Source organism: Flavobacterium orientale (genome assembly GCF_014638005.1).
GTDB classification, from domain to species: Bacteria; Bacteroidota; Bacteroidia; order Flavobacteriales; family Flavobacteriaceae; genus Flavobacterium; species Flavobacterium orientale.
In genome coordinates this window covers 114700-172370 of the sequence record NZ_BMFG01000006.1, presented here as the reverse complement: position 1 = coordinate 172370, position 57671 = coordinate 114700, and the positions used below count along the sequence as shown (strand labels likewise).

The window sequence follows — 57671 nt, the reverse complement described above, 5'->3', positions numbered from 1 at the left end:
TTATCATTTTGAAAGTCGGAATCCTGTTGTAGAAAACGGAACCTTGAAAGACGACCAAAACAGACGTGATTTTACAATAAATGCCTTGGCTTTTTCGCTAAATGAAAAAAATTATGGCGACTTAGTTGATCCTTTTAATGGGTTGGAAGATTTGGAAAATAAAATCATCAGAACACCTTTAGATGCTGACATCACCTTTTCGGATGATCCATTGCGAATGATGCGAGCGATTCGTTTTGCCACTCAATTAAATTTTACAATTGAAGAAAAGTCATTAGCTTCCATTTCTAAAAATTGTGAGCGAATCAACATTATTTCGGGTGAACGAATTGTTGATGAATTAAACAAAATTTTATCTACTGAAAAACCTTCAATCGGTTTCATCTTATTGTATCAAACCGGTTTGTTAGATTTGATTTTGCCTGAATTGACAGCTTTGAATCAAGTGGAAGAAATTGAAGGACATACACACAAAAACAACTTTTATCACACGTTAGAAGTTGTAGATAACATTTGTCCAAATACCGATGATGTTTGGTTGCGATGGGCGGCTTTGCTTCACGACATTGGGAAAGCTCCCACCAAAAAATTCAACAAAAAACAAGGTTGGACGTTTCACGGACATGAATTTTTGGGTGGAAAAATGGTGAAAAAAATCTTTGAAAGATTACACATGCCATTGAACCACAAATTGAAATACGTTTCTAAATTGGTTATGTTGAGTTCGAGACCCATAGTGCTTTCGCAAGATATCGTAACCGATTCTGCCGTTCGACGTTTGTTGTTTGATGCCGGCGAAGACATTGAAGATTTAATGATTCTTTGCGAAGCAGACATCACGACCAAAAACCCAAATAAATTTAAAAAGTACCATAATAATTTCAAAATTGTTCGTCAAAAAATTGTGGAAGTGGAAGAACGTGATCATGTACGAAACTTTCAACCACCCATTTCCGGAGAAGAAATTATGACTATTTTCAATTTAAAACCATCTCGTGAAATTGGAGTTTTAAAAGAAGCAATCAAAGAAGCTATTTTAGAAGGCGAAATCCCTAATGAATATGATGCTGCTTATACTTTCATGCTAAAAAAAGCTAAAAAATTAGGATTGCAAACGCTCAAAAATTAACGATAAGATTAACTTTTGTTTATTAAAACCAATAAATAAAAGTGATGTAATTTTGCATTAAGTTTATAAAACATGAAAACAAACAAACCCGTTATAATTTGGCTTCTTTCCGGCTGTGTTTTATTGTTTATTATGGTGATGGTTGGTGGCATCACTCGCCTCACAAATTCCGGACTTTCAATGACTGATTGGCATTTGGTAACCGATACTTTTCCTCCTTCATCCGAGCAAGCATGGAACGAAGCGTTTGAAGAATACAAGAAATTTCCTGAATACCAAAAAATCAATATTCACAACGATTTTACACTAGACGATTATAAATTTATTTATTTCTGGGAATGGTTTCACCGCTTCATCGGAAGAATCATCGGAATTGTGTTTATCATTCCGTTTGTATATTTTCTGATTAAGAAAAAATTAGACATTTCTACCATTAAGAAATGTATTATTTTGCTTTTTATGGGTGGATTTCAAGGATTTTTGGGTTGGTTTATGGTCAAAAGCGGCTTAATTGACAATCCTGATGTGAGTCACTATCGATTGGCTTTGCATTTAACTTTTGCCTTCATCACTTTTGCATACACTTTGTGGGTTGCGTTAGATTTAATCTATCCCAACAAAATTGAAGTCATTTTACCGTTGCGAAAATTAGCTCGAATTGCCATGATAGTTTTGATTATTCAAATTATTTATGGCGGATTTGTAGCCGGATTAAATGCCGGATTAATCCACAATCACTGGCCATTAATGAGTGAAGGTAAATTGATTCATGAAACCGTTTGGATTGAACAACCCACTCTTTTACAAAATTTAACCGAAGGAAAAAGTGGCGTTCAATTCGTTCATCGAACATTGGCTTATGTTGTGGTTGGTTTGATGATTTTGTTGTTTTTTAGAAGTAAAAAATATACACTAACATCACTTCAATCAAAATCGGTTAAAACATTGGTTTTGTTTGTGTTAATTCAATTTATTTTAGGTATTTTTACGTTATTATTTCATGTTCCGCTTTGGCTGGGATTAGCTCATCAATTGATGGCTTTTTTATTACTTAGTGCCATGACTTTTACTTTGCATCGCTTTAGTAAATAAATTTTCAGACTATATTGTCGCAGTTTTTGTTAGAATATATTACATGTCTAAACTTGCCGCTCAGGATAAATTTTTAGATTTATCCGATTATGGTAGAACTTTCGGAAGAATTTTTGCTTTACAATTAAAAAATACTCGCTTTACGCCTATTCATGTGACGCTACTTTTTGGAATCAGTGGATTGTTTGCAATCTATTGCATCCTTTATAATCATTATGTTTGGGCTGCTTTTTTTATCATTTTGAAGTCCATTATTGATGCCGCCGATGGTGAATTGGCTCGATTGAAAAAAACACCTTCCTATTCCGGAAGATATTTAGATAGTATTTTTGATATTTTCTTAAACTTCGGGTTTTTAATGGCGATTTGTTATGTTTCTTCCACATCATTTTGGTTTACGATTGTCGCCTTTCTTGCCATTCAATTGCAGGGAACATTATACAATTATTACTATGTAATTCTGCGAACAAAATCAATTGGAGGTGATTCAACTAGTAAAATATTTGAATATAAAACTCCTAAAGCTTTGCCAGGAGAAAGTCAACAAGTAGTAACTATTCTTTTCGGAATTTATACTATAGTTTACGGTGCTTTTGATAAAATTATTCACTTTTTAGATTCGGATGCATACAAAGTCAAAACCTTTCCAAATTGGTTCATGACGTTACTTTCTACTTATGGATTAGGTTTTCAATTGTTAATCATTGCCATCATGCTTCCGTTAGGCTGGATTGAATTTATTGTGCCGTTTTTTGTAGTTTATTCCGTTTTTATTTTGGTTTTAATTGGAATTCGGAAAACATTCATTTCTTAATTAACTGCAATCCTATTTTTAGTTATATTTGAAAATTAAGCTACAATTATCACTATGAATTTACTTTGGAAATACTTAAAGCCATACAGCAAATGGGTTTTTCTTGCTCTTTTTTTAGCCGGGGTTGCACAAATTTTAGCTTTATATGACCCAATAATTTTTGGTCAAATTATTGATGATTATGCACTGAATCCGGAAGATAAAACCAATGAAGAAAGAGTTAATGGTGCTACAAAATTACTTTTTCTTGCCATCGGAATTGCATTGGCTTCGAAACTGATTTTATCCTTCAAAGATTATTTTATTCGTTTAGTAGTTCAAAAATTTGGTATGCAGATTTTTAACGACGGACTTCGACAAACCTTACGTTTACCTTTTCAAGAATTTGAAGATCAAAGTAGTGGTGAGATTTTATCGATTTTACAAAAAGTACGTTCTGATACAGAAAAATTCATTTCTTCTTTTATCAATATTTTATTTTCCTCTGCGGTTGGAATTGGATTTCTGCTTTGGTATGCCATCACAAAACATTGGGCTTTAATTCCTGTTTTCTTAATCGGAATTGTATTGCTTGGCGGATTGACAAGTGTTTTAAGTCGTTCCATCAAAACGTTACAACGATCATTGATTAGACAAAATCGTCAAATGAGTGGAACAATTACGGAAAGTTTACGCAACATCGAATTGGTTAAAAGTCTTGGACTCACCTACCCCGAAATTCGCCGATTAAAAGTTCATACTAAGGAAATTTATGATTTAGAAATGGAAAAAGTCAAAAAAATGCGTGTACTTACTTTTTTGCAAGGAAGCATTTTAACGCTTCTGAAACAATCCATTTTATTCATTTTGCTCTGGTTGATTTTTAAAGATGTTTTAACGCCGGGTGAATTAATTTCGATGCAATTTATTTCCACGGGAATTATTGGTCCGTTGCAAGATTTAGGAAGCATTATTTTGTCGTATCGTGAAGCTGAAACTGCCTTGCAATTGTTTAATGAATTGATGCAAAAACAGCCTGAATTCAGTCCCGAAGAACCGGTAGATATTGGTCCAATTAGCGAATTATACTTTAAAGATGTTGTTTTCCGACATAAAAATGCGAGTTATAATGCCATTCAAAATATTTCATTTAAAGCAAAATTAGGCGATACCATTGCCTTTGTCGGTCCGTCCGGTTCAGGAAAATCGACTTTAGTCAAATTATTAGTTGGATTATATCGTCCAATTGAAGGTGACATTTTATATGATTCCATTTCGATAAAAGAATTACGTTACAATAGAATTCGTCGGCAACTGGGATTTGTAACGCAAGATACTCAACTCTTTTCGGGAACAATTCGTGAAAATTTACTGTTTGTAAAACCCGAAGCCACCGAAGAAGAAATGTTGGAAGCCATTATAAAAGCATCCGCCATTTCAATTCTTGAAAATTCAGAAAAAGGTTTGGATACGGTTTTAGGTGAAAACGGTAAAAAACTTTCCGGCGGCGAAAAGCAACGTTTGTCAATTGCCAGAGCTTTACTGAGAAAACCTCGTTTATTAATTTTTGATGAAGCAACTTCCGCTTTAGATTCATTAACCGAAGAACAAATTACGGAAACCGTTAAAGAAATTTCGGTCAATAAACAACAAATGACCATTTTGATTGCACATCGATTATCCACAATAATGCATGCTGACACTATCTATGTTTTAGAACGAGGAAAGATTGTTGAAGAAGGCAACCACGACGAATTAGTGGCTAAAAAAGGATTATATTTTGCGATGTGGCGTCAACAAATTGGAGAAAGAAAGAAAATTTTGGTAGTTTAACCCAACCATATTTTAAAATCATTTACTCGTTCGCGACTCACAATCACCTCGTCTGCTTTGTAAGTTGGTAGAATTACTTTCAAACGCGAATTGCTGTAAACCACAATATCCTTAATAGTTTTTAAGGGAATAATAAATTTACGGCTAACTCTGAAGAAGTCTTTTGGATTTAATTCTGATTCCAGTTGTTCTAATGTACTATCTAATAAATAATCTCGATTGTCAATCGTATGAAGATAAGTTCCTTTATTTTCACTGAAAAAACACTCTACTTCATCAATAGCAATCATTTTAAGATGTTCGCCAATTTTAATGGTAAAACGTTGTTTGTATACCTTCTCGACAGGATTAACCAGCATTCGTTTTATCATATCAAAATCTAAAGAAGCAATGCTACTTTTTTGAAATTGATTTTTGAATTTTGAAATTGCAATAGCTAAATCATCTTCGTCAATTGGTTTAAGCAAATAATCAATACTGTTTAACTTGAAAGCCCGCAACGCATATTCATCAAAAGCAGTGGTGAAAATGACAGCACTTTTAATTTCTATTCTTTCAAAAATTTCAAAAGATAATCCGTCCGATAATTGAATATCTAAAAAAATCAAATCCGGATGTTGATTATTTTGAAACCATTGTATAGCTTCTTCAACAGAATGTAAAAGCGTTTCTATTTGCAAACCCAATTTTTCAACCTTTCGTTGTAACAAACGAGCTGCTGGTTTTTCGTCTTCAATGATAATGATTCTCATATTTTAAAAGGGTAATGGGTTACTGCTAAAAGGTAATAGGAGATGCAACTGAAAACTGTAACTGTAAAATGCGACTGTAATCTACTCCCATTTCTTATTTTTTTCCTTCTCCATGAGTTCTCTTATTTTACGTTCTTCCCAGTTGTTTCCTAAAATCCATTGGGGTACGAATACCGAAAAAGCATGAGCAACTAAACCAATTCCCCAGAAAAAAGCAGTGAAGAAATTTTCATATTTAAAATAGGATTCGCCTGGTTCTAAATCTTGAATATTAACTATTATGATCATTATGTTTACCACAACATAAATTATTAAATGGCTGTAAAACCCTTTAATTTTCTGTACTCGTTTAAGGGCTTCTTGGTATTTTATTTCGTCTTGTGAGTTCATTTTTTTATTGTTTTAATGAAATGTATTTTTCTTTTTTTCTTCTTCCATAAATTGCTTAATCTTGCGTTCTTCCCAATCTTTACTGAAAAGACTATCGGTTCCAAAGACTCCAAAACCGTGACCTAATAATCCAACACCCCAACCTATCATGGGATAAAAAAACCAATAATGTTGTGGTGAAAACCTTAAGTTTATAAAAACAATCACCGGAATTATTACTAAGTAGGTAAATAAATGAATATAAAATCCTTTGATTTCTTTTACCTTTTTGCTTGCTTTTTGATAGCTGTCGTATTCACTATTTGTTTGCATAATCGTATGATTTAATTCCATTTTCTTTTTGATTTATTTTCTTGATTCAAAATTTCCTGAATTTTTCGTTCTTCCCATGATTTTCCGTAACCAAAGGTTTCAAAGGCATGAAAAGTAACTCCTAGTCCCCATCCCAACATTGGAAACCAAAACCACTGAAATTTTGAGGTGTTTAGATTTATGATAATCATCACCGGAATAACCATGCAGTAAGAAATTAAATTTCCATAAAATCCTTTTATTTTTTCTACCCGTTCTTTGGCTCGGGCATAAGCCATGTCTTCATTATATTTTATTTGTGTTTCCATGATTGTAATTTGCTTTGTTAAAATTGGTAATAGTACTTTAAACGATTGTTCGTTTTCATCTACCAAAACTTTTCTTTTTGTTAAAATGGCATATCGATTTACTATGTTTTGCAATCCAACTCCTTTTCGATCTGATAAAATTTCTTTTTTCTGTAAATTGTTTTCAATAACTAGTTGATTATTTTCGATAAAAATTTTAATATGAAGCGGTTTACTTTCACTCACAACATTATGTTTGATGCAATTTTCCAACAACAATTGAAGTGAAAGCGGCACTACTTTGGCTTCGTCATTATTAAAATTTTCAGGCAATTCAAACGTAATGCTGTTTTCAAATCGCATTTTTAATAGATTCATGTAGGTTTTGGCAAAGTTTAGTTCCTCTTGAACAGAAACCAATTCTTTATCTTTTTGCTCCAAAACATAGCGATAAATTTTAGACAACGAAGTGGTAAATTTTTGAGCACTTTCCGGGTTTTCTTCTATCAATGAACTCAAGACATTCAAACTATTAAACAAAAAATGCGGATCAATTTGATTTTTTAAACTTTCAAATTGTGCAGAAGCAGTTCCTGCAATTACTTTTTGTTCTTTTACTTTATTTTCTTGATAGGCTTTGTAAAAATAAAAAGCATGAATTGCAAGAGTTACAATGAACGTAATGATGATAGCAACAATATAGTTTGAAGGCTTTTCATTGGCTAAAAAATCAGTAAAAGTTTGGTTTTCCATCACAACATCTTCAAAAACCCGCAATAAAAATATAACCAAAAGACTGATTAAGAACGAGGCAAAAGCACCAATAACAAGTCGTTTTTTAGTAAATCGATTTGACTTAAAAATAGTATCCAGTTTTTGAAAAACATAACTGTTGGCAAAGTATAAAGAATAGCCGTAAAGCATTGAATATCCGAAATTAACCAGCAATCCGTAATCAAAATTTATTTTGTTTCCGGATATCCATCGTATACTTACCATTACAGCAAATATGGTTAGGCTAATCCAGGTTGCTCTGGGAAATTCTTTGATATACTTTTCCATTTCCATTTTTTATTTACAAGCTTTTGCTGCTTCTTGAGCTCTTTCTAATCCCCATTTAGGATGAAAAACAGTTTGAGGTTTAAAAGTAGCAAAAAGTTCGATTGCTTTTTCAATTTGAACACAGATTGGTTTGGTATCAGTTCCAAAAAATCGAGCAGATCCCATTTCAAATTCGGTTTTACTGAACACTACTCTGGGATTATTTGGTTCTATTTGTTCAGCCTTTGCATAGATTTCCATTACTTTTCCTGATAACTTCATTCCGTTAGTCATTGGGTCAAAAGCAATCCAAGCGGTGTGAATCATCGCTTGCATCACTAACAATTCAACATTATTTGGATATTTGTTTAACTCAACATCCAATGCTGATTGAGCTTTAGTCAGCAAAGCATTCACTTGATCTTTGTCTTTAGTTGCAAAAGCGGTAGTTGTATTAACTAAAGCTACATAATAATTTGGTAACCAATTGTCTTTTTCTGCCGATGCAATACGTTCAAACATAGCCGAAGATTCTGTGTTTTTTCCTTCACCCCAAAGTGCGAAAGCTTTTCCCATTCCTTGTTCAAATTGACTTTGTCCGTTTACTATTGAAACGACTAAAAGTGCGAGGGTGATGATAATTTTTGTCATAATTTTAATTTTTAAATTGTTTAAGATGGTTCAAAATTGTTTAATGTTGTTCGTTTGATGAGTCAAATTTCCGTTATTAAATCAGGCTTTAAAAAAGAGTTTTACTGAACTGTCGATTTTTAAGGATGAATTGATTTTTCTTTAAGATACTTAGGTTCTATGGTGCTGAGTTTACAGCAATTCTAAAAACCTTAGTCCCTTAGTGCCTTAGTACCTATAGATTCTCCAACTGGTTCGTTTTCTTATTATCACTTATCGTCCAAAAGAAACCAACAAAGAAAAAACGATCTGCAGGTTGACCAATAGCTCTGCGTTGAAATTGGCCATTCATATCAGGTGAATTGGCATATTGATAACCAAACACGTTGTCTGTTCCAATGATGTTAGAAATCGAGAAATACAAAATCTTTTGTTGCGAAAGCAAATAAGCCCAATTGAAACTCAAATTTTGAAAGGCTTTCGTTTTTCCGTTCATGAAATCCATTTCATTGGGATTGTTGTAAGGTCGACCGGAATTAACAATGTACGAAAATCCAATTTGCGATTTCCAATCATCAATCCAATGTTTAGTAACAATCGACAAGGTATGATCAGCAATAAAACTGGGGGTTACTTGGTTAGGAAAATTCAAATAATCACGTTCCGTATCTATGTACGAATACGAAACCCAATAATCGGTATTTTTGAACGTTTTATTATCTCGCCAAAAAATATCAATTCCTTTGGCAAAGCCTGACCCATCGTTGTTGAAAGCTGAATTAAATTGAGCTACCTCTGTATCAAATTTTACTAAATCTTCATATTTTTTATAATAGGCTTCAGCTCTAAATAATCGACCGTCTTTATTATGTTGGAAATTTAAAATAAAATGACTCGCTTTTTCCGATTGAAAATCATCCGAATATTTGATATAATCCGCTCTCGGAGTTTGAACAAAATCGCCATAAGCGAAGGAAAACTGTCCATTTTTTGAAACTTTGTACGCAAAAGAACCTCTAGGCGAAACTCGGAATTCATCCAGCAAACTATTTTGCGAAGCCCTTGCTCCCACTTTCATCGCTAATTTTTTACTAAAGAAAATATCCGTTTCAGCATAAGCGGCAGCAATTGAATTTTGATAGCCAACTTTAAAATTTTCTCCTTGAAATTCGGAAAACTGTTCATCAAAATCGGTTACAAAATAATCGGTCCCGACAGTAATTTTAATTCGTTCGGTGAATTTCTTTCCCACTTTAATTTTTAAATGAATAGCGTTTTCATCATTTTCAATTTGGTTAGCATTGATTCCAATCTTATTAATGCCCAAACCATAACTCATTCCTGTATGTAAGCTCCAATTATTACCGAAAGTTCCTTTATAAGATGCATTCCCATAAAAATTATTATTCTGTAAATCAAAGCGAACTTTCTCAGTTTGATTAATATCTTCCTGATTTATATCAAATTGAGCCACATCAAATGAACCATAAACTTTCAATAAACCATTTCTAAATTGATAACGATAAACCAATTCTCCGGCTAACGATTGATAGGGTTTATTCCAATCAACCGCTTGCGGAATCAGTTTCTGATACGGTTCCAAATTGATATAAGCCGCATTAAAAGTCAACGAATTTTTATTCCATTTTTGTGTATTTCCGATTCCTAATCCAACCGTCATTAACGAAATATCGGTTTGTTCTTGAATAGGTTCATCGATGGTATTTAAAGTCAACACACTCGAAAGAGCTTCACCAAATTCAGCACTATAACCTCCAGTTGAAAACGAAATTCCATTAAATAAAAACGGTGAAAAACGACCGCGGGTTGGCAAGTTATCTGCCGTTGCACCATACGGTTGAGCCACTCGAAGTCCGTCAACAAACGTTTGAGTTTCATCGGCTTCACCACCACGAACGAATAAACGACCACTTTCACCAACGGTTTGAGTTCCTGGTAATGTATTCAAAGCTCCGATGATATCTCCGGCTGCTCCGGCTGTTGTAACAATATCCAACGGTTTCAAAACAGAAACTCTGGCTTTATCTCCGGCTTCGAAAGTTCCAGCTGTTACAACAACTGCATCTAATGCATTAACACTTTCTTTAAGTTTGATTGTTTGATTGTTGAAATTAGCAACATCAATTTGCTTTTTGAATGTTTCGAAGGAAAGATAGCTGACGATTAAAATTTTAGTTCCAATTTCTGATGTATTGAATTTAAAAAATCCATTTTCATCAGAAGAAGCACCATCGTATGTTCCTTCTAAATAAATATTTGCTCCGGGAATGGCAATTCCTTTTTCATCCACTACTTTACCGGAAATTTCTGTTTGAGCATAAGTTTGAAGTCCAATAACAAAAAGTAGTAATGTAAAAATAGTTCTCATTTGGTTATATTTTGATGAGACAAAGTTGCTTCAAACCAAAAGAATTAAAAATTGAAAGTTGCTGAAATGTGAAAATTAGAGGATGAATTGTAAACTTAGTTGTTTTTTGTATATTTACTAAAATCAATTATATCATGAAGAAAATAATTGTCATAATTTTATTTCTTGTCTCTTTTCTCGGCTTAAGTCAAGAAAGCAATTCTAATTTGTCGAATGAAAACAGTAAGTCGTTTTATAATTTTAATTTTCAGGAAACAAATTACAATTACAAACCTTTTCCAAAAAATTATTTTTTTGAACTACAAGACAATTTCGCAACATTAAATGAATTACAAAGCAATTTACCTAAACTGAATTATGGTAAACAAACCTTTTTCTACACTAAAGATGAATTCACAGGATTTTATAATATTTATAGTTCAGTGAATAATGAAGTTAGATTGTATCAAAGTCATTTCAGTATTTTAGATTTTTCTCCGACTTGTGGGATGCCTGGCCCCGTGAGCAATGGAGATGCGGGAGATTTGTTTGGTGCAATCATACATTCTTTACTTTCTGACCTTGATTTAAAATTTAAAATAGGTAAACGTCACACTATTTCCTTCTTCTAATATTTTTTTAATGAACCCAAAAATACAAATCACCAAAACCGAATTACTTTCTGATAATTGGTACCTACTTAATAAAGTCACATTTGAATTTACACCCGAAAACGGCGAACCCGAAATTCAACGCAGAGAAGTCTATGATCGCGGAAACGGTGCGGCAATTTTGTTGTACAATAAAGCAAAACAAACCGTTATTTTAACCCGTCAATTTCGTTTACCAACCTTTTTAAATGGAAACGAAAGCGGTATGATGATTGAAGTTTGTGCTGGCCTTTTAGACGAAAAAAATCCCGAAGACTGCATCAAACGCGAAACCGAGGAAGAAACCGGTTACCGCATTCAAGAGGTAAAAAAAGTATTTGAAGCCTATATGTCGCCCGGAGCTGTAACCGAAATTTTATACTTTTTTACAGCCGAATATCAACCGGAAATGAAAGTGAGTGAGGGAGGTGGTTTAGCCACAGAACACGAATATATTGAAGTCTTAGAACTCGATTTTAACCAAGCTTTAAAAATGGTTTATGACGGAGAAATTAAAGATGCGAAGACGATAATGTTATTGTTGCATGCTAAAAATGAGGAATTAAGGTAAAACCAAAAATATCATGAAAAAAATTTTGTGTTGCTTCTTTATAATGTCTTTTGTAATATCTCGTGGACAATCCTATAAAATTACTTACGAAAAATGGAGTAATGGAAAAAAAATTGAAAACCAAGATCCTATTTTGGTATACGCCAATTCATCCCTAACATTAGTAAGTTCTGTGGGAATTTTTTCAGGTAAAAACAACTTTCCTTTCGAACAAACCTATATCAATCGAAGTAGTCAAACTCTGATTCAATCGGCTCAATTAAATCAAAATAAATCGATTTCCACAAAAGATTCATTAGGTTTAAGCAAACAATCGTTTGAATTGTTGAATGAAACTAAAATGATCTTAGGTTACAAATGCCGAAAAGCAAAAACAATCATCAATTCCAACACTATTGAATTGTGGTATACCAACGACCTCAACGTGAAAGGTGCTCCAACCGTTTTAGGTCAAAATTTAGGATTGGTTTTAGAAATGAATCGCAACAATAACTTTGTGATTACAGCAACCAAAATTGAAAAACTAAAAAAATTACCTTTAGAAATTGCTTTACCAAACTCCAATTTTTCCGACGGATTAACCTATCGTGATTTACTTTGGAGAAGTCGTTTTGTTACACTTTCAGTTTTTGAAAATGAAACCATAAATTTTTCAGATAAATCAAAATCAAATGATAGCATTTTGCGATTTGCTAATGGTACGGTTATTTTACGAAAAGTAAAATTTCCTGAAATTAAAAATGGAAGTCCAGTTTTTGTTGAACTAAAAACCAATTCTACGGGTGATGCTTATGACAGAACTGGGTCGCTTTTTGTAATTCCTGTAAAAGGTGAAAATACTTTTTTTAATGGTTTAAAAAGCGGTATGAATACTTTACCCATTTATCAAAACGGAAACGGAAAAACCTATCAAGGTGTTGTTTTAAAAGATGATTATCAACCCTTAACAGAGTTAATGCGGTTTTTTACGCCTTTTGGAATTAAACAATACAATCATATTTCATTAAAAGATAAAACATGGTATAATGAAGTTCCGTATCGTCAAGACATTTCTGAATTGCAACCCATTTTGAGCGAACAAGAAATGTGGGTGGGAGCTTTTATTGGAAATTATGATCAAGGTGGACACCGAGTTTCTCTTGAAATTACGATTCATCCGCAAGAAAACGAAACTAAAAAAACAACCTTCGCTTTGCCTCTTTTCAATACGACTAATGTGATGGAAATGGGCGGACAAGAATATGCCACCATGTTTTCGGATGACAAAGGTTTAGAAGTCACTTTTACATTAGATAAATCGCTTAAAAATGCTCAATTGCGATACATTACCACCGGACATGGCGGCTGGGAAAACGGCGACGAATTTGTGCCTAAAAAAAATAGCATCTACTTAGATGAGCAACTTGCATTTTCTTTTATCCCTTGGCGACAAGATTGTGGTTCGTACAGGTTGTTTAATCCGGCTTCGGGGAATTTTGGCAATGGTTTATCGTCGTCAGACTACAGCCGCTCTAATTGGTGTCCGGGTATGGTAACAAATCCAATGTTGATTAATTTGGGTGATTTATCAGCCGGAAATCATTCCATTCGTATTCAAATTCCGCAAGGTTTACCGGAAGGTAGCAGTTTTAGTGCTTGGAATGTTTCGGGCATATTGTTAGGAGAACCGGTAGAGTAAAATTCCCTACCGATTTCCTGTTAATCAACCAATCAACTAAAACAATTAATCTTTAATTTTAAAAACTTTGGTTAAAATATCATCCATCAAACACCATTTGGTTAAGGAAGATTGTAATAAATTGGCTCCTACAAAAGCAGTAAACCATAACCAATTTTGATTGACATAGATTGCTAATAAAATACTGATGAGGATAAATGTTCCTGCTATGCCGCGTACGATTCTGTTTTTCATTTTTTTAAGGTTCTAAGGTTCTGAGGCTCTAAGGTTCTGAGGTTTGGGACTATTTTTAACTTAGTCCCTCAGTTCCTCAGCACCTTAGTACCTTTTATATAAATTTTTCTATATTAAATGTTGCTAAATGCACTTTCGATTTGGTTTCTAATTCTAGGTTGAAAGCGAGAATTAAATCATACAATTTTTCCAAATTTTCAACCGGAACGAAAGCATAAAATGCAATGGATTCGTTTTCGTTTACTTCGCTTCCAAACCAGTTGGAGGCCAAGGCTTCTTCTGATACATCTTTGAATCCGGTAACTTCGCGGTACGAATAGGTTTTTACACCGGATTGTTTGAGCAAATGCTGTATCTCTCGTTTGAAAGAATGGACAGCGGTTAGTAAGACTAGTTTCATGTTTTTGAGGTGCTAAGGTTCTGAGGTATTAAGGTTCTGAGGTTTCACTAATTACTATTCATTAATCACTATTCTTCTCCCATTTTTTGCGTTCTGTCATGTAATAAATCAACGGAACTACAATTAAAGTTAACAAGGTAGACACAATTGCTCCAGCTACTAACGAAATCGCTAATCCCTGGAAAATAGGGTCGAATAGGATAATCGATGCTCCAATTACAACAGCTCCGGTGGTTAATAAAATTGGCGTGGTTCTCACAGCTCCTGCTTCAATGATGGCTTGTTTTAATTCGATTCCGTCGTTTAATCTGATTTCAATAAAGTCGATTAACAAAACGGAGTTTCTAACCATTACACCAGCTAATGCAATCATTCCGATAAAGGACGTGGCTGTGAAAAATGCTCCTAACAACCAGTGACCTAACACAATTCCTACCAATGAAAGCGGAATGGCCAACATCATCACAATAGGCGTTTTAAAGTTTTGGAACCAACCCACAATTAACATATAAATTACTAAGATTACGACTAAGAAAGCCACGCCTAAATCACGGAAAACTTCTAAGGTAATTTGCCATTCACCATCCCATTTTACAGTAAAATTACTTTCGTCAGAAGGTTGTTCCATATATAATTCATTGATGGAATAGCCTTTCGGTAAATTCATTTTTTGAAGTTTTTCTTCCATTCCTAAAATGGCATACACCGGACTTTCTAAATCACCGGCCATGTCTGCGGTGACATAAACAACCCGTTTTTGATCTTTGCGATAGATAGTGTTTTGTAAGGTACTTTCCGTTACTTTCACTAAATCACTCACCGGAACCACATTGCCTTGTGCCCCTTTAATTTTCAAGTTTTGAATATCTTGCAAAGACGTTTTATCTTGATCGTCAAGCGATAACACAATACCCACCGGGTTATTAGAACGTTCATCATACAAATTGGAAACAGGCATTTCTCGCAACAAATACGTCAAATTACCCACCACTTGCTGTGGAGCAATTCCGTTCAACATGGCTTTTTCTTTATCCACTTCTAATTTGTATTCGGTTTGAGCATCTTCCACCATCCAATCGATATCCACAATATCGGGAGTGGTTTCCAAAATCGTTTTCACTTGTTTGGCCACTTTAATCTGCTCAGCATAATCAGGTCCGTAAATTTCAGCTACCAAAGTTGATAATACAGGAGGTCCAGGTGGAACTTCAATAATTTTGACATTGGCACCATATTTTTTGGCAATTTTTTGCACTTTCGGACGAACGATTTTGGCAATATCATGACTTTGTAAATCACGGTCTTCTTTGTGTAACAAATTCACTTGAATGTCTGCCATATTACTTCCGCCACGCAAATCGTAATGACGCACCAATCCGTTGAATGTTATCGGTGCAGAAGCTCCTATATAATTTTGATAATCCACCACTTCCGGAACGGTTGACAAGTACTGAGCAATTTCTTTGGTAACGGCTGCCGTTCGTTCTAATGTTGTGCCTTCCGGCATATCAATTACCACTTGAAACTCATTTTTATTATCAAACGGTAGCATTTTTACGGCAACGGATTTAGTGAAAAACATTAATACCGAACCAATTAGCAATACCGTCGTGATTCCCAACATGACCATTCTTTTCTTTGAACTATTTAAAAACGGACGTTCTAATTTGTTGTAAATTCTATAAATGCGAGAAGTTTCTAAACCTTGTTCTTCTTTGTGTTCTTGTTCCTCTTTTTCGCGAAGTAAATGATAACCTAAATAAGGTGTCACAGTTAACGCCACAAACAACGATAAAATCATGGCAATGGATGCTCCAATCGGCATCGGACTCATGTAAGGCCCCATCATTCCGGATACAAAAGCCATCGGAAGAATCGCCGCAATTACGGTGAATGTGGCTAAAATGGTTGGATTTCCTACTTCATTTATCGCATAAATGGCAGCTTGTTTAAATGGTAATCGCTTCATTTTGAAATGACGGTGCATGTTTTCAGCAATAATGATACTGTCGTCTACCACAATTCCCACCACAAAAACTAAGGCAAAAAGTGTAATTCTATTCAACGTATAACCTAATAAATAATAACTAAATAAGGTCAACGCAAACGTCAACGGAACAGAAAAGAAAACTACTAATCCGCCTCTCCAACCCATCGCTAACATTACTAAAATGGTTACGGCTAAAATAGCAACACCTAAATGCAACAACAATTCGCCTACTTTATGAGAAGCTGTTTCCCCATAATTTCGGGTAACTTCCACATGTACATCGTCAGGAATTAAATTAGTTTTGAGTTGTTCGACTTTTTCTAAAATCTTATCCGAAATTTTCATTGCATCGGCACCTTTTACTTTTCCAACAGAAATAGTAACGGCTGGATATTCGCTTGGTTTGGCAGAAAACTTTTCATTCGCTTTTCCATACCCAAAAGAAACATAACTTCGAGCTGTGGAAGGTCCGTCTTGAATAGATGCCACTTGTTTTAAATAGACCGGCATATTTTGATTAATACCAACTACCAAATTTTCAACATCTTCAGCATTGGATAAAAATTTTCCGGTAGTGATTAGATATTCCGTGTCATTTTGCACAAAGCTTCCCGACTGCGAAGAACCGTTATTGGCTTGAATCATTTGCATAATTCCCAACGCATCTACTTTGTTTTCGGCCATTTTATCTTTATCTAAAACCACTTTTAATTCACGGGTTCGTCCGCCAATTTCTTTGGTAATAGCTACATCTTTAACTTTTTCAATTTCCGAAGTAACTTCTTCTGCCAATTGCCGAATTTGAAAATCATCATATTTTTCACTCCACAACGTTAATCCCAACATCGGAACATCATCGATTGAACGCGTTTTTACCATCGGTTTATAAACGCCTTGCGGAAAAATATGTTCGTGTTTGGCTAATTCATCATACAATTTCACGTAGGAACGTTCAATGTCTTCGCCTACATAAAATTGAACAATAATCATCGCTTGACCATTCATCGCCATGCTATGCAAATGCTCAACCCCTTTTATGTTTGATAAAACTTTTTCCAACGGTTTGATGACACGGCTTTCTACTTCTGCCGGAGTTGCTCCCGGATAACCAATCATTACATCGGCCATTGGAACATTAATTTGTGGTTCTTCTTCTCTCGGAATTAAGAACGAACTATATACGCCAATCACCATCAAGGCCACCATCAATAGAATGGTTAGTTTGGAATTGATAAAGAAATTGGCAATTTTGCCTGAGATACCTTCTTGCATGTTTTTATTTGTTTGAAGTTTCAAGTTTCAGGTTTCAAGTTATTGTAAACTGAAAACTGCGACTGAAAACTGTTTACTATTTACTGAACACTCACTTTTGCACCGTTAAACAATTTACCTTCTGCCGAAACGATATACGGTTCATTGGACGATAATCCGGAAAGGACTTCTACTTTGTCTCCGTAGGTTTTTCCTATTCGTAACCATCTTAAAATGGCGGTATTGTTGGCAACGGTATAAATTCCGGTGAGCTGACCTTGTTTTACTAATGCCGATTCGGGAACTAAAACTTGTTCTGAACTTTCATTTGTATCTGCTATTTTTTCAATTGGAAATTGCACGTTGACAAACATTCCGGAAAGAATAGTTTTATCCATTTCATCTAAATTGACTTTCACTAAATATTGTCCGCCTGTATTTTTGGCTGATAAACTCACTTCCGAAACTTTTCCGGCCACTTTTTTATTCATTGATTTGATAATGATGGAAACCAGCATTCCTTGTTTAATTTTTGAAATATCAGTTTCCGAAACCATAGCGGTCACTTGTAATTTTCCGGAACCTTCTACACTAACTAACGGCATTCCCGGATTGGCCATGTCGCCTTCTTTGATGAATGTATTAGTTACAATTCCGCCAAAAGGTGCAGTGATATTAGCATAATTAAATTGAGCCATGACTTCGTTACGCATTTGTTTTGCTCCTTCCAATCCGGCTTTTGCCATTTCAAAACGAGCGGTCATGTCATCTAATTCTTTTTGCGAAGCACTTTGCTGAGCAAACAAGTTTACAAAACGATCGTAGTCTTTTTTGGCATTGTTATAACCCGCAGTTGCTTGTAAAATGGAAGCATCCACTTGTGCTTTTTTGGCTTGTAAATCGGCGTTGTTAATGCTCACTAACAATTGTCCGGCTCCTACTTTTTGTCCAACTTTTACATGAACTTTTGTTACATAACCCATCATTCGGGTGCTGACATTGGCACTGTTTTCGGCTTCAATTTTACCACTTGCCGTTACAAATGGACTGGATGAATTTTCTATTGAACCATTTACTTTTACGGCAATGGCAGGTAATGTTTTGACTTCTTTTTGGTCGCTTCCGCAGGAAAATAAAATTGCTGCTGAAAAAATAATTAGAAATTTTATTTTGATATTCATAAGATTGTGATTTAGTATAATGATTTGTTGAATGCTATTATTTAGTTAAAAATTCCAAATACATTTTGGTGAAATTGTATTCAAAAACCGCTTGTAAGTATTCCAATTCTTTCTGAGCCGTTTGTGTTTCAGTCATCAATAAATCAGACGTTTTTTCCAATCCTTGAGCAAAACGATTTTGGCGGATTCGGAAACTTTCCTGGGTTTGTTCAAAAGCCATTTTAGAAAGAGCCACTTTGTTTTGAGCATCGGCCAATTGACGATTGGTTTTGTTCAATTCTAATTGACTTTGTTTTTTGTATTGTTCGGCTTCCGTTTCTGCTTTTTGAAATTCAACTTTTGATTTTTCAAATTTTCCGATGGATTTGTAACCGTCAAATAAATTCCAAGACAATTGAGCTCCGACTGTATAACCGTTTGCTCCAAATTGAAATATTTCGGTATCATACAGTTCATACGTTCCAAAAGCATTCAAGCGTGGTAGAAAACTCATTTTACCTGATTTCATCATGTTTTTATAGGCTTCAGTTGATTTTTCCATCGCTAGAAAATCTTTTCTTGATGTTGATAATTGAGCGTTTTCTAACGTAGGATTAATTTCGTTTTCCAAATTTTCAACCGGTTTATAAATGCCACTTTTGGTATCTTCGTTTAATAAGAAAGCCAAATAATCGGATGCGTTTCGCACATTACTTTTGGCATATGAAAGTTGATTGGTAATTTCATTTACCCTAACTTGTACATCCAACACATCTGTTTTTTGAAGCATGCCTTGTTTGAAATAATTGTTGACTAAATTCAGATTGGCTTGTGCAGTAGAATTCGCTTTTTCTAGAACCTCAACTGCTTTATATGCTAGTTGCAATTGCATAAAGGCTTTGTTTACTTCCAATTCTAAATATTCTTTGGTGCGTTCTGTTTGCAATTGATAGGCTTCCATTTTTGACTTGGCGGCTTTTCTTTCATATAAACCATCGGCATTAAAAATGGGTTGAAGTACTTCAATTCGAGTAGCATAATTTTGCACTTGTGAAGGATCATTCAACAAAGCAGGATTAAAATCGGCTTGCGTTAAGATTTCTTGATTCAATTTAGAACCAAATGCCATTAATGGATTTGTTGTAGTAATGGCAGTATGCGAAGCAGAAATACTCGGTAAAAAAAGAGCATTTGATTGGCGATAATCCGAACGAGCCGACTCAAAGGATTGATTTGAGATTTTAAGTTGAAGATTTTGTTCCGATAATTTAGTGGATAAATCCGTTTTGGAAATTTGCAAGGTATCTTGACTGAATACGGCTGATGAACAGGCAAATATCCCGAGTGCAATTGTATTTTTAATTGTTTTCATTCGTTTTACTTCTTAATTACAAGGCAAAAGTAGAACGATGAAAAGAGGTGTGCAGTAACATTTGTTACCAAGAGAATTTTTTATGATTTTAGGATAATTGGAAAGAATCGGCCACTTATAATGGAAGTTTTGGAAAAAACCGTCCTACTTTCTCCTGATATTCCTTGTACGAATTGAATTTTTGAGCAAGTTGTTTTTCTTCATATGTTGATTTAAGATAAAACCAAATGAGTAACAAACTTCCGACGATGAGTTTATAAATTGAATACTTATAAAGTGCAAAACCAAAGGCAAACATCAAAATTCCAGAGTAAATGGGATGACGACTATATCGAAAAAATCCTTGCGTTAGTAAAACCGCTTTTTCGGTTGGTGATGGAAAAACGGTTAGATTAGTTTTTAACTCAAAAACAGTCAATAAAGCAATCATAAATCCGATAATGGCAATCACCATTCCGAATGTTGCCAGATAGTTTGGAATTGCTAATGGTTGAAAAAAATCAAAAGTATAGGCTCCAAAAAGAAGAAATTGGATAAAAACAAAAATGTAATCTTTGCTACTCTTTTTCATTTTTTTCCTTCTTCTTGGGGGAAGTTACAAACAAATTAAACAATAAACCACCCATTAAACCTCCGTATAAAGTGCTGTTTAATGGTTTGGAGGTGATGTAACACGTTCCACTAACACAACCTATTTGTTGATAATAGAGATATCCGGCAACTAGTCCTACAACCACCCCAATTCCGGTAACAATGATAGCTTTTTTATTCATTTGTTTTTTTTGTAAAGGTAATACTCCAAATCCCACGTACTTCATTTTCATCATATCCAATCGCTAAATCCTTGGGATATAATTTCAAAATTTGACGTTGTACTTCCGGTTTGATTTGTTTTCCGTGACATTGCAAACACATTGTGTTAGTTTCTATCGGGTAATAAAATTGAATTTTATCTCCTTTTTCAAGAGCAACAGGTTTGATGTCTTTTTTGTCAACCAAATCTTTTTTAAATTGAGCAATATAGTTTAATTCTTCTTCATTGGCTTTGTTATTAGGGTTTCGATTCTTGTCGGAAACTCTTTTTATAGTAGCATTAAACTGCGTTGACATACTATCAGTTAAAGGGATGGCTTGAATGTTACAAAAGATCAGGGCTTCCATTGTTCCTTTTTGCTGAATCGCTTCCATTAAATTTTTGCCTAGTACTTTTTTGGTGCTCAAAGCATAATCTAAACCTATATCGGCATACGTTTTAACCACTTCCACTTCTTCCATTTTCTTTCCTGATTGTGTCCAATTTTTATTGCCGTTACCTTCCCAATGGGTTTTAAACCATTCAGGTTCTTCAATTTGATAGTCATACATAAAGGCAGCAATTTTCTCTATACTACCTTCCGGAAAAGCTTGTTTCGGCATTAGTCCGTGTTTTTTTATCGCACCATACATTAAGGCTTTGTCTTCTGTAGGGTTTTCAACAAATTGTTCAATGGGTGAAACAAATTCCTCTTTCGTTTTATTATCCATCAAATAGCGAGCTTTAATGGCAACCATCGGAGGAGCTATGCGACCTTGAGTTTCAGAAGCCGTTGGACTGTGGCATATATAACAATGAGTCTGCATTAATTTCTGAGCATGCTCGGCTTCTGCTTGAGTCAAATCTTTTTGGATTTCAAGTAGTTCATTTTTTTTTTGACAAGACAATAAACTTAGAAATACAAATAAAACAATACTACTTTTCATAATTAATTCTGATTCTAATTAACAACTACTTTTTGAGAGATATAAAACTTATTATCAAAAACAAAAGTGATGATAATCAATTGATTTGAAATTTTATTTAATTCAAAATTCATCGAATTTTCGCCTTGCTTTGCATCGATTATTTCGCCTTCTGAAATAATTTTACCATCTGTTGATGTTACAAAATAGTCAACTGAAGTTTCATATGGCAATGTAAAATGAATTCTAATCTTCCCGTTTTTTGTTGGATTGGGTGAAACAACCATCGTAAAAGGGTTTTTACCATCTAAAGTGGCAACTTCCAATGTTGGATCATAAATTAATTTCACTTCATAAATGGTTGGATCTGCCGAAGTGGTTGATGTTTGATTGTTTGAAAAAGGATTAATACTTGGACTCAAAATTCCACCATACAAATGTCCAATCACAAATTCGGTAGCAGTAATATCATTTAATTTAATCACTTTATTTGAATAATGTGGTAGGTTTAAATTTGGAATAAACTCTGCTCCTGCTCCTTTAAAATTAGGCATCTCCAAAGGAAATTTATGTTCAGACAAAGTGCCGTCTGCTAATCGGGTTACTCTACTAATCGTTTTTACAAATGGTACATTGTCATCTTGAATTAAAGTTGTTCCATTATAATAATACTGACTCATTCCTCCAAAAAAGAGGCTGTGCATTTTATTGGCATCTTCATCATACAAGCCTACTTTTCCATTATGATAGTTACTCAAATATTGGTTGAATTGTGTTTGAGGGAAATACCCACTACTTTTAACATCAATCGGATATAGATAAGGTAAATCAGCATTGATTTGAAATACTCCTGATGAAATGGTATAACCTTCTTCTCCATTTGGAAAAACCTGAGGCACCAAATTATAATCGCGTCGGTGCAAATGCACTGCATCAGTAACCGCAGAATAATTCGCATAACTCAATTGTGTCCCAGAATTATCAATAGTGAATTTTTGAATTTTATTCAAATACGATTGCGTAAAAGTGGGATTATTCATAGGATTGTATCTTCCCATAAAAACATGTCCACCAATTAAATAAAATTCACTTCCTATTTTTCCTAATTGTCCACCCGTATTTTGAAAAATAGGATTAGAAATTTGTTTAAAATAAGAAGTTATCGGATTGCCGTTGATAATTGCATCCATTAAATTTGGCACATCTACCGATGTTAAATTATCAAAAGTAATGTGGTCATTTGCAGTCACTGAGAATGCATATCCGCCGATAATGTAAAGTGAATTATCCACTTGATAAAAATTCATATTTGTCGCTTGTAATTGTTCTCTTAAACCAACCGGCAATGTATTTACGGAAGCTGACCAAAATTGTTCAGTAGCCACATCCACAACATAAATATTAGTATTATTTAATGAGCCGGGAAAAGCATTGAAAGGTTGACGTGCATGAATTCCATCTAATCGTCCTCCGATAATTAACCATTTACCATTGTGTTGACCATAAACATATGAATGCAAACCGGGTAAATTTGAAATTGTAACGGGTGTCAGTTGAATATCAAATTGAAATGTATTTTGAGCTATTGAGAAATTTGATAAAACCGATAATAGAAATAAATAAATAGTTTTTTTCATTTTTAAATAATGTTTTATATGTGAAAATTTAAATGAAATTCAAAATTTAAATTTTGTATACAAACATATAGAATCATAAATAGATAAGCTGTAACATTTGTTACGTAACACTATACAAATCTTAAATTAGAAAACTTATAAATTAGATTTCTAATTGTCAAATCAAAGAAGTTTTACTTTTTTACATAGTATTAATTTATAAACAATTCTAAAAAACCTCAATCACAAATCGCAAATAATCGTTACTTTTGCCTTCCGTAAAAATGCAACGACAATGATTTACAAATTACGAGTAATACTCGACAACGAAGATGATGTTTTTAGAGATTTAGCCATTGAAAACACTGATACTTTAGAAGATTTACACAATGCCATTGTGAATGCTTTTGGCTTTGACGGAAGTGAGATGGCTTCGTTTTACACCTGTGATGACAACTGGAATCAAGAAGATGAAATTCCGCTTTTTGATACCGGCGATGTTCCGGGTGAAATACGAATCATGAGCGATTTAGCGTTGGAAGATATGCTTTATGAAAAGCAAACCAAAATTATTTATGTGTATGATTTTCTGAACATGTGGACGTTTCTGGTTGAATTAGCCGCCATCGAAGAAAAACAAATTGGTGCTACTTATCCTGAACTACTATATTCCCATGGATTTATGCCGCTTGGAGCCAACGACCCAACTTTTGAAGCTGATGACGATTCTTTGTTTTCCGAATTTGAAGACGATTTAGACGAAGACGATTTGGATATGTTTGAAGGCGGAGATGACTCTTTTGAAGATTTTGGGTTTGAGGAAAACTGGAATTAAATATCTGAAATCAAAAAAAATTAAACGAAAATCAATTTAACAAATTATACGAGTTCAGTAGAGAACTAGAAGCTATGCTTGTTTCATTCATCAAAAAAGTTGACGAATCAAAGTAAAACTTAGCAACTCAGTATCTCAGCAACTCAGCAACTAAAAAATATGATCAACCTTTTCAACGCCCACATCGAATCCCTATCCATCCACCGAGTTGGAAACAAAAGTCGTAACGAAGCTATTTTTTTATCGGAACAACCATATCAAACCAATGATGAAATTACGCCGTTATTGAAAGAGTTTTTCCTGAAATCATTTCGTGAGAAAGAAGAAAACTATTATCAATTTGCTCATGAAGTAGATTTAGAATACAACGATATGTTTAAATTGGCTTCGGAAGTTTTTGAAAATCCATCAACGATTCATGATGTTTCAAAAAAAATTACGAAACATTTGTTTGAACAATCCAATCATCCGCACATTAAAAATGGTGAAGTTTATGTCGTTCATTTTACACATTTAACGATTGATAACAATCAAGTGGATGCGATTGGCGTATTCAAAAGTGAGTTGCAATCTGACTTTTTACAATTTGAAGAAAAAGGGACAAATTTAGAAATGTTGCTTCAACACGGCATCAATTTGAATAAATTGGATAAAGGTTGTTTGATTTTTAATTACAAAAAAGACGAAGGTTATAAAATTCTAACGGTTGACAGCAATCGATACGATGCTCGTTATTGGTTGGAACATTTTTTAAGCGTAGATGCTTTTCAAGATGAAAATTTTATCACTAAAAAGTATTTGAAATTCTGTCAGGATTTTGCCAAAGATGTAGTATTTCCTGCCGAAGATAAAAAACAAGAAGTGATGTTCATGAATCGTTCCGTGAATTATTTTGCCAAGAACGATGAATTTGAAGAAACCAATTTCTTGAATGAAGTTATGGATAATCCTGACTTGATTCCTGAATTCAAAAGTTACAAAGTGGATAAAGGCGAAAAATACAGCATTGAAGATGTAACCAATTTCCCGATTGCCAATGCTGCAGTTTCTGATGCAAGAAAGAAAATTAAAAACGTAATTAATTTGGACACCAACATTCAAATTAAACTTGATTTCATCAACCCTGAAAGTGCTGAAAAATTTGTTGAAAAAGGCTGGGATGAGGAAAAGCAAATGTATTACTACTTGGTTTATTTTAATAAAGAACAAAAATCATAATCAAAAAAAATGCACTCCAACGAGTGCATTTTTCATTTTAAAAAAACGGTTAACCAATTTCAATCATTCTTTTGGGTTTTGGCAATGCTTCTTCACGTTTTGGTAAAGTGATGTGCAAAACGCCGTTTTCATAAGTTGCGTTTATGTCAAATTCATTTACAATATCCGGTAAAGTAAACGCACGTTTGAAAGAAGAATAGCTAAACTCTTTACGAGTGTATTTTCCATCTTTGTCTTTTTCTTCGTTTTCAACACTTGCTTCAGAAGAAATAGTCAACACATTGTCATCTAATTCAATGTTGAAATCTTCTTTTTTCTTTCCGGGAGCGGCCAATTCTACAACAAAATTGGTTTCGGTTTCTTTGATGTTCACAGCAGGAACATTTACGTTAAAGCGTTCCATTCCACCCATCCAGTCGGGTTTCAAAAATTCATCAATTAATGATGGAAACGCAAATCGGTTGTTTGTTTTAACTAGTGTCATGGTTTAAAATATTTAAATTAAACATTGTTTTCACTTACTAAAATGACAAAAAACAGACCAAATCATTTTTTCGGTCAAGATGGCATTTTAACCACCTAAATCAAGTCATTTTTTCAGTTAAACCAACTGATTACAAGATAAATAGCTGACATTTTTTCATTAATCAAAAAACTAGCTTGGTATTCCTTTTTAATAAGTCTATTTTTGCACTCTTTAAATTTTTTAAAATGAAACAACTATTCAACCTATTCGATTTACGTCAAAAAGTTGATTACAAAATAGAAGTTCTTTCCGGTACAACCGTAGCATTAGCATTAGTTCCCGAAGCAATTGCCTTTGCCATGATTGCGGGATTTTCACCACTTACAGGTTTATATGCTGCTTTTGTAATGGGATTAGTTACCGCAGTTTTTGGTGGACGTCCCGGAATGATTTCAGGTGCCACGGGTGCAATTGCTGTAATTTTTGTAGGCTTAATTCTTGAACTTAAAAATACGTTTCCGGATATTACACAGGAAACTATCTTACAATATGTCTTTGCCACGGTAATTTTAGGAGGTATTTTTCAAATCTTATTTGGTTTATTCCGTCTGGGGAAATTCATCCGATTGGTACCACATCCTGTTATGTTTGGTTTTGTAAATGGTCTGGCTATCATTATTTTTATGGCTCAATTTCCAAACTTCTACCAAAAAGGAACAAATAATTTATTGGAAGGAAGTGCTTTTTTATTGATGCTAGGACTGGTTTTAGTAACCATGTTTATAATTTGGGGCTTACCTAAATTGACCAAAGTAGTTCCGTCTTCTTTAGTTGCAATACTTGTAGTTTCAGCCATCGTTATCGGATTTGGAATTGACACAATGACCGTTGCAGATACTTTGAACGAAGGTGAAACCATTAAAGGTGGATTTCCTCCTCTTTCCAATTTTACTATTCCATTTACAACAGAAACATTTTTATTGATTCTTCCTTATGCTGCTATTGTTGCGGGAGTTGGTTTAATTGAAAGTTTGTTGACGTTAAACTTAATTGACGAAATTACAGAAACTCGCGGACGAAGTAATCGCGAATGTGTGGCACAAGGTACTGCTAATATTTTCTCCGGATTACTTTCAGGAATGGGAGGATGTGCGATGATTGGACAAAGTTTAATTAATACATCTGCCGGTGCCAGAGCTCGACTTTCAGGAATTGTAGCCGCAATAATGCTTTTGGTTTTTATCATGTTTGGTTCTAGTCTCATTGAAAAATTACCAATGGCTGCTTTAGTCGGATTGATGTTTATGGTTGCCATCGGTACCTTTGAATGGGCGAGTTTAAAAACCTTCAAAAAAATGCCAACATCTGATGTGGTGGTGATGGTTTTGGTAACATTAATCACTGCTATTACCCATAACCTAGCTATTGCAGTAGTAGTTGGTGTTATTTTAGCCGCTTTAGCTTATGCTTGGGAAAATGCAAAACGAATCCGTGCCAGAAAATATGTGGATGAAAATGGGGTAAAACATTATGAAATTTTCGGTCCGTTATTCTTTGGTTCAACTAAAGCTTTTTCTGAAAAATTTGATATTTTAGAAGATCCAAAAGTGGTTATTATTGATTTTAAAGAAAGTAGAATTGCCGATATGTCTGCTATCGAAGCGGTTAACGTTATTACGCATCGCTATGCCAAACAAGGGAAAGAAGTGCATTTAAGGCATTTAAGTAAAGATTGTATCAATCTCTTAAAAAATGCAGAAGCAATTATTGATGTCAACATCATGGAAGATCCAACTTATAAAGTGGTCATTGACAATTCGCCGTTATAAAAAGTAAAAAGCCTCGAAAATTTAATCGAGGCTTTTTTATTTAGGTCATTTTCATCAACTCTTTTTGAAAACGTTCAAAGTTTTCTTTGTTTTTTCCCCAGTCATAAATTTGATAAGGATAACCACATATTGAACTAAAATGTAATTGAAGTTTATTATCCAAAGTAATCATCTTAACTTCGATATGTTCAAACCAAGAACTCATTGAAAAAGAGGTAGAAGCATAAAACTTTTGGTCTTCAGAATTGAAATTAACATCTTTAAAACCAGCTCTTTTCATTGCTTCTTGTAATAAACTAACACTCTTTTCGGTGGATGAAATTTCTACTGTTTGTTCATACATCGAACGCATCAAGTTTGGCTTTCGAGTTAGTATTCTAATTAAAAATAGAACAAGAATACTTCCAAAGAAGATAATCCAAAAAAAGTAATCTTTGATGATTTCCATAATTGCTATTGACTTTTGAAGTTACTATTGACTTTTGATATCTAATTATGTTGCTCCTTAAAAATACCAAACAATAAATCAGCTTCCACCATTCGCGTAGGTGATTTTTCCATTTCGTGTAAAACGCGTTTGATTGAGAATGGATTTAAACCCAATTTCAAGCCCAATTGATACAGAAATTCATGTTCTCTATCGTGGTGATGATTGTCACAATGAGAAAGTAAAGCCAAACGATAAAAATGTTCAATGCGTTTAAATTCTGATTTAAATACCAAAAGTTCATTCGGAATTTTAAACAATTCATCAAAATCTGCATCTCTAACTTTCAAATCATCGGCTACCATTTTGATAAATTCGTATTCTCTTTCGTGTAATTTACCATCAACTTTTGACAGTTCAATCATATCGCCAATTAAACTTAATTTTTCTTTATAGGTAATCATAAAACCTTATTTTTGGCTAATTTAGTTTTTTCAAATAATTTTTCAAACAATGAAAGTAATTTTCTCCCTAATTATCGTTTTTGTACTACTCTTTCTATTCAGTCAAAAGGTGTTTGGACAAAAACGCTATACTACTTTTGATATTGAAGCTCCACAACTAAACGTAACTAAAAAAATATGGGTATATCTTCCGTTGGGTTATGAAAAATCAAGTGAAAGTTATCCGGTAATTTACATGCATGATGCCCAGAATTTATTTGATGCCAAAACTTCCTATGCAGGAGAATGGAAAGTTGATGAAACTTTAGATAGTTTAAAATTAAAGGTTATTGTGATTGGTATCGAACATGGAAATGACAAACGACTAGAAGAACTAACGCCTTTCAAACATGAGGAATACGGCGGTGGAAATTCTGATGCTTATTTAGATTTTATTGTTTCAACCTTAAAACCACAAGTAGATTTAAAATATAGAACCAAAACGAAAGCCAAACACACCACCATTTTTGGTAGTTCTTTGGGTGGTTTGGTTTCGTTTTATGCCGTTTTAAAATATCCGAAAGTATTTGGCAATGCAGGTGTCTTTTCCCCTTCTTTTTGGTTTACAAAAGATATTTTTGACTACGCAAAGAAGGCTAAAAAATCGAAGGCCAAACTTTATTTTCTATGTGGTGATAGTGAAAGCGAAGACATGGTTTCTGACATGGAACAAATGACAAAAATAATATATGAAAACCGTTCAGATTGCAACCATTTGACAAAGGAAGTAATTATTAAAGAAGGACGACATAACGAAAAAATGTGGAGCGAACAATTTGGTGAAGCAGTTATGTGGCTATTAAAATAGTTAGAAAGTTGCGGGTTGCAGATTTCGAGTTGCGGGTACTTGATGCGGGTTTTCTGTGAATAAATCTTCGAAATACTTTTTACTTCGTACATTTACAAAAAATTTAAAAAACTCAGAACCTTAGTTCCTAAGCAACTCAAAAAGAAAAAATGAACAACAACGATATTTTCAAAAAACTACGTGTCGCTTTACAATTGCGTGACGACCAAATCGTAGAAATCATGCAATTGGTAGATTTCCGAATTTCTAAAGCAGAATTAGGAGCTTTTTTCCGCAATGAAGACCATCCGAATTTTATGGAATGTGGCGATCAGGTTTTGCGTAATTTTTTAAATGGATTAGTCATTCACTTGCGTGGCACAAAAGAAAATCCTAAAAACCCAATAGATGTGATTAAAAGTCATAAAGCTACTGGTGGTGAGAAAATAGAAAATAGAGAAACGAAGCAAGAAGATAGAAAACCGTTTGTTAAATCAAATACTACTCCAAAAGCTCCATTTAAGAAAAAACCGGCTTCCAATCCGAAATCTCGTGAGAAAAAACCGGAGAAGAAAATTGAAATCGTTGAAAAAGTAAAATTCAACAACGGTAAACCAAAAAAGAAATAAATATCCTTAATAAAAAAATCCTGAGCATTCACTCAGGATTTTTTATATCATCTATTGATTCTGTTAATTTATTTAGATAAAGCTGCTTTCACTTGGTCTGCTGCTTCTTGAAACTGAACTGCTGATAAAATTGGCATTCCCGAATTGTCAATCAATTCTTTTGCAATTTCAGCATTGGTTCCTTGTAAACGTACGATAATTGGCACTTTAATAGCATCGCCCATGTTTTTATAAGCATCAACGACACCTTGAGCCACACGGTCACAACGAACAATTCCACCAAAAATATTGATTAAAATTGCCTCAACGTTTGGATCTTTCAAGATAATTCTAAAAGCAGTTTCCACACGTTTTGCATCAGCTGTTCCTCCTACATCAAGGAAGTTTGCCGGCTCATAACCTGCATATTTAATTAAGTCCATTGTAGCCATTGCTAATCCGGCACCATTAACCATACAACCTACAGTTCCGTCAAGGTCAACATAATTTAAACCTACTTCTTTTGCTTCTACTTCAATTGGATTTTCTTCACGAACATCACGCATATCAGCAATTTTAGCTTGTCTGTAAAGTGCATTGTCATCAATGTTTACTTTAGCATCAACAGCCATGATTTTATTATCTGAAGTTTTCAAAACCGGATTGATTTCAAACATCGAAGCGTCTGAACCAATGTAAGCGTTGTATAAACTATCAACAAACTTCACCATTTCTTTAAAAGCAGTTCCCGAAAGACCTAAATTAAAAGCAATTCTTCTTGCTTGAAATCCTTGTAAACCAACAGTTGGATCAATTTCTTCAGTAAAAATTAAATGTGGTGTGTGTTCTGCAACTTCCTCAATATCCATTCCACCTTCTGTAGAATACATAATCATATTTCTACCTGTTGCACGATTTAATAAAACGGACATATAAAATTCTGAAGTTTCACTTTCTCCTGGATAATATACATCTTCAGCAACTAAAACTTTGTGAACTTTTTTCCCTTCAGCAGAAGTTTGTGGCGTAATCAATTGCATCCCAATAATTTGTTCAGCAATTTCTTCCACTTGCTGCAAGTTTTTAGCCAATTTCACTCCACCACCTTTTCCACGTCCACCAGCGTGAACTTGAGCTTTAATTACGTGCCATCCTGTTCCGGTTTCTGCTGTTAATTGTTTTGCTGCAGCTACTGCTTCAACTGGACTGTTTGCAACAATTCCTCTTTGAATTCGTACGCCATAACTGGCCAAAATTTCTTTTCCTTGGTATTCGTGTATGTTCATATTGAAATGAGTTTGTCTGTTTAAAAAGTGCCACAAAAATAGCAAACTAATTTATAATTGACTAACCTTTTTTTATTAATTGTTGCAAATAGTAAGATGAAAAGGAATACTATTCTATTTAACGAACTTAATAAATATAACAGTTAAATCTTAAAAAGTTACATTAATAACATTTTGTTATTATTTGTTATTTATCACGTAATGATTTTGTAAACTCTTGCAGTCAGACTACATTTGCAAAAAAGAAAAAGTATGAATGCAAAAGATTTGCTCAATTTAACAGAAGAATTTGGAAGTGCATTGTATGTTTATGACGCAGAAAAGATTCAATCACAATACAACCGATTAACCAGTTCGTTTTCGAAAGTTAATCGACTACGAATAAATTATGCTGTAAAAGCATTATCAAACATTTCTATTTTGAAATTGTTCCATTCAATGGGTTCGGGATTAGATACGGTTTCCTATCAAGAAGTGCAATTGGGATTGGCTGCCGGTTTTGAACCATCTCGTATCATTTTTACGCCTAATGGTGTATCATTGGAAGAAATAGAAATGGTGGCGGAATTAGGAGTTCAAATCAATATTGATAATTTATCGATTTTAGAGCAATTTGGAACCAAACATCCTCACATTCCGGTTTGTATTCGAATCAACCCTCATGTTATGGCTGGTGGTAATACTAATATTTCTGTAGGACACATTGATAGCAAATTTGGTATTTCGATTCATCAACTACCACATTTGCTTCGAATTGTTGAAAACACTAACATGCATATCAACGGAATTCACATGCATACTGGTTCAGATATTTTAGATATTGAAGTATTTTTATATGCTGCTGAAATTTTGTTTGAAACGGCAAAACATTTCAAAACATTAGACTTTATTGATTTTGGAAGCGGTTTCAAAGTGCCTTATAAAAAAGATGACATTGAAACGAATGTGGAGGAATTAGGTAAAAAATTATCAAAACGCTTCAATAAATTCGAAGAAGAATATGGTCGTCCTTTAACACTTGCTTTTGAACCGGGTAAATTTTTAGTGAGTGAAGCCGGATACTTTTTAGCCAAAGTAAATGTGGTTAAACAAACTACTTCAACAGTTTTTGCTGGAATTGACAGTGGTTTCAATCATTTAATCCGACCGATGTTGTATGGTTCTTATCATCAAATTGAAAACATCTCAAATCTAAAAGGTAAAGAACGTTTTTATTCTGTGGTTGGTTATATTTGTGAAACAGACACCTTTGCTAATAACCGAAGAATCAACGAAATTACTGAAGGAGATATTTTATGTTTTAGAAATGCAGGAGCCTATTGTTTTTCGATGGCATCCAATTATAACTCAAGGTTCAAGCCAGCTGAGGTATTATGGTTTGAAGGCAAAGGACATTTAATTCGTGAAAGAGAAACTATGGAAGACATTTTACGTGGACAAGTAGTTTTTGAATTTGAAAAGAGTTTAGTACTATAAATTGATTGATAAATAATTAGATTAAGTCGGATTTATTCCGACTTTTTTTTGCCTTATCCACAATAAATCAATTGATTATTAAAAAAAATAATTAAATTAGTACCTTATAATCTAAAACTATAACTATGAAAAAAAATTACTTTTCTTTTTTATTGGTTCTTAATTTGGGTTTACTTATTCCTTCTAGTTTAATTGGGCAAAATTGTACAATTCCGGTTATTAGCGACACATCTGCTCCTTCACTAATATGTAGTGGTACGTCTGCAACAGTTACTGCTTCTACTGACGGAACAGCAATATCTTGGTATAATGCAGCCACTAATGGAACACTTTTGGGTACAGGAAGTTCTTTTAATACAGGTATATTAAATCAATCCGGATCTATTTGGGCAGAAGCTCAATCACAAGGAATTGGCACACCTGTTTCGGGAGGTGCAAAATTAAATCCAACCAGTACAAGTGGCTCCATAGTTTCAGCAGGAACAAGTCCATGGGGTTTACAATTCAACGTTACACAAAGTTTTGTGTTAAATTCTGTGGATGTTTTTTTATCTTCAACTTCACCAGGTACCTTGGTAATTCAATTAAAAGACAGCAACTTGAATATTTTGGAAAACATAAGTGTAGCAACCCCTCCGGGTGGAAGTGGAAGTAATCCGGTTCAATATACTGTTCCTCTTAATTTTACAATTCCGGTAGGTAATGGTTATAGACTTCTGGCTGTAAGTAATCCATCAATGATTCGTGATTTAAGTGCTAATTCATTTCCCTACCCGATAGGCTCCGTTGGAGCTGTAACTCAAGGAACAATAAACAATGCAAATACTAACCCGGGTGTATATTACTTTTTTTACAATTGGAATTATTCTCCAATAACAACTTGTACTTCACAAAGAACAGAAGTTCAATTAGTAGTCACTCCTTCTCCGGATTTACCTGTTGGTGAAAACACACAAGTATTTACAAATGGTCAAACTATTGCTGATTTAAGTATAACGGGAACAAATTTAACTTGGTATAGCGATGCAAATGGTACTATTACAATACCTACTTCAACGGTTTTAGTTGAAGGAACAACGTATTACGTTAGTCAATCTATTGATGGATGTTCAAGCGAATTAAAAGCTGTATTTGTGACGACGGATTTAAATGTTGGAGAAAGTATCTTTAAAAATATAATTTTTTATCCCAATCCAACTGAAGATACTGTTTACTTTTCAAATACCTCCACAATCAACTCATATAAAATATATACTTTAACAGGTCAGTTACTTCATAATTCTTCGGTGAAATCAGATAATTTCTCTGTGGATATGAATAATTTTTCCAGTGGTCTTTATTTAATTGAACTTCAAAGTGAAACCGAAAGCAAACTAGTTAAAATTCATAAAAAATAAACTTCCAAGACTAATAAATCGCTCCTTTTTAAGGAGCTTTTTTTATTCTTAAATTTAAGTTAGTATAACAAAATGATAACCATTTCTTCGATTGCTTTATTTATATTTGAAAAAAATAATCGCATGAACAGAAGAAAGTTTTTTAGAAACGGAGCACTTTTCACCGTAGGATCAACACTAATCAATCCATTTTCAAGTGTTGCTCAACCACTCGAGATACCTATATACAAAGGAAAAAAAGCTAAAAATATTATTTTCTTAGTAAGTGACGGAATGAGTTCCGGAACTTTAAACATGGCCGATATTTATTTAGATAGAAAAACCGGAAAAGGTTCTAATTGGTTGAATCTCTATCGTGAAAATAAAGTAACTCGTGCTCTGATGGATATGGCTTCGGCATCTTCAATTGTAACCGATTCAGCAGCTGCCAGTTCTTCGTGGGGTGGAGGTTTTCGTGTAAAAAATGGAGCGTTAAACATTGGCATAAACGGTGAAGAACATTTACCAATTTGGCAAAAATTCAAAAAAGCCGGAAAAATGGCAGGTTGTGTGACAACAGTTCCAATCACACATGCTACTCCTGCAGGATTTTGTGTCAACAGCAAAAGTAGAAACAGTCAAGCCGATATTGCTGAAAGTTATTTAGATTTAAAATTTGACATTATGATGGGCGGTGGTCAACAATATTTTGACGCTAATTCCAGAAAAGATAAAAAAGACATGTATGCTGCTTTTCAAAAAGCGGGCTATCAAGTGGCAAAAACAAGAAGTGAAATGCTTGCCACGTCAGATGACAAACCTATTTTAGGAGTGTTTTTTGATGATGGCCTTCCCTATTCTATTGACCGAGAAAACATCAAAGACTTAGGAAATTCAGTACCTACTCTGGCAGAAATGACTCAGAAAGCAATTAATCGAATGAAAAACCACAAAAACGGTTTTGTATTGCAAGTGGAAGCCGGAAAAGTAGATTGGGCCGCTCATGCCAATGATATTGCCGGTTTGTTATACGACCAAGTGGCATTTGATGATGCAATAAAAACAGCTATGGATTTTGCTGAAAAAGAGGAAGAAACCTTAGTAATCATTACAACCGATCACGGAAATGCAAATCCGGGATTGATTTACGGAAAAAATGTGAATGATAATTTTGATAGTGTTCAAAAATTCAAACATACCAACGATTGGATTCTACATGGTTTAACTCCAGAGTCAACACTTTCACAAGTGAAAGAACGTATTGAGTTTGCCAATAACTTCGTTCCAAATGATGATGAAGCTCAAACTATTTTAAACTATTATAAAGGTTTAGTAAAAGGTGATGATGGATTATATAATTACAAAAAATTACCTTTTGACTATTTTGCACAAGTTCAAAAATCAAGAACTTCTGTGGGTTGGATAAGTAGTGATCATTCTGCTGATTATACTGAATTAGCTATGTTTGGACCGGGAAGTCAAGAATTAAAACCTTTTATCAAAAATACCGATTTACATTATTTTATGCTGAAAGCTGCTGAGGTAGAAAATAAATTTTAAACCAATGATTTTCTAAAATAAACTAGCAATACAAGAAAATATAACGCATAAGTTAAAGAATGAGACATCACGACACCTTCTATTCCAAACTTTGGAATAAGGAAATAACTTGATGACAATAGTAATCCAAACGATAAACTTTCAGTAATCAAATAGGCTTTAGTTAATTTTTTAGCAAAAAATTCGTAACCTAAAATTACGGATGCTGCTTTGAATAGATCTCCAAGTAATTGCCAAATAAACAAGTCGGATACGGGCAAAAATTCGTCTGTAAAAAGTAATTTAATAATGAAGAAACGCAAAAAATAAATTACAAACAAAACCAAGACAAAAACAGGAAATATAGTTTTGTAATACTTTTGAAAAACAGATTTGGTTTGATCTATTGAAACCGCTTCAGATAATTTTGGTAAAAAATAAACGGTGAGTAATGTTGATAAAAACATAAAATAATAAGTAGCAATTCTACTCATCGCTTCCCAATAACCGGCTTCTGACAATCCAATCGTATCAATGATATAGTTTCGAAGTATTAAAAACACTAGCGGACTCACAATTGCTGTAAAAAGAGCCATTACTGTAAACGAATACAAATGGTTCAAATTATTCCAATTAAAAAACTGAAATTTAATTAGTTGCAGTAATTTTATTTCTTTGTTTAGAAAATACAAAGTAACCCCAAACAATAGTGCCGGAGTTATAACAATAGCCAACAAAGCTCCTAAAGTGTATAATCTTGTGACCAAAAAAACAGTAAAAAACAAACCCAGTAAATTACCAATAATGGTAGTGTAGATTACTTTTTGATATTTTCCTAAACCATTTAAAACGGAGATTAAAAAAATAGAAATAGAATGAAAGGGTAAAGTAATGGCAAAAACTGTTATTGCTACACTATAAATACTGCCGGATTCAAACAAAAGCGATGTGACGAAATCTGCTCCAAAAAACAACAACAAACTCAATAAAAAAGCCAATCCAATTAAGACAATCAAAGCGGTTGAAATAAAAGAAGCTAATTTATCTTTATCATCTTTATTTGAAGCAACATATCGAATAATTCCATTCTGAAAACCAAGTGTTGCAAAACTTTCAAAAAGCGAAACAAAATTTCGCATATTACCAACAAGAGCCAATCCGCTTGGACCGACAAAAACAGCCAATACTTTTGAAGTAATGAGTCCGATTCCAATCTTTAACAAAACACTAAAACTATTTAAAGAAGAAACTTTAAATAATTGCGATTGCCTTATTTGATTGAATAGTGACAATTAATAACTGTTTAGAATTTCGATAACATAACTCACATCTTCTTCCGTCAACAAAGGACTAATTGGCAAACTCAAAACCTCTTTGTGCATTTTTTCTGTTATAGGTAATGACAAATTATTAAATTCAGAAAGTCCTTTTTGTAAATGTGGTGGAATGGGATAATGAATCGCTGTTTCAATTTTTTTAGAAGCTAAAAATGATTTTAATTCATCACGATTTTCTGTTTGAATTACAAACAAATGAAACACATGATTTTCTGAACCATCATAAAACGGTAACTTAATTTTATTATTTTTTATTTCTGTTAAATATCTTTTTGCAATCAATCGGCGTAAATTGTTATGACGATCTAAATCATTTAATTTCAAATTTAAAAAAGCAGCTTGAATTTCGTCTAATCTTGAATTTATACCTTCAAAGTTGTAAACATATTTTTCCTCTGAACCATAATTTCGTAGAGAACGAATTACTGCTGCCAAGATATCATCATTTGTTGTAATTGCACCACCATCGCCTAAAGCACCAAGATTTTTTGCAGGATAAAAACTAAAAGCAGCGGCATCACCTAAATTTCCGGCACGTTTTCCGTTTAAAATAGCTCCATGAGCTTGTGCTGCATCTTCAATTATTAATAAATTTTGATGGTGAGCCATTTTTGTTATAACATCCATCGCAGCAACATGTCCGTATAAATGCACAACCATAATTGCTCTTGTTTTGGCTGAAATTTTATTTTCTATTTCCTTCGGGTCAATGTTAAACGTTTCAGGATGTGGCTCAACAAAAACAGGAACCAAATCAGCTTGAAGGATGGCTAAAATTGAGGCAACAAACGTATTTGCAGGAACGAGAATTTCATCACCTTTTTTTAATTTTCCGAGAGCAATATATCCTTTTAAAATCAAGCCCAAAGCATCCAATCCGTTTCCAACACCAATGCAATGATTGGTGTCACAATATGCTGCAAAATTGGTTTCAAAGCTTTTTAATTCATCCCCTAAAATATACCAACCTTTTGACAAAATAGTTTGTAATTTATTTTGAAAATCAACTTCGAAAGTTGTATTATATTGCTGTAAATCAAAAAACTTAATCATAACAAAATAGTATAAAAATCTTGATTATAGACTGTACAACCCAGTTCTTCTTTTTGACTTATTAAACCTTTGTTGTAAATTTTACCTTCATTTTCATTAACAATTCCCATATCAAAAAATGATTTTCCTTCGTTTTTGTACTTTTCAATTAAATGAATAAATAGAAAATCTAAAGCTCTTGTTGTTTCACCTCTTTTTGTTGTTGCCCCATATTGTGATTTTACAACATAATCAGACTCAAAAACAGTTATCCCGGCAATAATTTCATCTTCCTCATAAACAGAATACTGTCTGATATTATTCGGGAATTTAGAAGTTAAATAATGAATTTCAGCTAAAGTGTGAACCGGACTTGCTTGATGTTTTTCATTCAATCTAGGTATTAAAACCAAATTCCAAAAATTGCTAAAATCACTCTCTTGAACAATGGTAAGACCTGTCTCTGAAACTCTTCTAAAATGTTTTAATTTGCTCTTTGAAATTTGAAGTTCGCATTTCAAATTGATTGCTAAATTCATATCTCTGCGAAATAAAACACCTCCTTTTTGGTAAATAAAATAATCAAAATCATTGGTTGCTAATTGGTTGTATAAACTTGGAAGTAACTTTACAATTATTTTTTTTACGGAATCAGCAGTTAAATAATCCAAAAGCAATTGAACCATCTGTTCAGTTTCTTCTGCTTTATTTTTCTTTGAAAACACCAAACCTCCATAAGTTAATCCTTGGTGAGAAAAAACAACCTCACCTGATTTATTAGCCGGAAAAACAGCTTTTACTTGATTTTTATCATCAAAAAAAAGCAACGAATAGTCTTCAAATCGGTCTTTATGATATTCCATAAAATCACGATGAAAAAGAAAAGTGGCATTTTTTGCATTTGAAATAAAAGTATTCCATTGCTGATAATCAGAAGAATTGTATTTTCTTACCGTTATATTTTTCAAACTTAAAAATTTAGTTGCTCAAGTAAAGAAATGAAATATAATTATAAATATCCTTATCTTTAGGACAATTTTCCAAATCTATACTGTGAAACGAAAATACAACATTTTTGTTATTTGCCTATCGTATTTCTGGATGAGTTCGCTATTCGGACAAGATGTTTCATTGTATCAGCAATTTAACGGCCGGTTTGATTTTACTTTTATCGGAAACACATTGAATCCGATGGAGAATACTTTTCAAACACAACCTAACATTTTATCAACTTCTGAAGCTTCATTAAATTTATCGGCAAACGATTCGATTGTTAAAGCCTATTTATATTGGGCCGGAAGTGGTACCGGCGATTTTGATGTGAAACTAAATAACATATCTTTTCAAGCCGAACGAACGTTTAGCCATCAAAGAATTAGCAGTGGTTTGACTTTAGATTATTTCAGTGCTTTTGTTGATATCACTGATTATGTAAGTGAAACAGGTAACGGTTCTTATGTTTTTTCAGATTTGGATGTTTCCTCTTTTTTGGCTCAACATTTTATAGTTAAAACAAACTTTGCCGGATGGGCCATTATAATTATTTATAAAAATGATAATTTACCGCTCAATCAAATTAATGTTTATGACGGACTACAAGGTGTTCCTCAAGAACTTCAAATTACTTTAAACAGTTTAAATGTTATCGATGATGTTGGAGCCAAAATTGGATTTCTGGCTTGGGAAGGTGATGTTGGCATTGCCGTAAACGAAACCTTAACCATAAACGGATCGATTTTGAGCAATCCACCTTTGAATCCTGCAAACAATGCTTTTAACGGTACAAATAGTTTTACAGGAAGCACAACTTTATACAACATGGATTTAGATGTTTATGACATTCAAAACAATATTCAACCTGGCGATAGTAGTGCAGAAATTGCTTTAACATCAGGTCAGGATTTTGTGATGATAAATGCTGTGGTTACCAAACTAAACAGTCAAGTGCCAGATGCTGTGATAGAGACTGATTCTGTAACATTAAACTGTGATTCGCGATTTATAACCGTTGATTATACTGTTTATAATTTAGCAACTGCTACAAATCCTTTGCCAAGTGAAACACCAATTGCAATTTATGCAAATGATATTTTAATTGGAACCACAGAAACAACAACTATAATCGAAATTGGAGCATCAGAGTCAGGAACAATTGTCATTCAAATTCCGATTGAAATTGAGGGCGAATTTACACTAACATTTGTGGTAGATGATATCGGAAACGGGACCGGAATTGTTTCTGAAATTGATGAAACCAACAATAGCGATGAAATTGTTATTGAATTAATTTTTAGCCCTGAAACCATTTCAATTCCCGATTTATTTAGTTGTAACGAAGGTTTGAGCCTTGGCACATTCGATTTAATAACCCATGTTGAGGAATTTATCACTAATTCCGCAGAAGAAATTGCCTTTTATGAAAGTGAAAATGATGCCTTTTTATTGCAAAATCAAATTTTAAATCCAACAAACTATTCGATTCAACCCACACCAAAAACTATTTATATACGAATTGAAAATGAGGATTGTTTCAGCATAATTTCATTTGATTTAAAAACCCGAAATTGTCCTCCAACTATTTACAATTTTATATCAGCTAACAATGATGGTTTTAATGACAACTTTTTTATTGATGGTTTGAAAGACATTTTTTTGAATTACGAACTATTTGTTTACAACCGATGGGGCGTTTTGTTATGGACAGGAAGAAATAACGACCCTTTTTGGCAAGGTGAAGTTACAGAACGAAAATCATTTCAAGGTGGCAATGCTCCCGAAGGAACTTATTATTATGTTCTGGAATTGAACGACCCCGATTATTTAGCACCATTTGTGGGCTATTTGTATCTTACGAGATAACATTTTTTCCGATGGTTGGCAAATACCATTTGAATTTTACGGCAAACAATCGAATGGATATAATTACTAAAGACGTGATTAAATAAATCAAATCATTGGAAACTTCAAAATATTCTAAAGCAAAAAACACAATGCCACCAATAATACAAATGGTTGCATAAATTTCTCTTCTGAAAATTACCGGAATTTCATTACACAAAATATCACGAATTACACCACCAAAACAAGCTGTCATCGTTCCTAAAGCGATACATATAATAGGATGTAAATCAATAGCAATTCCTTTTTCTAATCCGATCAAAGTAAAAACACCTAATCCAATGGTGTCAAAAAGCAATAATGACTTTCTTAGTTTGTCTAATTTTTTTCTGAAAATCAATGCCAAAACAAAACCAATAATAATCGCATACACATAATTCAAATCTTGCATCCAACCAACGGGAGTTCTGCCAATTAATACATCTCGCAAAGTTCCCCCTCCAACAGCGGTAACAAACGCAATTATAAAAACACCAAAAGGATCTAGTTTTTTATGAAACGCAGTTAATACTCCGGAAATCGCAAATGCCATGGTTCCAATTATGTCTAATAAATAAAGCATGAAAAATCCAGTTAAGTTAATTGTTATGCAAAAGAATTTCTACTTTTGAAAATTGTAATCTTTCACAAAGATATTATTTAAACTTTACCCATTACTATGGTTTCATACAACACAAAAGATTGGTTTACTTTCATTTTTCAATTTCATAAAGGAGATACCTTCCGGAAACTATTTCCAATAATGCTACTCATCGGAATTTATTCAGGCATTGTAGCTTATTTAGAGTTAGAATATTGGCAATTATCTGATACTAGTTATGTAAAAAACATTACTATAATGCACAACATGCTGGGTTTTGTGATTTCTCTTTTACTGGTTTTCAGAACCAATACTGCTTATGACAGATGGTGGGAAGGAAGAAAACAATGGGGAAATTTAGTTAACACCAGTAGAAATTTAGCTTTAAAATTAAGTGTGATTCTTCAAGATAAAGACGATAAAGCATATTTTAAAAAGGTAATTCCGAGTTATGCATCTGTTTTAGAAAAACATTTAAAAAACAAAGAAGTGAGTTTGCAATTGTTTGAAGATGTTGACTTAGAAATTGATCATCAAAAACACAAACCCAATCAAATTGCACATGCTATTTTTAATAAAATAAATGAATTGTACAAAGCAAAAAAAATTTCAGGCGATGAATTGATAATTTTAAATTCCGAAATGCAATCGTTTACTGATGTTTGCGGTTCTTGTGAACGAATTAAAAACACGCCTATTCCCTATTCCTACAGTGCATTTATTAAAAAATTCATTTTTGCTTATGTTTTGACACTTCCTTTTGGATATGTATTTCAATTGGGGTATTATGTGATTCCGGTTGTTGTATTTATTTTTTATGTGTTAGCCAGTTTAGAATTGATCGCCGAAGAAATTGAAGATCCATTTGGTGATGATCCAAATGATTTACCAACTGAAAAAATTGCAAAAAATATTGAAAAAAATTGTATCGAGTTATTGAATTAATATTTTCTAGAATTTTAGATGTTTATTTTTCTTCTTTTTTAGTTCAGATTTTCGTTAACCAAAAGGCATTTCCTATATTTGCATCCTATAAATATAGAACCCTATGCGTATTTCCTATAATTGGTTAAAGCAATTTATAAAATCAGATTGGACTGCCGAAGAAACAGCGACTTTATTAACAGATTTAGGCCTTGAAGTGGAAGGAATTGAAAAATTCCAATCCGTTAAGGGAGCACTTGAAGGTGTTGTAGTTGGTGACGTGCTAACTTGTGAAAAACATCCTGACGCAGATCGGTTAAAAATTACAACAGTTAACATTGGTGAAAGCACTCCCATTCAAATTGTTTGTGGTGCCAGTAATGTAGCTGCCGGACAAAAAGTACCTGTTGCAACAATTGGCACAAAACTTTATGATAAAGAAGGTGTTGAATTACTCATCAAAAAAGGAAAAATTAGAGGTCAGGAAAGCAACGGAATGATTTGTGCCGAAGACGAATTGGGATTAAGCGATAATCATGACGGTATTATGGTTTTGGAAGATAGCTTAGTTCCCGGCACGCCATTAGCAAAAATTTTAGAAATAGAAAATGACGAAGTTTTTGAAATCGGATTAACACCCAACCGTGCTGATGCGATGTCGCATTTAGGTGTTGCAAGAGATTTAAGAGCCGGAATGACTTTAAAAAATGTACATCCTGAATTAATAACTCCTTCTGTTACCAATTTTAGAGTGGACAAACGTACTTTAAAAATTGATGCCGAAGTAAAAGATACCAAATTGGCTCCACGATATTGTGGTGTGACCATTTCCGGAATTACTGTGAAACCATCTCCAAGTTGGTTACAAAATAGATTGAAAGCAATTGGAATCACACCAAAAAATAATATTGTTGACGTAACCAATTATGTACTTCATGAATTAGGTCAACCTTTACATGCTTTTGATGCTTCAAAAATAAACGGTAAAATAGTCGTAAAAACAGTTGAATCAGGTACAAAATTCACCACTTTGGATGATATTGAACGAATTTTACATGAAGATGATTTAATGATTTGTGACGAAAAAGGACCGCTATGTATCGCCGGTGTTTTTGGTGGAAAAAATTCAGGTGTTAACGAATACACCAATAGTATCTTTTTAGAAAGTGCTTATTTCAATCCGATTTCTATCAGAAAAACGGCAAAACGTCACGGACTAAGTACTGATGCTTCTTTTCGATTTGAAAGAGGTATTGATGCTACAATTACTGAATATGCTTTAAAAAGAGCTGCCATATTAATTAAAGAATTAGCCGGAGGTGAAATAACTTCTGACATCATTGATATTTATCCTAAAAAAATCGAAGATTTTTCAGTTGTCCTGAATTATAATAATGTCAATAAAATCATCGGTCAGGAAATTCCAAAAGAAACCATTAAAAAGATTTTAGTTTCACTTGAAATTAAAGTAAATAGTGTTTCTGATGCCGGTTTAGGATTAACCATTCCATCCTATCGTGTTGATGTTCAAAGAGAAATTGATGTTATTGAAGAAATTCTTCGTGTTTATGGTTATAACAACATCAATTTTAGTAAAAAATTAAATGCAACCGTTTCCAACTCCAGTAGAACGGAAGATTATAAAATTCAAAATAGCATTGCCGCACAATTGAACTCCTTTGGATTTCATGAAATGATGGCCAATTCTTTAACCAAACCCGATTATGTTAAGCTTTCTGAAAACTTAAGAGAAGAGTTTAATGTATTAATGCTAAACCCATTAAGTTTGGATTTGTCAGCAATGCGACAATCGCTTTTATTCTCAGGACTTGAAGCTGTTTCGTATAATATCAATAGAAAAAATTCAGATTTGAAACTTTTTGAGTTTGGAAAAAGCTATCACAAAATGCCATCAGGTTATGAAGAAAACAAGCATTTATCACTTTTTGTAACCGGAAGTGACAAACCTGAGAGTTGGACAAATTCTCAAAAACCTTCTGATTTCTTTCTGTTTAAAGGATTGGTTGAAACAATAGTAAACAGATTAGGTATTCAAAAATTAGAAACTAAACCCGTAACCTCCGACGTTTTTGGCGAAGGAATTGCCTACTATTCCGGTAATGATTTGGTAGTAGAATTAGGAACGGTTAGAAAACCAATTTTGAAATATTTTGATATAAAACAAGACGTTTTTTTCGCTGATTTTAATTGGAATTTTATCTTAAAATTGATTTCTAATAAAATTAAATTTCAAGAACTACCAAAATATCCTGAAGTTAGAAGGGATTTAGCACTTTTATTAGATGAAAACACCACGTTTGAAAGTATTTACAAAATTGCCCGACAAACTGAAAAAACGTTAGTCAAAGAAATAAGTCTCTTTGATGTTTATCAAGGTAAAAATCTTCAAGAAGGAAAAAAATCATATGCTTTGAGTTTTATACTTCAAGATCAAGGAAAAACGTTAACTGACGAGCAAATTGATAAAATTATGACCAAACTACAATCTAATTTTGAAAAGGAATTAGGTGCTGTTTTAAGATAAAATGAAACACATATAAAAATGAGAAAACCACGCCAAGAAGCGTGGTTTTCTTTTTAAAAACAAACAAATAACAACTAACATGAAATCATTAAATATATTCCACACATTTTTATTTACGATTAAAAATGATTTTTAGTTTTATTTTGTTTAAGATTTTGGAGTGACAACAGCATCAACAACGTGAATCACGCCATTGGACTGATTAACATCCTTAATTGTTACTTTCGATTTTCCTCCGTTCTCGTCTATCAAAATAACATCCTTACCGCTTAAAGAAGCATATAATTTACCGCCACTTACGGTTTTAAATTCAGCTTTACCATTTCCGGCTTTAATTGCACTAACGATATCTGAAGCACTGAATTTACCCGCTAAAACATGATACGTTAAAATTGTTTGTAATGTTTTTATGTTCTCAGGTTTTACTAAGAATTCTACGGTTCCTTTTGGCAATTTATCAAATGCCGCATTGGTTGGAGCAAAAACGGTGAATGGTCCTTCTGATTGTAACGTTTCAACTAATCCGGCTGCTTTTACTGCCGCCACTAATGTGGTGTGATCTTTTGAATTTATCGCATTTTCCACAATATTTTTACTGGGATACATTGGAGCACCACCTACTTCAACAGTTCTCTCTTTGGTTTGGGCAAAAATTGAAGTTCCAATAATCATTACAAATGCCATTACAAATGTTGCTACTTTTTTTTGAGTTTTCATGATGTTTTTTTTAAAGTTATATTCTCATTTACGGTGATATAGTTTGTTTGGATTTAAAAATCATGAATTATATAAAAATAAAAAAATGAACAAAAAAAATCCCCTCAAAAATTTGAGGGGATTAGTATAATAGAGAAACAATAAATTATTTCTTCTCTCCTTTTTCCATTTTAGCTTTTAAGTCAGCTAAAATTTGGTTGTTTTCTCCAAGAGTTTGAACAGGAGCATTTGTATTGTTATTAGCAGCAACCGATTCTGAAGCAGCTTTCACATTTTTCTCCTCTTCTTCTCTGAAAATAGCCGTGTGAGAAGCTACAACTCTTTTGAATTCTTTGTTGAATTCAATTACTTTGAAGTCAGCTGTATCACCTTTTTTCAATTTTTTACCGTCTTCTTTTTCTAAATGACGTGTTGGAATAAATGCAACTACATCATCACCAAAATCAACAGTAGCACCTTTGTCAACAATCTCAGCAATAACACCGTTATGAACAGTTCCTACTGCATAAGCATCTTCATGTTTGTCCCATGGATTTGCTGTAGTTTGTTTGTGACCTAAAGATAATTTACGTCCGTCAACATCAAGTTCTAAAACAACAACATCTAAGTTTTCGCCAACATTAACGAATTCCGATGGATGTTTGATTTTTTTAGTCCAAGATAAATCAGAAATATAAATTAAACCATCGATACCTTCTTCTAATTCTACGAAAATACCAAAGTTTGTAAAGTTTCTAACGATACCTGTGTGTTTTGAACCAACAGGATATTTAGCAGTAATATCAGTCCAAGGATCTTGAGTCATTTGTTTGATACCTAAAGACATTTTTCTTTCGTCTCTGTCTAAAGTTAACACAACTGCTTCAACCTCGTCTCCAATTTTCATGAAATCTTGAGCCGAACGTAAATGCGTTGACCAAGACATTTCAGAAACGTGAATCAAACCTTCAACACCTTCAGCAACTTCAATGAAAGCACCGTAATCAGCTATAACTACTACTTTACCTTTCACTTTATCACCAACTTTCAAGTCTGCATTCAAGGCATCCCATGGGTGAGCGTTTAATTGTTTTAAACCTAATTGGATTCTTGTTTTCTCATCATCAAAATCAAGAATTACAACGTTTAATTTTTGGTCTAATTCAAGAACTTCACTTGGGTGATTGATTCTTGACCAAGAAAGGTCGGTAATGTGGATTAATCCATCAACACCTCCTAAGTCAATAAACACACCATAAGAAGTAATGTTTTTAACAACACCTTCTAATACTTGTCCTTTTTCTAATTGACCAATGATTTCTTTTTTCTGAACTTCGATATCAGCTTCGATAAGAGCTTTGTGAGAAACAACCACGTTTTTGAATTCGTGATTAATTTTTACCACTTTAAACTCCATCATTTTGTTTACATATTGATCGTAATCACGGATTGGTTTCACATCAATTTGTGATCCAGGTAAGAAAGCTTCGATTCCGAAAACGTCTACAATCATACCACCTTTAGTTCTGCATTTAACAAAACCGTTTACAATCTCTCCTGTATCATGAGCCGAAATAACACGATCCCATGCTTTGATAGTTCTTGCTTTTCTGTGAGATAATACCAATTGACCTGTTCTGTCTTCACGAACGTCGATTAATACTTCTACTTTGTCACCCACTTTTAAGTTTGGGTTGTAACGGAATTCGTTAAGAGAAATAACTCCTTCAGATTTCGCGTTGATGTCAACGATGGCGTCTCTGTCAGTAATACGAACAACAGTTCCCATTACTACTTCTTCGCTGTCAGTTGAAATGAAGGTCTTAGCAACTAACTCTTCAAATTCTCTTAGGTTTTTTTCATCTACTACATCAATTCCTTCTTGGAAGTTGTGCCAGTTAAAGTTTGCTAAAAACGCTTCTTGTTCTTTTAAAATTTCAGACATGCTGATAAAAAATTTGTATTCTGTATTTTCTTGAGTTTCTGAAAGCGATAGAAAACAGCAGAAGTTGTTTACATAAATAGTTTATACCCAATGGAAACTCTTCTTCGCCAAAAGGTGTGCAAAATTACGAAGCTTTTTTGTAATTACAAAACTATTTTTGAGGGAATTACAACAAAAATGGGTTGTCTTTTAAATCTATTTAAAGTAAAATGAATCTTTTTAAATTGAAATAGAAAATTTCCAATGAGATTTTCATGATAAAAGTTAAAGTATGTTTAAAAGAAAGGTGATAAAAATAATTTCAAATTCAAATTAACTACATTTATAATTATTCACAATTCCCCAAAAAATTAAACCTATGAATAGTTTAAAACATACAGTATTCCTTATAATTATTTCACTTCTTATCTCTTGTCAAAACGAAAAAGAAGTTAAAAAAGAACATCCGGTTCCTGAAAGAAAATATGATAAACCGCAAGATTTTACCTATTCAATTTGGTCATTAAAAAACGATTCTATTCGAAAAATTTTTAAATCTAAATTTTCAGGAAGTGAAATAACAACCATTGTCTCATTAAACCGAATTGACAAATCAACATTGCCAAAAGCCGACAGTTTAATTGTACCTGATAAATTTGATGATGATTTTTTGGCCTATTCCCCTTTTCCATATACCGTAAAAAATCTATTTGATGTGCCGAAAATTGCTATTTTCTCCTATCCTATTCAAGCTTATGGATTGTATGAATATGGCGAATTAGTAAAATGGGGACCAACCAGTTTGGGTTCAAAAGCTCACAAAACACCAACCGGTTTGTTTTTTACCAATTGGAAAGGTGAAGAAGTACAAAGCACCGTGGATGATGAATGGATTTTGCGTTGGAATTTTAATATTGAAAATGAAGAAGGCGTAGGTTGGCATCAATATGAATTGCCCGGTTATCCGGCTTCACATTCCTGTTTGCGTTTATTGGAAAATGATGCCAAATGGATGTATGATTGGGCTGACGAATGGATTTTGAAAGATGCCAATACTGTTCAAGCCAAAGGAATTCCTGTCATCGTTTTTGGTGACTATGATTTTGATGGAAAATCACCTTGGTTAGAATTAATTAACAAACCAAAAGCAAATGATATTTCTGAAAAAGAATTGGAAAATTTGGTATCCAACTACCTGTCTGAAATTATAAAAGAACAAGAAAACAGAACTTCAATTCTTGCTGAAAAAGCTACGAAATAAACCTATTTTTTAAAAAAATGACCAACAGACAAGTTGATATAGGAATTTCTATAATCACTTCCATCAACCAGTTTAGAAAGTCCATACGTATATCGGGTTTGAATAACCAAACCACTGTAAAATTGAAAACTAAAACCCGCTGAAGCTCCTAAATCCAGAGATTTAATCTGATCTAAACCTGCAAACCCTCCTACTGAAGTTGTTGATTTTGATACTAAAAAACCAATTTCCGGACCCAATTCAAAAGTAATATTATTGCTTAAATAGGTTTTTCCCAGAATGGGCACACTTATATAATTCAACTTTATTTCAGGATTGGAATCTGAAAAAGGAATTTCAAAAATACCTCCTTTTTGATTGAACACTACTTCAACTTGAGCTGCAAAATTTCGATTAAAATTTTTAACACCTATAGCTCCAACTTGTAGTCCAAAAACATCAGTACTTAAAAAGTCATTCGTAGTAAATCCACTAAGGTTTCCTCCTGCTTTTAAACCAACGTAGAAATCTTTTTGAGCAAAACCGCTAGTAGCGACTAACAAAAAAATTAGCATTGAAAATTGGGTGATGGTGTTTTTCATAGTTTTCTTTTAATGGTGATTTTTTTCAAAGATATAAACCTATCTTTTCTTAAATGTTTTTAAACCAAAAATAAACCTGACAGTATTTTAAAACCTATCAGGTGATGATATAACTCTAAATCTTAAAAATAAAACTTTCGTTTGGAGTAATCTTCAAAACAAACTTTCCTATTCCTTTTACAACTTGCATTTTAGTTGTGGCTTTCCCGTATAATTGATCTTTTAAGGAATAACTACCATCTTTAAGACTCATTTTTTTTATTAGACCAGATGGCACAATAACCGTGCATTCTACTGGAGTATTTTGATTGAAATTTGCGATAATAATTAGTCGTTCGTCATCACTCCATCTGGCATAAGAGTACAATCCAAAATCGTAACCTAAACCTGCTTCGAGGTTAGCATCATGAATTTGCTCGAATTCACCCATCAAAGCATTACTTTTTAAGGTAAAATTCAACAATCGTTTATAAAAATCACGCAATTCTTTTTCTTCTGGTTTTAATTGTCCGCCATCAAATTTTCCATCATTCATCCAACGTTGATGATGCGGAACTCCAACATAATCAAAAATGGAGGTGCGTGAATTTTTTCCAAAACCGGCATCAAGAGCACCCGGTTCGCCCACTTCCTGACCAAAATAAATCATCGTTGGCGACGAACTGATTGTTGCCGAAACCACCATCAACGGTTTTCCTTTTTTAGCATCTCCGGCAAACTGCGGACTCGCCAAACGTTGTTCGTCATGGTTGTCTAAAAAGTGTAACATGTGGTGTTCGATGTCTTTCAAATCTTCACGAATACCTGAGATATTTTTAGGTAAACCGCGACCTTGAACGATGTTTTTTAACGTGTCATACATTTGTACTTTATCATACAAATAATCCATTTTTCCTAAGTGAATATAATTTCTGTATTCACCGGGATTATAAACTTCTGCCAACAAAAACGCATTAGGATTTTTCATTTTGATGGAGGAATTCATATAACTCCAGAATTCCACCGGAACCATTTCAGCCATATCATATCGAAAACCATCCACACCTTTATCTATCCAATAATGGGTGATGTCTTTAAACTTTTTCCAAGAATCCGGCACGTCTTTTCCTTTCCAAAAATCAGCGTGAGCTTTGTAATCTTTTTTATCAAAACCTTCTGGTAATGATGGAAAATCTTTGCTTCCATCCGGTTTTACGCCATAATTAATTTTGACCGTTTCATACCAATCATTAATATCTGGTTTAGCTAATCGAGAACCATTTCCGGTCCATTTGGCGGGGATTTCTTCAAATTTTCCATCTGATAACGGATGTTTTTCGCCATCTAAAGGTTTGTAATTTGCATCGGTTGGTACTTCAAATTTTGAATTTGGAATATAATAAAAGTTATTATTTCGTTTGTATTCCACTGATTTATCATCATCCACTCCAAAATCTTTCACAGCTTTCGGATTCGTTTTTCCTTCATATTTTCTGGCAATGTGATTAGGAACAATATCGATTACAACTTTCAAACCGTTTTTGTGTGTTCGTTCAATCAACGCTTCAAATTCTTCTAATCGTTTTGTCGGATCCACTGCCAAATCAGGATTTACATTATAATAATCTTTCACGGCATATGGCGAACCGGCACGACCTTTCACCACATCAGGATCATCATTAGAAATGTCATATTTTGTGTAATCATTGATCAAAGCGTGATGCGGAACACCGGTGTACCAAATGTGTGTCACGCCCAAATCCTTTATTTCCTGAAGAGCTTTATCAGTAAAATCATTAAATTTCCCAACGCCATTTTCTTCGATTGTTCCCCACGGTTTGTTGGTAGCGTTTGTGTTTCCAAATAATCGTGTAAAAACTTGATATACAACAATTTTATGTTCTGAATTGGATTCAGTTACCGTTTCTGTTTGGGCCTTCATATTTTTTTGTTCGCAGGATAAAGTTGAGAATAAGATGATGGTGCTAAGAGCAACCGCTGATTTTTTGAGCATAGAATTTACTTTTTAAAGGTCTAAATATACGAATTTTTAGTAATTGGTAAATAGTCAATAGTAATTAGCGTCTTTGCTTCAAAATTTCAACAATATCATTCAATTCAAATCCTTTTGCGTGTAATAAAATCAAGTAATGAAAAAGCAAATCGGCACTTTCATTCAAAAATAAAGCATCGTTGGAATCTTTGGCTTCTATGATCATTTCAATTGCCTCCTCGCCTACTTTCTGGGCAATTTTATTGATTCCTTTCGCAAATAAAGAAGCAACATAACTTGTTTCATTTTTACCATTTTCTTTACGAACTTGGATCGTATTTTCTAACTCTGATAAAAATCCAAACTTTGTTTTGTTTGGTTGTTGCCAACAAGTATCGGCTCCCGTATGACAAACCGGACCGGTTGGAATTACCTGTATTAAAAGCGTATCATTGTCGCAATCAGCTTCCATTGAAACGAGATTGAGAAAGTTTCCGCTTTCTTCACCTTTTGTCCACAAGCGATTTTTGGTTCGACTGAAGAACGTGACTTTTTGAGTTGAAATCGTTTGGTGATAAGCTTCTTCGTTCATGTAGCCCAACATTAAAACTGTATTAGTTGTTGCATCTTGGATGATGGCTGGGATTAATGCGTCGATATTTTTAGTAAAATCAAGTTTCATACTTATTGGATTCTTACCGGAATTCCGGCTGTTTTTAAATATTTTTTTAAATTTGGGATTGAAATTTCATTGTAATGAAAAACGCTGGCTGCCAAAGCTGCATCGGCATTTCCGATGGAAAAAGCTTCTTCAAAATGTTGCAAAGTTCCTGCTCCACCCGACGCAATAATGGGGAGATTTACTGTTTTGGATAATTGAGCCAAAGCTTCATTGGCAAAACCATTTTTTGTTCCGTCATTGTTCATTGAGGTAAATAAAATTTCGCCTGCTCCTAATTCTTCCACTTTTTTTGCCCAATCAAATAAATCCAATTCGGTGGCGACTTTTCCGCCAACTAAATGGACTTTCCAATTTTCATTGATTAATTTCGCATCAATAGCAACCACCACACATTGACTTCCGAAGTTTTTAGAAATTTCTGAAATCAGTTTCGGATTTTTAACTGCAGACGAATTGATGGAAATTTTATCTGCTCCATTTTTCAACAATAGTTCTACATCTTCAACAGATGAAATTCCGCCACCAACTGTAAACGGAATAGTAATCGTTTGAGCCACTTTTTGAACGAGTTGAACCAATGTTTTCCTGCGTTCTTCCGTAGCAGAAATATCTAAAAAAACCAATTCATCGGCACCTTCCAAACTATATTTCAAAGCCAATTCAACCGGATCTCCGGCATCTTTTAATTCTAAAAAATTGATGCCTTTTACGGTTCGTCCGTTTTTGATGTCGAGGCAGGGGATTATTCTTTTTGTTAGCATTGGAGTATTAAGATAATAGTATTAAAGTATTAAGACTTTGTGATGAAATTTTCCAGTTGTTTTAAAGAAATTTGGTTTTCATAAATCGCTTTTCCGATGATAACGCCTTGACAACCTAACTCAGCTAATTTTGGCAATTCATCAAATGTTGATATTCCGCCGGAAGCAATTAATTTTATATTTTTAACTTCCATTAAAATCGTTTTATACAATTCAAAACTTGGTCCTTCAAGCATGCCGTCTTTAGAAATATCAGTGCAAATAACCAATTGAATTCCTTTGGTTTGATAGTTTTTTATGAAGGGAATTAGATCTTCCAAACTTTCTTCTTGCCAACCCGAAACAGCAATTTTTCCATTTAAAACATCGGCTCCGAGAATGATTTTCTCATTCCCAAAACGCTGAATCCATTCTTCAAATAAACTTGGATTTTTTACAGCAATACTTCCTCCGGTAATTTGATTCGCTCCACATTCAAAAGCAATTTCAACATCTTTGTTAGTTTTTAATCCACCTCCAAAATCGATTTTCAAATTAGTATTTGAAGCAATTTTTTCTAAGACTTTATAATTAATAATTTGTCCGGATTTTGCTCCATCTAAATCGACTAAATGTAAATTAGTTATGCCGTGAGCTTCAAATAAATTGGCAACTTCTAACGGATTTTCGTTGTATATTTTTTTGGTATCATAATTTCCTTTGGAAAGTCGAACGCACTTTCCGTCGATGATGTCGATAGCAGGGATAATTTTCATTTTTGAATGTTTTTTGAACGCAGATTGATATAATTTGAGGAATTTTAAAAATTTTTATCATTTCTTAAATCTGTGTTCCTATTATTTTATAGATTTAAAAAGTTTTTGAGTATTTGTTCACCAACCATTCCACTTTTTTCAGGGTGAAATTGAACACCATAAAAATTATCTTTCTGCAATGCCGCTGAAAAATCAGTTAAATAATGTGTCGTGGCAATGGTTTCTTGGCAGATTTCGGCATAAAAACTGTGCACGAAATACATAAAACCTGTTGATGCTCGGCAGAAAAACTGCTCTTCATCGGCAGTTTTTATGTCATTCCATCCCATATGTGGCACTTTGACTAGGTTGGAAAATTGAACAACATTCGTATCAAAAATTCCTAAACCTTTGGTATCGCTTTCTTCTGTGTGATTGCACATTAATTGCATTCCTAAACAAATTCCTAGAACCGGCTGTTTTAATGTAGGGATTAATTTATCTAAACCACTAATTTTAAGTTTCTTCATCGCCGAACTTGCTTCGCCAACACCGGGAAAAATGACTTTATCGGCAGAACAAATTTCGTTTGGATTGTTTGTCAAAATACCTTCAAAACCTAATCGATTCAAGGCAAATTGAATGCTTTTTATATTTCCGGCACCGTAGTCTATTATTGCTATTTTCATTTTCATACGAAAATTTAAGATTTAAAAATTTGAACCATTAAGATTTTAAGTTTCATTAAGGATTTTCATTAAGATTAAATCATTCATTTGCTTAATGAATCTTAATGAAATCAACCTTAATACCTTAATGTCAAAAAAATTATAACATTCCTTTTGTACTTGGTAAAATCATTTTCTCCGAATCTCTTTTTACAGCAGATTTGATAGCTTTAGCGAAAGCTTTAAAAATCGCTTCAATTTTATGGTGTTCGTTAAAACCTTCCGCTTTGATGTTTAGGTTGGCTTTGGCACCATCGGCAAACGATTTGAAAAAGTGAAAAAACATTTCGGTTGGCATATCACCAATTTTTTCACGTTTAAAAGGTGCTTGCCACATCAACCACGAACGACCTCCAAAATCGATGGCAACTTGAGCCAAACAATCATCCATTGGGAGACAAAATCCGTAACGTTCGATACCTAATTTGTTCCCTAATGCTTTCGCAAAAACTTCGCCTAATGCAATGGCTGTATCTTCAATTGTGTGGTGTTCATCTACTTGCAAATCGCCTTTGACTTGAATATCCAAATCCATTTGCCCGTGTCTGGAAAGTTGATCGAGCATATGATCGAAAAATGCTAATCCGGTTCGAATGTTACTTTTTCCAATTCCATCTAAATTTAAAGTGATGGCAATTTCGGTTTCATTAGTTTTACGATAAATTGAAGCCGTTCTACTTTCTAATTTCAAAAACTCATAAATTTGCTTCCAATCATTTGTTTCTAACGCAATAATTGAATTCAATTCTTCCCGTTTGACGGAAATCTCATTCGTACCCAAATTGGTATTATCATTGATGAAAATCGCCTTTGAACCAAGGTTTTTAGCCAATTCAACATCCGTTAAACGATCGCCGATAACGAATGAATTTTCTAAATCATAGTCAGCAGAAAAATACTTTTGCAACAAACCAATTCCTGGTTTTCGGGTAGGAGCATTTTCGTGCGGAAACGTTTTATCAATTAAAACTTCATCAAACACAACTCCTTCATTTTCAAATGTTTTTAAAATGAAATTATGCAAAGGCCAAAAAGTTTCTTCAGGAAAATTTGGTGTTCCCAAACCATCTTGATTGGTTATCATCACTAATTCAAAATCTAATTCCGAGGCAATTTTGCTTAAATATGTTAATGATTTTGGATAGAAAGTCACCTTATCAAACGCATCAATTTGTTCATCAGTTGTTTCTTTAATGATGGTTCCATCACGATCAATAAATAAAATTTTTTGTGCCATTTTAAAGTGATTTTAAAGTTGTAATTAATTGATTGTTTTCTTCTTTTGTTCCGATGGTAATTCGAAGACAGTTTTCGCATAATTGCTGATTACTTCGGTTTCGAATCACAATTCCGGCTTGAATTAATTGATTATATCTCAAGTTTGCATCATCTACTTTTATTAAAATAAAATTGGCATCGGAAGGAAAAATTTGTTTAATAAAATTAATCGCTTTTAATGATTTAATGACATTTTCCCGTTCTGAAACAATCTTTTTTACTTGTGCGGTTAAGGTATTTTGACTTAACTTTTTCATTGCAATTTCCTGTGAAGCCGTATTCAAATTGTATGGTGGTTTGATTTTATTCAGAATAGAAATAATTTCTTCCGAAGCATAGGCTATTCCGATTCGAAGTCCGGCTAGACCATAGGCTTTTGACAACGTTTGAACGATTACTAAATTAGGAAAATCATTCAGCTCTGACAACCAACTTTGTTTGGATGAAAAATCGATGTAAGCTTCGTCCAAAACTACCAAACCATTGAAATTCTTCAATAAATACAAAATACTTTCATCTGAAAACGAATTTCCGGTTGGGTTATTTGGCGAACATAAAAAGATAATTTTTGTGTTTTCTGAAACAGCATTCAAAATTTCATCCACATTAGGCTCAAAATCATTGGTTAACAAAATTTCTTTGTTTTCAATGGCATTCAAATCGGCTAAAACACCATACATTCCGTACGTTGGTGGCAAAGTGATGATGTTGTCTTGATTGGGTTCGCAAAACGTACGAAAAAGCAAATCGAGCACTTCATCGCTGCCATTTCCTAGTAAAATTTGGTTTAAAGAAACCTTTTTTTGTTTCGCTAAAACTGCTTTCAATAACTTTTGTTGCGGATCGGGATAGCGATTGTACCCATTTGAAAACGGATTTTCATTCGCATCCAAAAAAATCAAATTGGTTTCAAATTCTTTGAATTCATCTCGTGCAGATGAATAGGATTTCATATTGAGAATGTTCTTTCGAACTAAATTCTGAACCGAAAACAAACTATTTATTTCTATATTTCTACTCATTTTTTAAAGCATTAAGTCGTAATGTAACTGCATTTTTGTGGGCTTGTAAACCTTCGGCATCCGCCATAATTTCGATAGCATTTCCGATGTTTTTCAAACCTTGTTCAGAAATTTTTTGAAACGTAATAGCTTTTGAAAAACTATCGAGATTTACACCGGAATAATTCTTTGAAAACCCGTTTGTTGGTAAGGTGTGATTGGTTCCGGAAGCATAATCGCCGGCACTTTCGGGCGTGAAATTTCCAATAAAAACAGAACCGGCATTTTGAATTCCGTTGATAAAGTACACTTCGTTTTTGGAACAAATAATAAAATGTTCGGGTGCATATTCATTGATAAAATCCAATGCATCATTCTCCTTTTCAATAAAAATTAATTTGGAATTATCAATCGCTTTTTGAGCAATTTCTTTGCGAGATAAAACTTGAATTTGATTTTCAATTTCTTTCTCTACTTCGTCAATTAATTTTTGAGAATTGGAAACCAAGATTACTTGACTATCGGTTCCGTGCTCAGCTTGACTCAATAAATCGGAGGCAACAAAAGCAGGAATTGCTGAATTATCGGCATAAATCAATAACTCACTTGGTCCTGCAGGCATATCGATGGCTGTTCCGAATTGGGTTGCTACTTGCTTCGCCACCGTGACAAATTGATTTCCGGGACCGAAAATTTTATATACTTTCGGAATCGTTTCTGTGCCAAAAGTCAAAGCTGCTATGGCCTGGATTCCACCTACTTTGTATATTTTTGTCACACCACATAAATTGGCGGCATACAAAATTGCGGGATTTACTTTTCCGTTTTTATCCGGTGGTGAACATAAAATGATTTCGTCACAACCTGCAATTTGAGCAGGAATAGCTAACATCAAAACCGTTGAAAATAACGGAGCCGTTCCTCCAGGGATGTATAAACCGACTTTTTGAATGGGTCGTTTTTCTTGCCAACAAAAAACGCCTTTGGTGGTTTCTACTTCAATTTTGCTTGTTTTTTGAGCTGAATGAAATTTGTAAATAGTTGATTTTGCTAAAGCGATTGCATCTTTTATTTCGGTTAAAACTTGCTTTTCTGCTTCTTTGATTTCATTTTCCGTGA

At 33.5% G+C, this 57671-nt stretch carries 53 protein-coding genes (2 of these 53 only partly in view); 19 read left to right on the top strand and 34 right to left on the bottom strand.

What is annotated here, in order from left to right; translation table 11 throughout:
- From IEV15_RS09380 to IEV15_RS09365, 4 genes are all read left to right on the top strand, one after another.
- Positions 1–1129, top strand: partial view of a CCA tRNA nucleotidyltransferase gene (locus tag IEV15_RS09380; protein WP_229734127.1) — the 3' portion only. 326 nt of this gene lie to the left of the window's left edge; 1129 of the gene's 1455 nt are visible here — the last part of the coding sequence; its start codon lies off the left edge, out of view; its stop codon occupies positions 1127–1129.
- A gap of 72 nt (positions 1130–1201) precedes the next feature.
- On the top strand, positions 1202–2221 hold the full coding sequence (locus IEV15_RS09375) for a COX15/CtaA family protein (RefSeq protein WP_188362264.1): 1020 nt from the start codon (positions 1202–1204) through the stop codon (positions 2219–2221).
- Positions 2222–2264: 43 nt separating this feature from the next.
- On the top strand, positions 2265–3035 hold the full coding sequence (locus IEV15_RS09370) for a CDP-alcohol phosphatidyltransferase family protein (RefSeq protein ID WP_188362263.1): 771 nt from the start codon (positions 2265–2267) through the stop codon (positions 3033–3035).
- A gap of 54 nt (positions 3036–3089) precedes the next feature.
- Positions 3090–4847, top strand: coding sequence for an ABC transporter ATP-binding protein (locus IEV15_RS09365; protein WP_188362262.1), 1758 nt, complete (start codon positions 3090–3092; stop codon positions 4845–4847).
- Here the strand turns inward: IEV15_RS09365 and IEV15_RS09360 are convergent.
- From IEV15_RS09360 to IEV15_RS09335, 6 genes are all read right to left on the bottom strand, one after another.
- A complete protein-coding gene (locus IEV15_RS09360; protein ID WP_188362261.1) occupies positions 4844–5599 on the bottom strand; it encodes a LytR/AlgR family response regulator transcription factor in 756 nt (251 codons plus the stop codon). The two genes, IEV15_RS09365 and IEV15_RS09360, sit on opposite strands and share 4 nt — an antisense overlap.
- An 81-nt stretch (positions 5600–5680) precedes the next feature.
- The gene (locus tag IEV15_RS09355; RefSeq protein ID WP_188362260.1) at positions 5681–5989 is read right to left on the bottom strand and encodes a 2TM domain-containing protein; all 309 of its coding nucleotides are present in this window, start codon (positions 5987–5989) and stop codon (positions 5681–5683) included.
- 12 nt (positions 5990–6001) lie between these two features.
- Positions 6002–6301 (bottom strand): 2TM domain-containing protein, encoded by a 300-nt coding sequence (locus IEV15_RS09350; RefSeq protein ID WP_188362259.1) that lies wholly within the window; start codon positions 6299–6301, stop codon positions 6002–6004.
- Between the two features lie 11 nt (positions 6302–6312).
- Positions 6313–7650 (bottom strand): 2TM domain-containing protein, encoded by a 1338-nt coding sequence (locus IEV15_RS09345; protein WP_188362258.1) that lies wholly within the window; start codon positions 7648–7650, stop codon positions 6313–6315.
- 9 nt (positions 7651–7659) lie between these two features.
- Complete coding sequence (locus tag IEV15_RS09340) at positions 7660–8280, bottom strand: hypothetical protein (protein WP_188362257.1); 621 nt, start codon at positions 8278–8280, stop codon at positions 7660–7662.
- Positions 8281–8494: 214 nt separating this feature from the next.
- Entirely contained in the window at positions 8495–10648 is a 2154-nt protein-coding gene (locus IEV15_RS09335; protein ID WP_188362256.1) for a TonB-dependent receptor, read from the bottom strand.
- Between the two features lie 134 nt (positions 10649–10782).
- Here IEV15_RS09335 and IEV15_RS09330 point away from each other — a divergent pair, with 134 nt between their 5' ends.
- The 3 genes from IEV15_RS09330 to IEV15_RS09320 are packed head-to-tail and all read left to right on the top strand — an operon-like array spanning position 10783 to position 13526.
- Positions 10783–11259, top strand: a complete 477-nt coding sequence (locus IEV15_RS09330) for a hypothetical protein (RefSeq protein WP_188362255.1) — start codon at positions 10783–10785, stop codon at positions 11257–11259.
- Between the two features lie 10 nt (positions 11260–11269).
- A complete protein-coding gene (gene nudK, locus IEV15_RS09325; RefSeq protein ID WP_188362254.1) occupies positions 11270–11848 on the top strand; it encodes a GDP-mannose pyrophosphatase NudK in 579 nt (192 codons plus the stop codon).
- 13 nt (positions 11849–11861) lie between these two features.
- Positions 11862–13526 (top strand): GLPGLI family protein, encoded by a 1665-nt coding sequence (locus tag IEV15_RS09320; RefSeq protein ID WP_188362253.1) that lies wholly within the window; start codon positions 11862–11864, stop codon positions 13524–13526.
- 45 nt (positions 13527–13571) lie between these two features.
- Here IEV15_RS09320 and IEV15_RS09315 read toward each other — a convergent pair whose 3' ends face one another.
- The 9 genes from IEV15_RS09315 to IEV15_RS09275 form a co-directional block, all read right to left on the bottom strand.
- Positions 13572–13760 carry a YgaP family membrane protein gene (locus IEV15_RS09315; RefSeq protein ID WP_026710411.1) on the bottom strand — a complete coding sequence of 63 codons (189 nt, stop codon included), beginning with the start codon at positions 13758–13760 and terminating at the stop codon, positions 13572–13574.
- Between the two features lie 94 nt (positions 13761–13854).
- Positions 13855–14160, bottom strand: a complete 306-nt coding sequence (locus IEV15_RS09310) for a hypothetical protein (RefSeq protein ID WP_188362252.1) — start codon at positions 14158–14160, stop codon at positions 13855–13857.
- 61 nt (positions 14161–14221) lie between these two features.
- On the bottom strand, positions 14222–17422 hold the full coding sequence (locus IEV15_RS09305; protein WP_188362251.1) for an efflux RND transporter permease subunit: 3201 nt from the start codon (positions 17420–17422) through the stop codon (positions 14222–14224).
- 80 nt (positions 17423–17502) lie between these two features.
- Positions 17503–18582: an efflux RND transporter periplasmic adaptor subunit gene (locus IEV15_RS09300; protein WP_188362250.1), complete on the bottom strand. Its 1080-nt coding sequence runs from the start codon at positions 18580–18582 to the stop codon at positions 17503–17505.
- 37 nt (positions 18583–18619) lie between these two features.
- Positions 18620–19933 carry a TolC family protein gene (locus tag IEV15_RS09295; RefSeq protein WP_188362249.1) on the bottom strand — a complete coding sequence of 438 codons (1314 nt, stop codon included), beginning with the start codon at positions 19931–19933 and terminating at the stop codon, positions 18620–18622.
- A 115-nt stretch (positions 19934–20048) separates the two neighbouring features.
- The gene (locus IEV15_RS09290) at positions 20049–20504 is read right to left on the bottom strand and encodes a methyltransferase family protein (RefSeq protein WP_188362248.1); all 456 of its coding nucleotides are present in this window, start codon (positions 20502–20504) and stop codon (positions 20049–20051) included.
- On the bottom strand, positions 20491–20706 hold the full coding sequence (locus IEV15_RS09285; RefSeq protein WP_188362247.1) for a DUF6132 family protein: 216 nt from the start codon (positions 20704–20706) through the stop codon (positions 20491–20493). Before IEV15_RS09285 ends, IEV15_RS09290 begins: the two co-directional genes overlap by 14 nt.
- Complete coding sequence (locus IEV15_RS09280) at positions 20699–21673, bottom strand: Tll0287-like domain-containing protein (RefSeq protein ID WP_188362246.1); 975 nt, start codon at positions 21671–21673, stop codon at positions 20699–20701. The genes IEV15_RS09285 and IEV15_RS09280 overlap by 8 nt, the downstream gene beginning before the upstream one ends.
- Positions 21674–21687: 14 nt before the next feature.
- Entirely contained in the window at positions 21688–23289 is a 1602-nt protein-coding gene (locus IEV15_RS09275) for a hypothetical protein (RefSeq protein WP_188362245.1), read from the bottom strand.
- A 274-nt stretch (positions 23290–23563) separates the two neighbouring features.
- On the opposite strand from IEV15_RS09275, the gene IEV15_RS09270 reads away from it, so the two are divergent.
- Both IEV15_RS09270 and IEV15_RS09265 read left to right on the top strand, forming a co-directional pair.
- Positions 23564–24103 (top strand): IS1096 element passenger TnpR family protein, encoded by a 540-nt coding sequence (locus IEV15_RS09270; RefSeq protein ID WP_188362244.1) that lies wholly within the window; start codon positions 23564–23566, stop codon positions 24101–24103.
- 159 nt (positions 24104–24262) lie between these two features.
- Positions 24263–25321, top strand: coding sequence for a nucleoid-associated protein (locus tag IEV15_RS09265; protein WP_188362243.1), 1059 nt, complete (start codon positions 24263–24265; stop codon positions 25319–25321).
- Between the two features lie 49 nt (positions 25322–25370).
- Here IEV15_RS09265 and IEV15_RS09260 read toward each other — a convergent pair whose 3' ends face one another.
- Entirely contained in the window at positions 25371–25805 is a 435-nt protein-coding gene (locus IEV15_RS09260; protein WP_188362242.1) for an Hsp20/alpha crystallin family protein, read from the bottom strand.
- A 227-nt stretch (positions 25806–26032) separates the two neighbouring features.
- On the opposite strand from IEV15_RS09260, the gene IEV15_RS09255 reads away from it, so the two are divergent.
- On the top strand, positions 26033–27616 hold the full coding sequence (locus tag IEV15_RS09255) for a SulP family inorganic anion transporter (protein ID WP_188362241.1): 1584 nt from the start codon (positions 26033–26035) through the stop codon (positions 27614–27616).
- A gap of 40 nt (positions 27617–27656) precedes the next feature.
- Here the strand turns inward: IEV15_RS09255 and IEV15_RS09250 are convergent, their stop codons facing one another.
- Together IEV15_RS09250 and IEV15_RS09245 are read right to left on the bottom strand one after the other, a co-directional pair.
- Entirely contained in the window at positions 27657–28064 is a 408-nt protein-coding gene (locus IEV15_RS09250) for a hypothetical protein (RefSeq protein WP_188362240.1), read from the bottom strand.
- A gap of 41 nt (positions 28065–28105) precedes the next feature.
- The gene (locus IEV15_RS09245; RefSeq protein ID WP_188362239.1) at positions 28106–28507 is read right to left on the bottom strand and encodes a TerB family tellurite resistance protein; all 402 of its coding nucleotides are present in this window, start codon (positions 28505–28507) and stop codon (positions 28106–28108) included.
- 49 nt (positions 28508–28556) lie between these two features.
- On the opposite strand from IEV15_RS09245, the gene IEV15_RS09240 reads away from it, so the two are divergent.
- A complete protein-coding gene (locus tag IEV15_RS09240) occupies positions 28557–29354 on the top strand; it encodes an alpha/beta hydrolase (RefSeq protein WP_188362238.1) in 798 nt (265 codons plus the stop codon).
- Positions 29355–29503: 149 nt separating this feature from the next.
- On the top strand, positions 29504–29962 hold the full coding sequence (locus tag IEV15_RS09235; RefSeq protein WP_188362237.1) for a DUF1456 family protein: 459 nt from the start codon (positions 29504–29506) through the stop codon (positions 29960–29962).
- Between the two features lie 68 nt (positions 29963–30030).
- Here IEV15_RS09235 and sucC read toward each other — a convergent pair whose 3' ends face one another.
- Positions 30031–31227 (bottom strand): ADP-forming succinate--CoA ligase subunit beta, encoded by a 1197-nt coding sequence (gene sucC, locus IEV15_RS09230; RefSeq protein ID WP_188362236.1) that lies wholly within the window; start codon positions 31225–31227, stop codon positions 30031–30033.
- 252 nt (positions 31228–31479) lie between these two features.
- On the opposite strand from sucC, the gene lysA reads away from it, so the two are divergent.
- From lysA to IEV15_RS09215, 3 genes are all read left to right on the top strand, one after another.
- Positions 31480–32703 carry a diaminopimelate decarboxylase gene (gene lysA, locus IEV15_RS09225; RefSeq protein WP_188362235.1) on the top strand — a complete coding sequence of 408 codons (1224 nt, stop codon included), beginning with the start codon at positions 31480–31482 and terminating at the stop codon, positions 32701–32703.
- Between the two features lie 125 nt (positions 32704–32828).
- Complete coding sequence (locus tag IEV15_RS09220; protein ID WP_188362234.1) at positions 32829–34100, top strand: Ig-like domain-containing protein; 1272 nt, start codon at positions 32829–32831, stop codon at positions 34098–34100.
- A 123-nt stretch (positions 34101–34223) separates the two neighbouring features.
- On the top strand, positions 34224–35639 hold the full coding sequence (locus IEV15_RS09215; RefSeq protein WP_188362233.1) for an alkaline phosphatase: 1416 nt from the start codon (positions 34224–34226) through the stop codon (positions 35637–35639).
- On the opposite strand, the gene IEV15_RS09210 is transcribed toward IEV15_RS09215, so the two are convergent.
- From IEV15_RS09210 to IEV15_RS09200, 3 genes are read right to left on the bottom strand one after another with little or no spacing between them, the layout of a single operon-like run.
- Positions 35636–36910: an O-antigen translocase gene (locus tag IEV15_RS09210; RefSeq protein ID WP_229734126.1), complete on the bottom strand. Its 1275-nt coding sequence runs from the start codon at positions 36908–36910 to the stop codon at positions 35636–35638. The two genes, IEV15_RS09215 and IEV15_RS09210, sit on opposite strands and share 4 nt — an antisense overlap.
- The gene (locus IEV15_RS09205; protein ID WP_188362232.1) at positions 36911–38008 is read right to left on the bottom strand and encodes a DegT/DnrJ/EryC1/StrS family aminotransferase; all 1098 of its coding nucleotides are present in this window, start codon (positions 38006–38008) and stop codon (positions 36911–36913) included.
- Positions 38005–38955, bottom strand: coding sequence for a GNAT family N-acetyltransferase (locus IEV15_RS09200; protein ID WP_188362231.1), 951 nt, complete (start codon positions 38953–38955; stop codon positions 38005–38007). The genes IEV15_RS09205 and IEV15_RS09200 overlap by 4 nt, the downstream gene beginning before the upstream one ends.
- 85 nt (positions 38956–39040) lie before the next feature.
- Here IEV15_RS09200 and IEV15_RS09195 point away from each other — a divergent pair, with 85 nt between their 5' ends.
- Positions 39041–40846, top strand: coding sequence for a T9SS type B sorting domain-containing protein (locus IEV15_RS09195; protein ID WP_229734125.1), 1806 nt, complete (start codon positions 39041–39043; stop codon positions 40844–40846).
- Here IEV15_RS09195 and IEV15_RS09190 read toward each other — a convergent pair.
- Entirely contained in the window at positions 40836–41447 is a 612-nt protein-coding gene (locus tag IEV15_RS09190; protein ID WP_188362230.1) for a trimeric intracellular cation channel family protein, read from the bottom strand. The two genes, IEV15_RS09195 and IEV15_RS09190, sit on opposite strands and share 11 nt — an antisense overlap.
- A gap of 96 nt (positions 41448–41543) precedes the next feature.
- Here IEV15_RS09190 and IEV15_RS09185 point away from each other — a divergent pair, with 96 nt between their 5' ends.
- Positions 41544–42410 (top strand): bestrophin family protein, encoded by an 867-nt coding sequence (locus tag IEV15_RS09185; RefSeq protein ID WP_188362229.1) that lies wholly within the window; start codon positions 41544–41546, stop codon positions 42408–42410.
- A 103-nt stretch (positions 42411–42513) separates the two neighbouring features.
- Positions 42514–44934 carry a phenylalanine--tRNA ligase subunit beta gene (pheT, locus tag IEV15_RS09180; RefSeq protein ID WP_188362228.1) on the top strand — a complete coding sequence of 807 codons (2421 nt, stop codon included), beginning with the start codon at positions 42514–42516 and terminating at the stop codon, positions 44932–44934.
- A gap of 147 nt (positions 44935–45081) precedes the next feature.
- Here pheT and IEV15_RS09175 read toward each other — a convergent pair whose 3' ends face one another.
- Positions 45082–45651: a fasciclin domain-containing protein gene (locus IEV15_RS09175; protein ID WP_188362227.1), complete on the bottom strand. Its 570-nt coding sequence runs from the start codon at positions 45649–45651 to the stop codon at positions 45082–45084.
- 145 nt (positions 45652–45796) lie between these two features.
- Positions 45797–47575: a 30S ribosomal protein S1 gene (rpsA, locus tag IEV15_RS09170; protein ID WP_188362226.1), complete on the bottom strand. Its 1779-nt coding sequence runs from the start codon at positions 47573–47575 to the stop codon at positions 45797–45799.
- Between the two features lie 358 nt (positions 47576–47933).
- Here rpsA and IEV15_RS09165 point away from each other — a divergent pair, with 358 nt between their 5' ends.
- Positions 47934–48815: a L,D-transpeptidase gene (locus IEV15_RS09165; protein ID WP_188362225.1), complete on the top strand. Its 882-nt coding sequence runs from the start codon at positions 47934–47936 to the stop codon at positions 48813–48815.
- A 2-nt stretch (positions 48816–48817) separates the two neighbouring features.
- Here IEV15_RS09165 and IEV15_RS09160 read toward each other — a convergent pair whose 3' ends face one another.
- The 9 genes from IEV15_RS09160 to hisD all read right to left on the bottom strand — a co-directional run.
- The gene (locus IEV15_RS09160; RefSeq protein WP_188362224.1) at positions 48818–49396 is read right to left on the bottom strand and encodes a porin family protein; all 579 of its coding nucleotides are present in this window, start codon (positions 49394–49396) and stop codon (positions 48818–48820) included.
- A gap of 115 nt (positions 49397–49511) precedes the next feature.
- On the bottom strand, positions 49512–51389 hold the full coding sequence (locus IEV15_RS09155) for an alpha-amylase family protein (RefSeq protein ID WP_188362223.1): 1878 nt from the start codon (positions 51387–51389) through the stop codon (positions 49512–49514).
- Between the two features lie 64 nt (positions 51390–51453).
- Complete coding sequence (gene hisIE, locus IEV15_RS09150) at positions 51454–52050, bottom strand: bifunctional phosphoribosyl-AMP cyclohydrolase/phosphoribosyl-ATP diphosphatase HisIE (RefSeq protein ID WP_188362222.1); 597 nt, start codon at positions 52048–52050, stop codon at positions 51454–51456.
- A 2-nt stretch (positions 52051–52052) separates the two neighbouring features.
- Positions 52053–52811 carry an imidazole glycerol phosphate synthase subunit HisF gene (gene hisF, locus IEV15_RS09145; RefSeq protein WP_188362221.1) on the bottom strand — a complete coding sequence of 253 codons (759 nt, stop codon included), beginning with the start codon at positions 52809–52811 and terminating at the stop codon, positions 52053–52055.
- Positions 52812–52840: 29 nt separating this feature from the next.
- The gene (gene hisA, locus IEV15_RS09140) at positions 52841–53566 is read right to left on the bottom strand and encodes a 1-(5-phosphoribosyl)-5-[(5-phosphoribosylamino)methylideneamino]imidazole-4-carboxamide isomerase (RefSeq protein ID WP_188362220.1); all 726 of its coding nucleotides are present in this window, start codon (positions 53564–53566) and stop codon (positions 52841–52843) included.
- Between the two features lie 86 nt (positions 53567–53652).
- Positions 53653–54234, bottom strand: a complete 582-nt coding sequence (hisH, locus tag IEV15_RS09135; RefSeq protein ID WP_188362219.1) for an imidazole glycerol phosphate synthase subunit HisH — start codon at positions 54232–54234, stop codon at positions 53653–53655.
- A gap of 139 nt (positions 54235–54373) precedes the next feature.
- Entirely contained in the window at positions 54374–55510 is a 1137-nt protein-coding gene (hisB, locus tag IEV15_RS09130; protein ID WP_188362218.1) for a bifunctional histidinol-phosphatase/imidazoleglycerol-phosphate dehydratase HisB, read from the bottom strand.
- Between the two features lies 1 nt (position 55511).
- Positions 55512–56573, bottom strand: a complete 1062-nt coding sequence (gene hisC, locus IEV15_RS09125) for a histidinol-phosphate transaminase (protein ID WP_188362217.1) — start codon at positions 56571–56573, stop codon at positions 55512–55514.
- A protein-coding gene (gene hisD, locus IEV15_RS09120; protein ID WP_188362216.1) for a histidinol dehydrogenase crosses the window boundary here: on the bottom strand, positions 56566–57671 show its 3' portion. Its footprint extends 184 nt past the window's final position; only the last 1106 of its 1290 coding nucleotides appear in the window; its start codon lies off the right edge, out of view; the stop codon is at positions 56566–56568. The genes hisC and hisD overlap by 8 nt, the downstream gene beginning before the upstream one ends.

Bases quoted from the DNA above. Each gene is read 5' to 3' on its own strand.
- IEV15_RS09375 (WP_188362264.1), top strand. From the start codon at position 1,202: ATGAAAACAAACAAACCCGTTATAATTTGGCTTCTTTCCGGCTGTGTT.
- IEV15_RS09370 (WP_188362263.1), top strand. From the start codon at position 2,265: ATGTCTAAACTTGCCGCTCAGGATAAATTTTTAGATTTATCCGATTAT.
- IEV15_RS09365 (WP_188362262.1), top strand. From the start codon at position 3,090: ATGAATTTACTTTGGAAATACTTAAAGCCATACAGCAAATGGGTTTTT.
- IEV15_RS09360 (WP_188362261.1), bottom strand. From the start codon at position 5,599: ATGAGAATCATTATCATTGAAGACGAAAAACCAGCAGCTCGTTTGTTA.
- IEV15_RS09355 (WP_188362260.1), bottom strand. From the start codon at position 5,989: ATGAACTCACAAGACGAAATAAAATACCAAGAAGCCCTTAAACGAGTA.
- IEV15_RS09350 (WP_188362259.1), bottom strand. From the start codon at position 6,301: ATGCAAACAAATAGTGAATACGACAGCTATCAAAAAGCAAGCAAAAAG.
- IEV15_RS09345 (WP_188362258.1), bottom strand. From the start codon at position 7,650: ATGGAAAAGTATATCAAAGAATTTCCCAGAGCAACCTGGATTAGCCTA.
- IEV15_RS09340 (WP_188362257.1), bottom strand. From the start codon at position 8,280: ATGACAAAAATTATCATCACCCTCGCACTTTTAGTCGTTTCAATAGTA.
- IEV15_RS09335 (WP_188362256.1), bottom strand. From the start codon at position 10,648: ATGAGAACTATTTTTACATTACTACTTTTTGTTATTGGACTTCAAACT.
- IEV15_RS09330 (WP_188362255.1), top strand. From the start codon at position 10,783: ATGAAGAAAATAATTGTCATAATTTTATTTCTTGTCTCTTTTCTCGGC.
- nudK (WP_188362254.1), top strand. From the start codon at position 11,270: ATGAACCCAAAAATACAAATCACCAAAACCGAATTACTTTCTGATAAT.
- IEV15_RS09320 (WP_188362253.1), top strand. From the start codon at position 11,862: ATGAAAAAAATTTTGTGTTGCTTCTTTATAATGTCTTTTGTAATATCT.
- IEV15_RS09315 (WP_026710411.1), bottom strand. From the start codon at position 13,760: ATGAAAAACAGAATCGTACGCGGCATAGCAGGAACATTTATCCTCATC.
- IEV15_RS09310 (WP_188362252.1), bottom strand. From the start codon at position 14,160: ATGAAACTAGTCTTACTAACCGCTGTCCATTCTTTCAAACGAGAGATA.
- IEV15_RS09305 (WP_188362251.1), bottom strand. From the start codon at position 17,422: ATGCAAGAAGGTATCTCAGGCAAAATTGCCAATTTCTTTATCAATTCC.
- IEV15_RS09300 (WP_188362250.1), bottom strand. From the start codon at position 18,582: ATGAATATCAAAATAAAATTTCTAATTATTTTTTCAGCAGCAATTTTA.
- IEV15_RS09295 (WP_188362249.1), bottom strand. From the start codon at position 19,933: ATGAAAACAATTAAAAATACAATTGCACTCGGGATATTTGCCTGTTCA.
- IEV15_RS09290 (WP_188362248.1), bottom strand. From the start codon at position 20,504: ATGAAAAAGAGTAGCAAAGATTACATTTTTGTTTTTATCCAATTTCTT.
- IEV15_RS09285 (WP_188362247.1), bottom strand. From the start codon at position 20,706: ATGAATAAAAAAGCTATCATTGTTACCGGAATTGGGGTGGTTGTAGGA.
- IEV15_RS09280 (WP_188362246.1), bottom strand. From the start codon at position 21,673: ATGAAAAGTAGTATTGTTTTATTTGTATTTCTAAGTTTATTGTCTTGT.
- IEV15_RS09275 (WP_188362245.1), bottom strand. From the start codon at position 23,289: ATGAAAAAAACTATTTATTTATTTCTATTATCGGTTTTATCAAATTTC.
- IEV15_RS09270 (WP_188362244.1), top strand. From the start codon at position 23,564: ATGATTTACAAATTACGAGTAATACTCGACAACGAAGATGATGTTTTT.
- IEV15_RS09265 (WP_188362243.1), top strand. From the start codon at position 24,263: ATGATCAACCTTTTCAACGCCCACATCGAATCCCTATCCATCCACCGA.
- IEV15_RS09260 (WP_188362242.1), bottom strand. From the start codon at position 25,805: ATGACACTAGTTAAAACAAACAACCGATTTGCGTTTCCATCATTAATT.
- IEV15_RS09255 (WP_188362241.1), top strand. From the start codon at position 26,033: ATGAAACAACTATTCAACCTATTCGATTTACGTCAAAAAGTTGATTAC.
- IEV15_RS09250 (WP_188362240.1), bottom strand. From the start codon at position 28,064: ATGGAAATCATCAAAGATTACTTTTTTTGGATTATCTTCTTTGGAAGT.
- IEV15_RS09245 (WP_188362239.1), bottom strand. From the start codon at position 28,507: ATGATTACCTATAAAGAAAAATTAAGTTTAATTGGCGATATGATTGAA.
- IEV15_RS09240 (WP_188362238.1), top strand. From the start codon at position 28,557: ATGAAAGTAATTTTCTCCCTAATTATCGTTTTTGTACTACTCTTTCTA.
- IEV15_RS09235 (WP_188362237.1), top strand. From the start codon at position 29,504: ATGAACAACAACGATATTTTCAAAAAACTACGTGTCGCTTTACAATTG.
- sucC (WP_188362236.1), bottom strand. From the start codon at position 31,227: ATGAACATACACGAATACCAAGGAAAAGAAATTTTGGCCAGTTATGGC.
- lysA (WP_188362235.1), top strand. From the start codon at position 31,480: ATGAATGCAAAAGATTTGCTCAATTTAACAGAAGAATTTGGAAGTGCA.
- IEV15_RS09220 (WP_188362234.1), top strand. From the start codon at position 32,829: ATGAAAAAAAATTACTTTTCTTTTTTATTGGTTCTTAATTTGGGTTTA.
- IEV15_RS09215 (WP_188362233.1), top strand. From the start codon at position 34,224: ATGAACAGAAGAAAGTTTTTTAGAAACGGAGCACTTTTCACCGTAGGA.
- IEV15_RS09205 (WP_188362232.1), bottom strand. From the start codon at position 38,008: ATGATTAAGTTTTTTGATTTACAGCAATATAATACAACTTTCGAAGTT.
- IEV15_RS09190 (WP_188362230.1), bottom strand. From the start codon at position 41,447: ATGCTTTATTTATTAGACATAATTGGAACCATGGCATTTGCGATTTCC.
- IEV15_RS09185 (WP_188362229.1), top strand. From the start codon at position 41,544: ATGGTTTCATACAACACAAAAGATTGGTTTACTTTCATTTTTCAATTT.
- pheT (WP_188362228.1), top strand. From the start codon at position 42,514: ATGCGTATTTCCTATAATTGGTTAAAGCAATTTATAAAATCAGATTGG.
- IEV15_RS09175 (WP_188362227.1), bottom strand. From the start codon at position 45,651: ATGAAAACTCAAAAAAAAGTAGCAACATTTGTAATGGCATTTGTAATG.
- rpsA (WP_188362226.1), bottom strand. From the start codon at position 47,575: ATGTCTGAAATTTTAAAAGAACAAGAAGCGTTTTTAGCAAACTTTAAC.
- IEV15_RS09165 (WP_188362225.1), top strand. From the start codon at position 47,934: ATGAATAGTTTAAAACATACAGTATTCCTTATAATTATTTCACTTCTT.
- IEV15_RS09160 (WP_188362224.1), bottom strand. From the start codon at position 49,396: ATGAAAAACACCATCACCCAATTTTCAATGCTAATTTTTTTGTTAGTC.
- IEV15_RS09155 (WP_188362223.1), bottom strand. From the start codon at position 51,389: ATGCTCAAAAAATCAGCGGTTGCTCTTAGCACCATCATCTTATTCTCA.
- hisIE (WP_188362222.1), bottom strand. From the start codon at position 52,050: ATGAAACTTGATTTTACTAAAAATATCGACGCATTAATCCCAGCCATC.
- hisF (WP_188362221.1), bottom strand. From the start codon at position 52,811: ATGCTAACAAAAAGAATAATCCCCTGCCTCGACATCAAAAACGGACGA.
- hisA (WP_188362220.1), bottom strand. From the start codon at position 53,566: ATGAAAATTATCCCTGCTATCGACATCATCGACGGAAAGTGCGTTCGA.
- hisH (WP_188362219.1), bottom strand. From the start codon at position 54,234: ATGAAAATAGCAATAATAGACTACGGTGCCGGAAATATAAAAAGCATT.
- hisB (WP_188362218.1), bottom strand. From the start codon at position 55,510: ATGGCACAAAAAATTTTATTTATTGATCGTGATGGAACCATCATTAAA.
- hisC (WP_188362217.1), bottom strand. From the start codon at position 56,573: ATGAGTAGAAATATAGAAATAAATAGTTTGTTTTCGGTTCAGAATTTA.